The sequence below is a fragment of the Cupriavidus sp. 22TCCZM04-2 genome, from assembly GCF_057798895.1.
In genome coordinates this window covers 113,791-170,910 of sequence record NZ_JBYOJS010000006.1, presented here as the reverse complement: position 1 = coordinate 170,910, position 57,120 = coordinate 113,791, and the positions used below count along the sequence as shown (strand labels likewise).

The window sequence follows — 57,120 nt, the reverse complement described above, 5'->3', positions numbered from 1 at the left end:
GGGTGACGAAGGCAAAGGAAAAATCGTCGATTGGCTTACCGACCATGCAAAGGGCGTGGTGCGGTTCCAGGGCGGCCACAACGCTGGCCACACCCTGATCATCGGCGGCAAGAAGACCATCCTGCGATTGATCCCGTCGGGGATCATGCGCGAAGGCACGGTCTGCTACATCGGCAACGGTGTGGTGCTGTCGCCCGAAGCCCTGTTCCACGAAATCGAAGAACTCGAATCCGCTGGCCTGGAAGTGCAGAAGCGTCTGCGCATCTCGGAAGCGGCGACGCTGATCCTGCCGTACCACGTGGCCATCGACAAGGCGCGCGAAGCACGCCGCGGCGCCGCCAAGATCGGCACGACTGGCCGTGGCATCGGTCCCGCCTATGAAGACAAGGTGGCTCGCCGCGCGCTGCGCGTGCAGGACCTGTTCGATCCGAAGCAATTCGCCGAGCGCCTGCGCGAAAACCTGGACTTCCACAACTTCATGCTGACGCAGTACCTCGGTGCGGAAGCCGTGGACTACCAGCAGACGCTCGACGCCGCGCTAGCCTTCGCGCCGCGCCTGGCGCCGATGGTCGCGGACGTGTCGGCCGAGCTCTACGCGGTCAATGCCGCCGGTGGCAACCTGATGTTCGAGGGCGCGCAAGGCACGCTGCTCGACGTGGACCACGGCACGTACCCGTACGTCACCTCCAGCAACTGCGTGGCTGGTGCGGCTGCCGCAGGGGCCGGCGTGGGACCGGGTCGCCTGAACTACATCCTGGGCATCACCAAGGCATACTGCACGCGCGTTGGTGCGGGTCCGTTCCCGAGCGAGCTGTACGACAACGACAATCCCGCTCGCCAGGATCCCGTCGGCGTGCGGCTTGCCAACGTCGGCAAGGAATTCGGCTCGGTGACTGGCCGTCCGCGCCGCACCGGCTGGCTGGATGCCGCCGCGCTCAAGCGCTCGGTGCAGATCAACGGTGTCTCGGGCCTGTGCCTGACCAAGCTCGACGTGCTCGATGGCCTGGAAAGCATCGGCCTGTGCGTGGGCTACAAGCTCGATGGCAAGACCGTGGACATCCTGCCGCGCGGTTCGGATGCCGTGGCGCGCTGCGAACCGGTCTACGAAGAGTTCCCTGGCTGGAACGAGTCGACCTTCGGCGTGAAGTCGTGGGACGCGCTGCCGGAAGCCGCACGCAACTACCTGAAGCGCGTGGAGGAAGTGGTCGGCATTCCGATCGACATGATTTCGACCGGCCCGGATCGCGACGAGACGATCCTGCTGCGTCATCCGTACCTGGCCTGACCCGGCGTACACAGGTTGCCAAGGCCGCGCGCCACAAGCGCAGCGGCTCAGCAATAACAAATCGGCCCGCGCAAGCGGGCCGAGCCATATCGGTCAACCGACCAGAAGAACAAGCGAGTCAATCATGAATCAGCCAACAAACGACGATGAGAACCTGTGGGTATCCTGGGATGAATACCATCGCCTGATCGCACGTCTGTCGCTGAACGTGCACGAGTCGGGCTGGAAGTTCGACAAGATCCTGTGCCTGGCGCGCGGTGGCCTGCGCGTGGGCGACCAGATGTCGCGCATCTTCGATGTGCCGCTGGCCATCCTGGCAACCAGCAGCTACCGCGAGGCCGCGGGCACCCTGCAAGGCGATCTCGATATCGCGCAGTACATCACCATGACGCGCGGCGAGCTCGCCGGCAAGATCCTGCTGGTGGACGATCTGGTCGATTCAGGGGTGACTCTGGAGCGCGTGGGGCGGCATCTGAAAGAGCGCTATCCCGCCGTGACGGAAGTCCGTTCCGCGGTGCTCTGGTACAAGGACTGCTCCAAGGTCAAGCCTGACTACCACGTGACCTTCCTGCCGTCGAACCCCTGGATTCACCAGCCGTTCGAGGAATACGACACGCTGCGCCCGCATAACCTTGCAGCCTGGCTCAAGCGCGGCAAGCGCGCGCCGGAAGACGGCACGCAAGGCTGACGCCGTCGTGAAACAGGCGGCCCCGCCCAAGGGCCGCTCCGATCAGACTTCAGTAGCCGACCGTGAAACGCTGGCGCGGATGCGCTGGCTTCTCGATCTCGTCGAGCATGGCGATCGCGTAGTCTTCCATCGTGATCCAGCTCTTGCCGGCAGCATCCGCCAGCAACGCATCCTGGCCCACACGGTATTTGCCGGTGCGCTCGCCCGGCTCGAACAAGGCCGACGGCGACAGGAAGGTCCAGTCAAGATCCGATTTTCCGCGCAAGGCATCGAGGAAGTCGCGGCCTGCCTGCGCCTCGCCTTTGTATGCCGCCGGGAATCCCGGTGTATCCACGAGTTGCGTGCCAGGCGCGACGAACAGGCTGCCGGCGCCGCCAACCACGAGCAGGCGCGAGACGCCCGCTGCCTTGACGGGGCCGATGACCTGCGGTGCCTTCAGTTGCTCGAACCGTGCTGTGCTGATGGCCACATCGTGGCCAGCCAGGGCGGCCGCCAAAGCGTGGCTGTCCGTTGCGTCGACATCGCGTGTGATCAGGCCTTTGCGAACAGGCAAGTGGCTGGCCGTGCGGGCCAGGGCGGTGACGCGGTGGCCACGGCGCAGGGCTTCGTCGATCAGGCGGGTTCCCACGCGGCCGGTGGCGCCGATGATGGCAATGTTCATGTTTGCTCCTTCTTTGTCAGGGTAAGGGTCGGTCAGGTAAATGCCGCGTCGTGCGTGGCGGCTCCGATATGAAACTGATGTGGTTACACATCAGGGCAAAAAAATCAGCGCTTGCGGCGCCGGGCGGCATGCTCGACATCGGCGAGCATGCCGGCAATGGTGATCTCCGCCAAGGCATTGTCCATGGCGGACTGGGCCCGGTCCGCGACCAGTCGAAGGGCGCCGGTGATCTCCCTGCCTACCATGCATGCCGGATTCGGGGCGCTCTGGTGCAGGGCGATCAGTGCAGTGGTTTCGACTGCCCGGAACACGTCCAGCAAGGTAATGCGTTCAGCCGGGCGCGCCAGCGCCGAGCCACCGGTGCTGCCCATGGTGCTGGTGACAAGTCCGGCTTCGGCCAGTTGTCCGATCAGCCGCCGGATCAGCGCCGGATTGGTTCCGACGCTGCCGGCGATCAGCGATGACGGCAGCGGCTCGCTGGCGCTTGCTAGCAAGGTAAGGATATGGACGGCGACGGCGAACCGGCTGCTTGTGCTCATGGTCGGAATGGTAATGTAAAACCATGATAGTTACAGATTCGGTGGTCTGTCAATCCGTCGGGGCGTGTCGCATGTGTTAGTGTGCGGCGACATGACGGACGTTGCGATTTGTGTCGGAAGGGTGGCAGGAGAATGCCGGAATCGCCACTGAAACTGATACACTCGCCTGCAGTGCAGTCATTTGGCTGCCACAGATCAACAAAGGGCATGCGGTCTGACCAGACTGCGAATCGAGGAGTGCAAGTTGCCGGATCAGATGTGCGAGGCGAGAGCGGAAAACAAAAAACCCGCAGGCTTTAAAAGCGCTGCGGGTTTCTCGCTGATCTGGTGCCCAGGAGAGGACTCGAACCTCCACAGTGTTGCCACCGCTAGGACCTGAACCTAGTGCGTCTACCAATTCCGCCACCTGGGCAGGTGTCGAAACAACCGAAGCGCTCATTATAGAGAGTGCGGAAATTTTGTCAAATAGTTTTCACAAAAAATTGAATCAAAACAACTATCCGATCCCTAGCCGGGAAGAAATCCTTGGCGTACTGAGAACATCGGGGTCGCCCCAGTCGGCCGGCGATATTGCCAAGGCTCTGTCCGTCACGCGCAAGGAGCATGACGGATTCCAGAAACGCCTGGCCGCGATGGAACGCGACGGGCAGATCGAGCTGAATCGCAAGGGCCGCTATGAACTGGCCCATCAACCGAACTTCGTCACCGGCCGCGTGCAGGGGCACCGAGACGGTTTTGGCTTCCTGATTCGCGACGACGGCGAAGACGACATCTTCCTGCCGGAACGCGAGTTGCAGAAGGCCATGCACAACGACCGCGCGCAGGTGCGCGTGGTTGGCTACGACCGCCGCGGCCGCCCGGAAGGGCAGATCGTGGAGATCATCGAGCGCGCCAACCGCTACGTGATCGGTCGCCTGCTCAGCGAGGGCGGCGTGCTGGTGGTGGCGCCCGAGGACAAGCGCATCAGCCAGGACATCCTGATTCCGCCGAAGGCGCAGGGCAAGGCGCGCGTGGGGCAGGTGGTCAGTGTCGAGCTGATCGAATATCCGGATCGCTATGTGCAGCCGGTCGGCCGCGTGGTGGAAGTGCTGGGCGAAATCGATGATCCCGGCATGGAGATCGAGATCGCGGTGCGCAAGTACGGTGTGCCGCATGCGTTCTCGGATGCGGCGGCCAAGGAAGCCTCGGCGCTGCCCGACGAGGTGCGGCAAGCCGACCTCGATCACCGCATCGACCTGCGCGACGTGGCGCTCGTCACGATCGATGGCGAAGATGCGCGCGACTTTGACGATGCCGTTTACTGCGAGCCGGTGAAGATCGGCCGCACCAAGGGCTGGCGCCTGATCGTCGCCATTGCCGACGTATCGCACTACGTGCGGCCCGGTACGCCACTGGATGCCGATGCGCTCGACCGCGCCACCTCGGTGTATTTCCCACGCCGGGTGATCCCGATGCTGCCGGAGAAGCTGTCCAACGGCCTGTGCTCGCTCAACCCGCAGGTCGACCGCCTGTGCATGGTGTGCGATGCGGTGATTACCGCCAAGGGGGAACTGAAGGGCTATCAGTTCTATCCTGCCGTGATGCATTCGAAGGCACGGCTGACCTACAACGAGGTCTGGTCGATCCTGTCGAACACCAAGGGCCCGGAGGCGCACAAGCGCGCCGACCTCGTGCCTTACCTGCAGAACCTGTACGAGTTGTTCCAGGTCCTGCTCAAGGCGCGGCGTGCGCGCGGCGCGATCGATTTCGATACCACCGAGACGTATATCGTCTGCAACGCGCAGGGCAAGATCGAACAGATCCTGCCGCGCACGCGCAACGACGCGCACCGGCTGATCGAGGAGTGCATGCTGACGGCCAACGTCTGCGCGGCCGATTTCCTCGAGCGCTTCAAGCACCCGGCGCTGTATCGGATCCACGCGGGCCCGAGCGAGGAAAAGCTGAAGAACCTGCGCGAGTTCCTGAGAACCTCCGGCCTGTCGCTCGGTGGCGGCGACAAGCCGCAGGCGTCCGATTACGCCGAGGTGATGGACAAGATCAAGTCGCGGCCCGACGCGCCGATGCTGCAGACCATGCTGCTGCGCTCGATGCAGCAGGCGGTCTACAGCCCGGACAATATCGGCCACTTCGGCCTGGCCTACGAGGCCTACGCGCACTTCACCAGCCCGATCCGCCGCTATCCCGACCTGCTGGTGCACCGTGCCATCAAGGCGATCCTGGCCCACACCAAGTACCAGCCGGCTTTCGCGCACGGCACCGAGTTCAATACCGCGGTGTCGCCCAAGGCACGGCGCCTGCAGGCCAAGGACGCCGAGCAGAAGGCAGAGCTGACCGCGGCGCGTGCGCGGCGCAATGAAGCCATCTGGGACGAACTCGGGTTGCATTGCTCGGCCAACGAGCGCCGCGCCGACGAGGCGTCGCGCGATGTCGAAGCCTGGCTCAAGTGCTACTTCATGCGCGACAAGCTGGGCAGCGACTTTGCCGGCACCGTCAGCGCCGTGACGTCGTTCGGCATCTTCGTGCAGCTCGACGAGCTGTACGTGGAGGGCCTGGTGCACGTCACCGAACTCGGCAGCGACTACTTCCAGTACGACGAAGCGCGCAACGAACTGCGTGGCGAGCGTACCGGCATCCGTTATCGCCTGACCGACCGCGTGCGCGTGCAGGTGTCGCGCGTGGACCTGGATGCGCGCAAGATCGACTTCCGCCTGGTGCAGGAGCCGTCGGCCAAGACCCTGCGCGCTCGCGCCGGCGTGTCCGAGCCGCCGCGCGTGCCGGCCGCGCATGCGGTGCCGGCACGCAAGAAGGGGCGGCAACTGGCGGCCCTGCTGGGCGGGACTTCCAAGCCGGAGGAGTCGTTCGACGAGACGCTCGATCGCGTGATCGAAGAGCAGCCGGTGTTCGAGGCGGTGATCACGCCGCTGCCGCCGCACGTCAAGACCGGCGGCAAGCCGGCCAAGCGTGCCGCCAAGCCCAAGCCGGGCCATCTGGAGAAGCCGCGCAAGCCGGGTTCGAAGACGCACGCCGCAAAGGCCGCGGGCAAGACTTCGCGCCCGCCTCGCAAGCGTTGATCGGGGCTGTCCGGGGCGCGCGGTAATAGCATTCCCGGACAGCGCGCAGCAAGCGTGCTGGCGAGCCGGGCAGGGCGAGTACAATCGCGCCATGGCTAAACAAAAACTTCTGATCGGCTTTCACGCCGTGACCGCGCGCTTGCGCCAGGACGCCAAGGGCGTTACCGATGTCTATGTCGAGGCATCGCGCCGCGACCGCCGCATGCAGGACTTCATCCGCCTGGCCGAAGGCCTGGGCGTTCGTCTGCACCCCGTCGATGCCGAGCGCCTGCGCGGCATGGCCGGCACCGATCGTCACCAGGGCGTGGTGGCGCGCGCCGAAGACGTGTCGCTGGCACTGAATCTCGACGAACTGCTGGATGGCATTGAAGGCACCCCGCTGCTGCTGGTGCTCGATGGCGTGACCGATCCTCATAACCTCGGCGCTTGCCTGCGCGTGGCGGACGGCGCCGGTGCGCACGCCGTGATCGCGCCCAAGGACCGCAGCGTCGGGCTGAACACCACGGTGGCGAAGGTGGCCAGCGGTGCGGCCGAGACCGTGCCCTATATCACCGTGACCAATCTGGCCCGCACGCTGCGCGAACTGCAGGAACGCGGCATCTGGGTGGTCGGCACGGCCGACGGCACCGACAAGACGCTTTACGACGTGGACCTGAAGGGGCCAATGGCCATCGTCATGGGTGCCGAAGGCGAGGGCATGCGCCGCCTCACGCGCGAGACCTGCGACGAGCTGGTCGGCATTCCGATGCTTGGCGGCGTCGAAAGCCTCAATGTGTCGGTGGCCAGCGGGGTCTGCCTGTACGAGGCCGTGCGCCAGCGGCGCCTGAAGTAAGTGTCTTCAAAACCTACGCGCCGCGATAACGCGGCGCGTGCCAGGCTGGCAGGTGGCGTCGATTCTGACGCCCGCCACTATTCTGCAAACAGGTCCGGTCCAAACACCTCGTAGTGGATACGCGTCTCCCGGACCCCCAGATCCTTCAGTGGCGCGCAGCGCTGACCGCATGACCTTTGATCCTCTGATCCCCACCTCGTCTCCATGGCCCGGCCTGGAAGAAGCTCGGGACCTGATCGCCCAGGCGCGCAGCGTGTTCGTGCTGACCGGTGCGGGCATTTCCGCCGAATCGGGCGTGCCGACATTTCGCGATGCGCTGACTGGGCTTTGGGCCCGCTTCGATCCGGAAGAACTGGCAAGCGAGGAAGCCTACCGCCGCCAGCCCGCGCTTGTGTGGGAGTGGTACCAGCACCGGCGCGAACTGGTCGCGGCCGCCCGTCCGAATCCGGCGCACTATGCGCTGGCTGCGCTGGCCGCACAGAAGCCGGTGACGCTGGTGACGCAGAATGTCGACGGCCTGCACCAGCGCGCAGGCAGCGAGCATGTGATCGAGTTGCACGGCAACCTGTTCGCCAACCAATGGCTGAACGGATGCGGACGCTGTGACGAGGCCACCGCCATTCCCGGCGACCCGCCACGCTGCAGCCTGTGCGGCGCGCTGATGCGGCCCGGTGTGGTGTGGTTCGGCGAGGACTTGCCGCGCGTGGCGCGCTTCCGCGCCGAGCATGCTGCCGAGACTGCCGACCTGTGCCTGGTGGTGGGGACGTCGGGGCTGGTGTATCCGGCGGCCGGGTTGCCCGGCCTGGCCAAAGATCACGGCGCGCGGGTCGTCGTGGTGAATCCGCAGCCGTCGGTGCTGGACCAGACCGCCGACGTCGTGCTGCCAGCGGCGGCAGGGGCATGCCTGCCGCTGCTCTGGCCGCCATCCGGCCCCGAGGCGGAGCCGGATTAAGCGACGGGCTTCAGGCTTTTAGCCAGCGATTTCCGCGACCAGCTTTTCCAGCTTGATCGCGTCCGCCGCAAACTGGCGGATGCCTTCGGCGAGCTTCTCGGTGGCCATGGCATCTTCATTCAGCTGCCAACGGAACGCGGGCTCGTCCGCCGGAATGCGCGCAACGTTGCCGGCCTGCGCCAGGTCGACCGACAGCTTGCGTTCCACAGTGCCTTCGGTACTGGCTAATTGCTCGAGCAGATCGGGACTGATGGTGAGCAGGTCGCTGCCGGCCAGGGCCAGGATCTGCGCGGGGCTGCGGAAGCTCGCGCCCATCACTTCGGTCGAGTAACCGAACTTCTTGTAGTAGTCGTAGATCTGGCGCACCGAGCGCACGCCTGGATCGTTGTCGCCGGCATTGGCGGCAGCGTCCCACTGATCGCCTGCTTGCTTCTTGTACCAGTCGAGAATCCGGCCCACAAACGGCGAGATCAGCTGTGCGCCGGCCTCGGCGCAGGCGACGGCCTGCACCAGCGAGAACAGCAGCGTCATGTTGCAGCGGATGCCTTCGCGCTGCAGGATCTCCGCCGCGCGGATGCCTTCCCAGGTCGATGCAATCTTGATCAGCACGCGCTCTCGGGCCACGCCGCGCTGCTCGTACAGGCGGATCAGGTGCCGGGCTTTCTCGACCGTTGCACCGGTGTCGAACGACAAGCGGGCATCGACTTCGGTCGACACGCGCCCCGGCACGATGGCGAGGATCTCGCAGCCAAAAGCAATCAGCACGCCATCCATCACGGCATCGACGCCGCCTTCGTCGTGGTAATCGCGTACGGCCTGTTCGAGCAGCCCGCGGTACTCGGGCTTCTGCACGGCCTTGAGGATCAGCGACGGATTGGTGGTGGCGTCCTGGGGGGTGTACTGCTTCATCAACTGGAAGTCGCCGGTATCGGCCACGACCGTGGTGAACTGCTTGAGTTGTTCGAGCTGGTTCATGATCGGTATGTCGTTGCAGTCGTCATGTTGAGGCGGAGAGGGCGGCGGTCCGTCAGGGCCGTGCGTGCCTTCCGGGCCATTGTACCGTCGCGCGCAAGCCGGGCCGCCGCAATCCGCTACACTACGCGTTTTCTTCCCCAAGCCATCTGGCTGTTGTCATGACTCAGGATGAACTCAAGGCGCTGGTGGCGCAAGCCGCGGCCGACTACGTGAAGCAGGAAGTCCCGGCGGGCGCGGTGCTCGGCGTCGGTACCGGTTCCACTGCCAATCTTTTCATTGACGCCGTGGCGGCGTTCAAGGAACGCTTCGCGGGTGCGGTATCCAGCTCGGAGGCATCCACGCGCCGGCTGCAGCAGCATGGTTTCAAGGTGCTGGACCTGAACGAAGTCGACGATATCCCGGTTTATGTCGACGGCGCTGACGAAGTCGACGCCAGCGGCGCGATGATCAAGGGCGGCGGCGGCGCGCTGACGCGCGAGAAGATCGTGGCCTCGGTCGCGGGCCGTTTCGTGTGCATCGCGGATGGCAGCAAGCTGGTGCAGACCATGGGCGCGTTCCCGCTGCCCGTCGAAGTGATTCCGATGGCACGTGCTGCCGTGGCACGCCAGCTGGCCGCGCTCGGTGGCCAGCCGCGCTTGCGCATGAACAAGGACGGCGGAATCTACAAGACCGACAACGGCAATGTGATTCTGGACGTGGCCGGGCTGAAAATTACGGATCCGCGCGGGCTGGAGCAGTCCGTCAACCAGATCCCGGGCGTGGTGACGGTCGGCCTGTTCGCGCTGCGTGGCGCGAACGTGCTGCTGCTGGGCACGGGGGACGGCGTCCAGCGCACCGACTTCTGATCCAACGGCGCTGACGCGCCGATGGCAAAAAGGGGTGCCGCCGGCACCCCTTTTTCATTTGGCTGGTCCGGATACTCAGGCCGACGGCGGCACGTAGCCCTGAGCCTGGTCCGCGCCTTCGCCGAAGAAGTACTTCTCGGTCTGCTTGAGCAGGTACTGGCGCGCACGGGCGTCAGCCATGTTCAGGCGGTTCTCGTTGATGAGCATGGTCTGGTGCTTGAGCCAGCCGGCCCAGGCTTCCTTCGAGACGCTTTGCCAGATCTTCTTGCCGAGTTCGCCGGGCAGCGGCGGGAGATCGAGCCCTTCGGCTTCCTTGTTCAGCTTGATGCAGTGGACCATGCGGGCCATGGGAACTCCTTCTTGTAGGTTGGCGTGAGCGGGGCGGCACGGCGGGTTCATGCCAGGTGCCGCGCGCTCGCGATTCTGTATTTCAGTCGACGACCGGTGCGCTATTGTAGCCAAGCAAGGCAGAGGCACCGCCGCCTGGCGGCATTGCCCCTACGGTTCTACAGTTTTTTCATGAGCACCATCGACTTGCGCTGCCAGTTGTAGAGCTTGCGCTTGTCTTCCGGCAGGTCATCCACCGTGGCGTGGACGAAGCCGCGCTTGAGGAACCAGTGTTCGGTCCGCGTGGTGAGCACGAACAGGCGCTCCAGCCCGAGCGAGCGAGCGCGCCGTTCGATGCGCTTGAGCAGGCGTTCGCCATCGCCAGTGCCTTGTGCTTCGGACGACACCGTCAGGCAGGCCATCTCGCCCATGTTCTCGCGCGGGTAGTCGTACAGCGCGGCGCAACCGAACAGCACGCCGTCGTGCTCGATCACCGAGAAGTTGGCGATGTCGCGCTCGATCAGGTGCCGGCCGCGCGGGACCAGCGTGCCGTCCTGCTCGAGCGGAGCGATCAGCTGCAGGATGCCGCCGACATCGTCCAGCGTGGCTTCACGCAGGCTTTCCAGGTCCGTGTCGGAGATCATGGTGCCGACGCCATCGTGCAGGAACAGCTCCAGCAGCACCGAGCCGTCCAGCGAATAGGGGATCAGGTGCGCGCGGGGCACGCCGCCCTTGAGCGCCTTGACCAGGTGCTCCAGGTAGAAGCCGACGTCGGGCGTCAGGTGGTTGTTCTGCAGGCGCTCAACGGCGGTGCGCAGCGACATTTCCTTCATCAGCTTGCCGACCGGATCGAGCACGCCCGGCACTTCGGTGATGAAGATAAGCTTGTCGGCCTTCAGCGTGGTGGCCGTGGCGCTGGCCACGTCTTCCATGGACAGGTTGAAGGCCTGCCCCGTGGGCGAGAAACCCAGCGGCGAGAACAGCACGATCTTGCCATGCGACAGCGACATGCGCACCGATTCGCCATCGATCTTGCGCACCAGGCCGGTGTGCTGGTAGTCCACGCCGTTGACGATGCCCACCGGCCGGGCCGTGACGAAGTTGCCCGAGATCACCGACAGCTGGGCGCCCGCCATCGGCGTGTTGGGCAGCCCCTGGCTGAAGGCGGCCTCGATATCCAGGCGCAGTTCACCGGAGGCCTCCTTGGCGCATTCGAGCGCGGCGTTGTCGGTGATGCGCACGCCATCGGCAAACTGGGACTCGACATGGCGCAGCGCCAGCTGTTCTTCCACCTGCGGGCGCGAGCCATGCACCAGCACGATCTGCATGCCCATGGCATGCAGCAGTGCCACGTCGTTGACCAGTGCGTTGAGTACGCCGGCCTTGACCAGTTCGCCGTCGAAGGCGATCACGAAGGTCTTGCCGCGGAACGCGTGAATGTAGGGCGCGACGGTACGCAGCCAGTCGACGAACTGCTGGTGGTCGGGCGCGCCGCGCTCGCCGACTTCAGTCTGGGGCGCACCCGTGGCGGGCTGCGATTCGGTGGCAGGCTGGGGCTCGGCCGGCTCGGAAGGAGCCGGTGCCTGCGGTGGCGTGTCGGTTCTGGCGTTCATGCCGCGGATTATAATCCCGGCCAATGTCAGAACAACGTCCCGCCAAGCCTTCTTCGCCACGCCAGCCAGCCGCCGGCGCACGGCCCGCCCCCCGACACGACGGCCGCGCCGAGCAGCGCCCGCCATCCCGCCCCGGACCTCGGCCCGAACGCGCGCCCGAACGCGCGCCCGGCGGGGAGGCGCAGTCCGGGCGCCGGCGCGCGCCACGCCCGCCGCGACAGGCCAATCCGCTGCCGCCGATCACGTTTCCCGAAGCGCTGCCAGTCTCGGCCCGCCGCGACGAGATCGCGGCCGCGCTGCAGGCCAACCAGGTCGTCATCGTGTCCGGCGAGACCGGTTCGGGCAAAACCACGCAGCTGCCCAAGATCTGCCTGTCGATCGGGCGCGGCCCCGGGCGCGAAGGCGGCGGCCTGATCGGCCACACCCAGCCGCGACGCATTGCCGCTACGTCGACCGCCAAGCGCATCGCGCAGGAACTCGGCTCGCCGGTGGGCGAGCACGTGGGCTACCAGGTGCGCTTCAATGACGCGCTGTCGGCGGGCGCCTCGGTCAAGCTGATGACCGATGGCATCCTGCTGGCCGAAACGCAGAATGATCCGCTGCTGCGCGCGTACGACACCATCATCATCGACGAGGCGCACGAACGCAGCCTGAACATCGACTTCCTGATCGGCTATCTGAGGCAGATCCTGCCCAAGCGGCCCGATCTCAAGGTGATCATCACGTCGGCGACGATCGATGCGCAGCGCTTTGCCGCCCATTTCTCGGTGGATGGCAAGCCGGCTCCAGTCATCGAGGTCAGCGGGCGGCTGTATCCGGTGGAGATCCGCTACCGGCCGATCCGGCAGGATGCGCCCGCAGACAGCCCGCCAAAGAGCGCCCAGGCCCGCGAGCGTGACCTGTACGACGGCATCGTCGATGCCGTGGACGAGCTATCGCGCCTGGGCCCCGGCGACGTGCTGGTGTTCCTGCCGGGCGAACGCGAGATCCGCGAGGCCGCCGAGGCGCTGCGCAAGCATCATCCGCCGCACACGGAAATCCTGCCGCTGTTCGCGCGCCTGTCGGTGCAGGAGCAGGAGCGCGTGTTCAAGCCGTCCAATGCACGCCGCATCGTGCTGGCAACTAACGTCGCCGAGACCTCGCTGACGGTGCCGGGCATCCGCTACGTGGTCGATACGGGGCTCGCTCGCGTCAAGCGCTATTCCTACCGCAACAAGGTTGAACAGCTGCAGATCGAGTCGATTTCGCAGGCGGCTGCCAACCAGCGCGCCGGCCGCTGCGGACGCGTGGCCGATGGGGTTTGTATCCGGCTCTATGAGGAATCGGATTTCGTCGGCCGCGTGCGCTTTACGGATCCGGAGATCCTGCGTTCCTCGCTGGCCGCGGTGATCCTGCGCATGAAGGCGCTGCGGCTGACGGATATCGAAGCGTTCCCGTTCATCGAGCCGCCGCTGGGCCGGGCCGTCGCCGACGGCTACCAGCTGCTGCAGGAACTTGGCGCGGTGGACGACGCCAACCAGCTCACGGGCACCGGCCGCCAGCTCGCCAAATTACCGCTGGACCCGCGCGTGGCGCGCATGATCCTGGCCGCGCGCGAGCAGCATTGCCTGCGCGAGGTGCTGGTCATTGCCAGCGCGCTGTCGGTGCAGGATCCGCGCGAGCGTCCGCAGGAAGCGCAGGAGGCGGCCGACCAGGCGCATCGAAAGTTCATGGACGAGAAGTCCGAGTTCCTGGGCTGGGTCAAGCTCTGGAAATGGTTCGAAGAGGCCATTGCGCACAAGAAATCCAACCGGCAACTGCAGGACCTCTGTCGCGCGAGCTTCCTGTCCCATGTGCGGCTGCGCGAGTGGCGCGACGTACATTCGCAGTTGCTGACCACGGTAACGGAGCAGGGCTGGCGCCTGAACGACAGCGAACCGACTTTCGAGCAACTGCACAAGGCCTTGCTGACCGGCCTCCTGGGCAACATCGGCTGCCGCATCGAGGACAGCGACGGCAAGGGTCGCGAATACCTTGGCGCGCGCGGCATCAAGTTCCACTTGTGGCCGGGCTCGCTGATTGCGCGCAAGGTGGGCCGCTGGGTCATGGCGTCCGAACTGGTCGAGACCAGCCGACTGTTTGCGCGCACGCTCGCGCGCATCGAGCCGGAGTGGCTGGAACAGGTCGGGCGCCATTTGCTCAAGGTGAGCTGGAGCGACCCGCACTGGGAAAAGAAGGCCGGGCAGGTGCTGGCACTGGAACGCGCCACGCTGTACGGGCTGGTGGTGTACCAGCACCGCCGGGTCCACTACGGCCCGATGAACCCGACCGAAGCGCGCGAGATATTTATCCGCCGCGCTCTGGTCGAGGGCGAGTTCGACACGCGCCTGCCGTTCTATGCGCACAACCAGCGGCTCGTGCGCGAGATCGAGAACCTCGAGCACAAGTCGCGCCGCCAGGACGTACTGGTCGACGATGAGCTGATCTACGCGTTCTACGATCGCGCGATTCCGGCCGATATCTGCCAGCAGACTACGTTCGAGCAGTGGTACCAGGCCGAAAGCGCCAGGGACCGCAAGCTGCTCTACCTCAACCGCGATGAGCTGATGCGGCACGAGGCGGCCGGCATCACCACGGACCTGTTCCCCAAGACCCTGTCGGTGGCTGGTGTCGACATGGGCCTGACTTACCATTTCGAACCCGGCAGCCACCGCGACGGCGTCACGCTGGCCGTGCCGCTCTACGCGCTCAACCAGGTGCGCCCGGAGCGGGCGGAGTGGCTGGTGCCGGGCATGATCAAGGAAAAGGTCCACCTGCTGCTCAAGTCGCTGCCGCAGAAGCTGCGCCGCCACTGCGTGCCGCTGCCGGACTACGCCGCCAGTTTCGTGGCGCGGCGCCCGTTCGGCGAAGGCGAGCTGGTCGATGTCCTGATAGCTGACATTCGCGAGCAGACCGGCACGATGGTGAAACGTGCCGATTTCAAGCCGGAAACGCTGTCCGCGCACCACTTCATGAATTTCAAGGTGGTCGACGAACACGGCCGCCAGCTCGACATGGGGCGCAACCTGGCGCAGTTGCGCGCGGAATTGGGCGGCCAGGCGCAGCAGTCGTTCCAGAACATTGCCGCGCGCGACGTGCCGGCCGCCGAGGCCGGCCAGTACGAAGGTTTGACGTCCTGGTCGTTCGGCGAGCTGCCCGACCTGCTGGAAATCCGCAAGGGCAACCAGACGCTGTTTGGCTACCCGGCACTGGTCGACAGGGGCACGCATTGCGACGTGGAAGTTTTCGATGATCCGCAGGAAGCCGAGCGCATCCACCATGCGGGACTGCGCCGGCTGTTCGCGCTGCAGTTGCGCGAGCCGGTCAAGTTCATCGAGAAGAACATCCCCGGCATGCAGCAGATGGCCATGCAGTACATGACGCTGGGCACGCAGGAGATGCTGCGCGACCAGATCGTGTTGCTGGCGCTGGAACGCGCCTGCCTGCAGGCGCCGCTGCCGCGCAACGACGCCGAGTTCAGCGCCCGCAAGGACGAGGGGCGGGCCAGGCTGTCGCTCCTGGCGCAGGAGATCGCGCGGCTGGCCGGCACCATCCTGGCCGAATACGCGGGGCTGCCGCGCAAGTTGCTGCAGGCGAAGCCTTTCGGTACGGCCTATACCGATATGGAGGGCCAACTCGGCCGTCTGGTGGGCAAGCAATTCCTGATCGAAACGCCGTACACGCAGCTCGTGCATTTCCCGCGCTACCTGAAGGGCATCGCCATGCGCGTGGACAAGCTCAAGGGCGACCCGGCGCGCGACACGCAGCGCATGCAGGAGATGATGCCGTTGCTGCAGCAGTGGCAGCGCGCCGAGAAGCAACAGCGGTCGCAAGGCAAGGGTGCCGCGGATGCCAGGCTGGATGAGTTCCGGTGGATGCTGGAAGAACTGCGCATTGCACTGTTTGCCCAGGAACTGCGTACGCCGGTCCCGATGTCCGTCAAGCGCTTGCAGAAGGTCTGGGAGGCTATGCAGCGATAAGCTGCGTGGCCTTGCCGGGCGAATTGGCACGAAGGGCGTAGAGATATGTAACCAATTGTGAAAGTCTTGTCCGTGGTCAGTTCGCCGGTCATCTGGGCGCCCCTGCGAAACGTTAGAATGTGCGATTCCGCCCTTGGATTGACTGGACTTATGCTCGTGTTGCGTCGTGTTGTTGCTGGTGTGTTGACGGTCGGCTCCCTGGCCCTGGGGCTGATGGCTTCGCCGGCTTCGGCGGAAGTCGTGGTGGTGCTCAATTCAGGTGATGCAACCGTCACGCTGATCGACAAGGACACGCAGAAGGTGCTTGAAACCTTCCCGGTCGGCAAGGAGCCTCATCACCTGATCGCCACCCCGGATGAAAAGTCCCTGATCGTGGCGAATGCCGTGGGCAATGATTTGGTCTTCCTGGATCCGGTCACCGGCAAGGTTCAGCAGCGGGTGCCCGGCATCGACGATCCCTACCAGATCGGTTTTTCGCCGGACCAGAAGTGGTTCATCACCACGGGAAACCGGCTCGACCGCGTCGATCTCTACCGCTGGGACGGCAAGGCGCTGAAGATGGCCAAGCAGTTCCCGCTGGCCAAGACGCCGAGCCATATCGCCTACACCGCCGACAGCCGTATTGCATTCATTACGCTGCAGGACTCGAACGAGGTCGTCGCCATCGACCTGGCCACGCAGAACGTGATGTGGCGCATGGACGCCGGCTCGGCGCCGGCGGGTATCTGGGTCACGCCTGACCAGCGCTACCTGCTGGTCGGCATGACGGGCGCGGATTATGTGGCCGTGATCGACTGGCGCACCCGTACCATCGTGAAGCAGATCCAGACCGGCAAGGGCGCGCACAACTTCCGTGCGGTGGGCGACAAGCGCCACCTGTTCCTGAGCAACCGCGTGACCGGGAGCATCAGCATCATCGATCAGCAGACCCTGACCAAGGTGGGCGACATTACCGGCCTGCCGCCCGGTCCGGACGACATGGAACTGACTGCCGACGGCAAGACGCTGTGGGTGACGTTCCGCTGGGCACGCGCGGTGGGCCTGATCGACGTGGCGAATCGCAAGCTGGTCAAGACCATTCGCGTGGGACGTTCTCCCCACGGGATCTATTTCCGCACCCGGGCGCCGCTCTACTGAAGCCGACAGGGCAGGGGAAGCAACATGCGCAAATCCGTCGCGCCTCGCTTGAAAACGCTGCTGGTTGCCCTGGCGACTACAGTCGCGCCGGTGACGGGACTGCAGGCGGCTGATGCGGCGGCGCCGGCCGCAAAAGCCTGCCCGGCGGGAACGCTGTATCTCACGTTCGACACGGGCAGCATGAGCCAGGCCCAGCTGATCGCCGATACGCTGCGCCGCCACCATATCAAGGCCACGTTCTTCCTGGCCAACGAGCCGACCATCAACAAGGACAGCTCGCTCGAGCCCGGTTGGGCACCCTACTGGAAATCACTCGCCGCAGACGGCCATGCCTTCGGCACGCATACCTACGACCACGTCTACCTGCGCAGCGTGCGTGACGGCAAGGTGATCATGCGTCCGCAGTTCGGGGCGCAGGCCGGCAAGGATGTGAGCATGGACGCCGATGGTTTTTGCCGCGAGCTGCAACGCAGCGCGCAGGCGCTGCGTGGCATGACCGGCGTCGACCTGGTGCCGCTGTGGCGCGCGCCGGGCGGCCGCACCGCGCCGCAAACGCTGCAGTGGGCGGAGCAGTGCGGCTTCCGGCATGTAGGCTGGGCGCCGGCCGGGTTCCTGGGCGACGAGCTGTCATCGGAGCGCTACCCGAACCAGGCGCTGCTGGCACGCGCGCTGCGCGACCTGCGCGATGGCGACATCGCCATGGCACACCTCGGCATCTGGTCGCGCAAGGATCCGTGGGCCCCGGGCGTGCTCGAGCCGCTGATTTCCGGCCTGGAGCGCAAGGGCTTCTGCTTTGCCACGCTGCGCGAGCATCCCGCTTACCGGGACTGGATCGCCGCGGCCGGGCAACGCAAGGAGGGCAAGCGCTGATGCTGGACACGCTCAATGGCTGGATTGCCCAACTGGAAGGCTCGCTGTTCCAGGACGTGGTCCTGCCGGTGGTCTACAACCTGGGCTTCGGCGGCTATGCGGAGGATGCATTCACCGGCACCGAGTGGCTGCTGGTAGGCCTGGTGCAGATTGCCGTGATGGTGCTGATCCTGGGGCCGCTGGAAAAGCTGCGTCCGGTCGAGGCCGTGACCGACCGTGCCGGCATTCGCACGGATATCGTCTATACGCTGATCCATCGGCTGGGACTGTTCCGGCTGGCGATGTTCTTCATGCTGGCGCCGCTGTCCGATCTGCTGGAAGGACACCTGCGGCTCGTCGGCTGGCAACGCCTGAACGTGGAGGACTTGTGGCCGGGCGTGACGTCGATCCCGCTGGTCAGCTTCTTCGCCTACCTGTTGTTGTTCGACCTGCTCGACTACTGGTACCACCGCCTGTCGCACACCTACCGCTGGTGGTGGAGCCTGCACGCGGTGCACCACAGCCAGCGCCAGATGACGCTGTGGAGCGACAATCGCAATCACCTGCTCGACGACATGCTGCGCGACCTGGTGTTCGCCGTGGTTGCCATCGCCGTAGGGGTGGAGCCGTCGCAGTACGTGTTGCTGGTAGCGCTGTCACAGCTACTGCAAAGCCTGCAGCACGCCAACCTGCGGCTGCATTTCGGCGCGATCGGCGAGCGCCTGCTGATCTCGCCGCGATTCCACCGCACGCACCACGCCGTGGGAATCGGGCATGAGGCGGCCGGCGTGCCGGCACGCCTCGGTGGCTGCAACTATGGCGTGATCTTCCCGTGGTGGGACATGCTGTTCTGCACGGCGGTCTTCACGCCGGCCTATCATCCGACCGGCATCCGCGACCAGATGCCGCCGCCGACAGGCAAGGGCCGAGACTATGGCGCCGGGCTGCTGGCCCAGCAGTGGTACGGCATCAAGCGTCTGCTGCGCCTCGGCTGAACCGACACGCCGCGTTCCGGGCGGCGTATGCTAGTGTCTCGGTGCGCGTGCATTTTCCGGCGCATTGCACTGTTCCATTCCGACATCCCGCATGAACGACATTTTTCGCTCGTTTGGCCGAGCGCTCGTGAGCCAGTTGCATCCGCGCATGCTGATGCTGACGGTCCTGCCCTTCGTCCTTGCCACGGCCCTCTGGGGCGGCCTGTTCTGGTGGGGCTGGGATCCGATCATGGGCGCGACGCGTTCTTTCCTGGAAGCTTCGGTCCTGACCAGCTGGATCTACAGTGCGCTGGACTGGTTCGGCCTGCAGTCGATGCGAGCCGTGGTCGCGCCGCTATTCGTGGCCGCGCTGGCAGTGCCGCTGGTCATTGCCTCGATGCTGCTGTTCATCAGCCTGTTTTCGGTGCCTGCAGTCGTGCGCCATCTGGAGCGCAGTTATCCGGACCTGGCCAAGGAGCGCGGTGGCAGCATCTTGGGCAGCGTGTTGCAGTCGCTGGGCAGCACGGTGGTGTTCCTGGTGTTGGTGCTGGTGACATTGCCGCTGTGGCTGTTGCCGTTGTTCTTTGCGCTGATCCCGCCCGTGCTGTGGGGTTGGCTGACCTACCGCGTGATGACTTACGACGCGCTGGCTGACCACGCGTCCGCCGAGGAGCGCAAGACCCTGATGCGGCGCCATCGTGTCCCGCTGCTGACGATGGGTGTCGTGGTGGGACTGCTCGGTTCGGCGCCGACGCTGCTGTGGGTGTCATCGGCCGCGGTCATTTTCCTGTTTCCATTTGTGCTGGCGGGCATGCTGTGGCTGTATGTGCTTATCTTCATTTTTTCGGCACTGTGGTTCGGCCACTTCTGCCTGCGCGCGCTGGCGCAACTGCGTGCCGAGCGCGGCGCGGCCGCGCCGCCATCGGCGTCGGCTGGCGACGTGATTGATCTGGCGCCGTCGGACGTGCGCCGCATTGAACATTCCTGAAGCGGGGGCATCATGGGTTTCGGCCTGATCGTCATTGGCGACGAAATACTTTCCGGGCGGCGCGAGGACAAGCACCTGCGCCGCGCCATCGAGCTGCTGGGCGCGCGTGGGCTGAAGCTGGACTGGGCGCAGTATGTCGGCGACGACCGCGACAGCATCACGGCAACGCTGCGCCGCACGCTCGCGGGGCCGGACATCGTGTTCTGCACGGGCGGCATCGGCGCGACCCCGGACGACCATACGCGCCAGTGCGTGGCCGCCGCGCTCGGCGTGCCGCTACAGCTGCATCCCGAGGCGCGCGAGCTGATCGCGCTGCGGATTGCGGAAACCGCGCAAGGGGATCCGGTCAAGGGCGACCTCAACCTGCCCGAAAACCAGCATCGCTTCAAGATGGGCGAGTTTCCGCAAGGCGCGCGCATCATCCCGAACAGCTACAACCGGATTCCCGGGTTCTCGGTGGCTGACCATCATTTCATGCCTGGTTTTCCGGTCATGGCGTGGCCGATGATGGAATGGGTGTTGGATCACGGCTATGCCCACCTGTTCAACCAGGCCGGTCAGCAGGAGCGGGCGTTCTACGTGTTCGAGGCGCCCGAGTCGACGTTGACACCGCTGATGGAGCGGGTCGAGGCTGCTTTCCCCGGCATTCGGGTGTTCAGCCTGCCATCCGTGGGAGACGCCCAGCGCGGCGACCAACTGGCGCGGCGCCATATCGACCTGGGCGTGAAGGGATCTGCGGAGCAGGTCGGCCCGGCGTATGCGATGCTGCTCGAAGGCGTGCGAGGCATGGGCTTTGAAACGGTAGAGCAGACGGTGGCGGACGCTGGCAACTGAAGCCGATCGAGAAAAACGAAACAGGGGCCGGTCAGCCCCTGTTTCGTTTTGCGTGTCGCCGTGTCAGGCGCCGTGCCAGGGAAGGCCGCGCACACACCAGCCCTCCACGGTCTTGCGGTGGTGGTTGTCGTCGCGGTTCCCTTCGAAGCCTTCCAGCACGTCCATGGCGAACCGATAGCCGGCTTCGGTGGCCACGCGGGCGGCGTGCTTGGAGCGCGCAGCGCTGCGGCACAGGAACAGCACCGGTGCATCGGCCGGCACGCGCGCCTTCAGTTCTTCGATGAAGCGCGAGTTCTGCGCGCCGCCCGGGTAGGACATCCATTCGACGTGGGCGAACTGGGCATCGGGCAGATCGACGCAGCCTACCCAGTCGAGCTCGGCCTGCGTGCGTACGTCCACCAGCACGGCCGACGGATCGCCCTGCAGCAGCGCGAAGGCTTCCACGGGCGACAGGGCGCCGAAATAGGGAAGCTGGTTCTGTTGCTGGCGCAGTTGCGCAGCCTTGAGGAGTTCGTCTCGCGTAGTCATCTGGGTGACAAGATTGATAGATGGAATGGCGGATGCCAGTCCGCTATTCTATAGCGCGCCCGCGATTCGCCGCCGCCCCGGAGTAATTTGGAAGATGGCGGTGCAGAGATAACCTGTTTGGTGCATAAGCACTAATAAGGTGCCAAAACTTGATGCGTGCACCGATATGGTGTTTTATGGATGCGGTGTCCATGAATCACCTTGTTGCGCTGACATCACGTGCGCATGGCGTCGTGCGCAACCGGCCGAGGGATGAACCCCGGTATGGTGCGCCGGCCGTGGGTGGACGGCTTTTTGGCAACTGCGGGATGGGAGAGGAAGTTTACTTGGCATGCTTTCTGCTAACATTCCTCGTCCCTTTTTAGGGCAAGGAATCGCGCGGGCGCAGTGGCTCGGAACCACAGCACTTCGCACCGGCGCGATGACCGGCCCACGAATGACTTTCTAGACTTCAGCCGAATTTCCAGGAGATTGGCATGGCCCAAAGCGTTGCAGATGTGATGAAGCTTGTGAAAGAAAACGACGTCAAGTTCGTCGATTTCCGCTTCACGGATACCAAAGGCAAGGAGCAACACGTTTCGGTTCCGACGTCGCACTTCGACGATGACAAGTTCGAAAGTGGCCACGCCTTCGACGGCTCGTCCATCGCTGGCTGGAAGGGTATCGAGGCTTCGGACATGCTGCTGATGCCGGATCCGAACACCGCCATCATCGACCCGTTCTACGAAGAGCCGACGCTGGTCCTGACCTGCGACGTGGTGGAACCGTCGGACGGCAAGGGCTACGACCGCGATCCGCGTTCGATCGCCAAGCGCGCGGAAGCCTACCTGAAGAGCACCGGCCTGGGCGACACCGCCTTCTTCGGTCCGGAACCCGAATTCTTCATCTTCGACGGCGTGACCTGGAACGTCGACATGCAAGGCTGCTTCGTGAAGGTGCATTCCGAAGAAGCCCCGTGGTCGTCGGGCAAGGAATTCGAGCACGGCAACTCGGGCCACCGTCCGGGCAAGAAGGGCGGCTACTTCCCGGTCGCCCCGATCGACACGTTCCAGGACATGCGTTCGGAAATGTGCCTGATCCTGGAATCGCTGGGCATCCCTGTTGAAGTCCACCACCACGAAGTGGCTGGCCAGGGCCAGAACGAAATCGGCACCCGCTTCAGCACGCTGGTGCAGCGCGCCGACTGGACCCAGCTGCAGAAGTACGTGATCCAGAACGTCGCCCACACCTACGGCAAGACCGCCACGTTTATGCCGAAGCCCATCGTTGGCGACAACGGCTCGGGCATGCACGTGCACCAGTCGATCTGGAAGGACGGCCAGAACCTGTTCGCGGGCAACGGCTACGCCGGCCTGTCGGAATTCGCCCTGTACTACATCGGCGGCATCATCAAGCACGCGCGGGCGCTGAACGCCATCACCAACCCGGGCACGAACTCGTACAAGCGCCTGGTGCCGGGCTTCGAAGCCCCGGTGAAGCTGGCCTACTCGGCCCGCAACCGTTCGGCCTCGATCCGTATTCCTTACGTCGCCAACCCGAAGGGCCGCCGTATCGAAACCCGCTTCCCGGATCCGCTGATGAACCCGTACCTGGGCTTCTCGGCGCTGATGATGGCTGGCCTGGACGGCGTGATGAACAAGATCCACCCGGGCGAAGCTGCCGACAAGAACCTGTACGACCTGCCGCCGGAAGAAGATGCAAAGATCCCGACCGTCTGCAACAGCCTTGACCAGGCGCTGGAATACCTCGACAACGACCGTGAGTTCCTGACCCGCGGCGGCGTGTTCTCCAACTCCATGCTCGACGCCTACATCGAGCTGAAGATGGAAGAAGTCACCCGCTTCCGCATGACCACTCACCCGGTCGAGTTCGAAATGTATTACTCGCTGTAAGCGAGTTGTTGCCCGGCAATGACGACAGGTTGTGGTCGGGCAACAGTTGCACCAGCAAGGGGCGGCTCAGGCTGTCCCTTTTTCTTTTGATGGCTAGAATGGGGCTTTCCGTTCCACCCTACCGCTGATGTTCATGAACGCGTTCCCGCCCACGGCCACACCGGCCAAGCCGTTGCACCAGACTCGTGTGCGACTCCCCATGCTGGTGTCTGCCGCATTGCTGGTGGCGTCCGCGTGGAGTCAGGTTGCCCTGGCGCAGTCCTCTGACGTCTATGTTTGCGTCGGACCCAATGGGGTGCCGGAGTATCGCAACGGCAGCGCGGGTAAGGGGTGCAAGCGGCTGAACCTGCCCGATGTGGTCACCGTCCCGGGAGGACGTACGGCCGGCGCGGCAAAGGCCGCGTCGACGTCAGGCGGAGCAGGCGGCGGGACGGCGGCCACGAGCGGTTTTCCGCGCGTGGACAGCGCCACGCAGAGAAGCCGCGACAGCGAGCGGCGCACCGTGCTGGAGCAGGAGCTGCAGGCCGAGGACGCCAAGCTGGCGGCGCTGCGCGCCGAATACAACAACGGCCAGCCGGAGCGGCAGGGCAATGAACGGAATTATCAGAAGTATCTCGATCGGACGGCAGGTCTGCGCGATGACATCGGCCGCAGCGAGGCCAACGCGGCGTCGCTGCGCCGTGAACTCTCCAACCTGAAGGACTAGTCTTATGCGTCGCCTGATTCGCAGTGTGCCGCGCAAGGGCGGCGGCGCTGACGGCGGCCGCGGCGACACGGCTGGTCTGGCTTCACCGGTCGCGGGCCAGTGTGGCGGTCAGGTGTCGCCGCTGCAGGCGGGCCTCGATGTCGTGGCCAATCCCGTCCTGCTGGTCAGGCAGCCGGGTCTGCGCGTAGCCTATGCGAATCCGGCGGCCGAATCGACCTTCGCGGTATCGCGCAAGGCCATGCTGGAACTGTCCCTGCCGGACCTGTTCGGACCGTCTGAAGAGCTGCAGGGCATGATCGATACGGTGATCACGCGACAGTTCGACGTACGCCGGCAGGACCTGGTGTTGCGCCCGCCCTTGCAGGAGCCGATCCACGCGCATGTGGTGATCGGCGCGCTGGAAGCCTTCGGCGATACCGTGCTGGTCGAAGTCCTGCTTAATGAGCAGAAAGTCCGCAGCGACCGCGAGGAGCGTATCCTCGACCTGACTTCCGCCAATAAAGAACTCATCCGCAATCTGGCGCACGAGATCAAGAATCCGCTGGGCGGCATCCGCGGCGCGGCGCAATTGCTGGAATTCGAACTACCAGAGCGCTCGCTGCGCGAGTACACGCAGGTCATCATCAAGGAATCGGACCGCTTGCAGACGCTGGTGGACCGGCTGCTGGAGCCGCACCGCCACCCACATATCGTGTCGAGCCTGAATATCCACGAGGTGCTGGAGCGCGTGCGCTCGGTCGTGCTGGCCGAGTTTCCCAATGGCCTGGACATCGTGCGCGACTACGATGCGAGCCTGCCGGAGTTGCACGGCGATATGGAGCAGCTGATCCAGGCCGTGCTGAACATCGTCCATAACGCCGCGCAGGCGCTGGCCGAACGCATCGCGCGCGGCGATGCGCAGATCGTCTTGCGCACCCGGGTCGCGCGCCAGGTCACGATCGCCAAGCGTCTTTTCAAGCTGGCATTGGACTTGCATGTGATCGACAACGGCCCGGGAATTCCCGATGACATCCGCGAACGCATCTTCTATCCGCTGGTTTCGGGCAGGGATGGCGGCAGCGGTCTCGGTCTCACACTCGCTCAAACCTTCGTGCAGCAGCACGAGGGCTTGATCGAATGCGAGAGCAGGCCGGGCTGTACCGACTTCCGCATCCTGCTGCCGCTGCACTAGCTGTCCCGCCGGCATCCGCGATCGAACGTTGCACTGTCGCCAGGCGGGCATGCGGAAGACCAAATGACACCGAGCAGACAAGCGACGCACATGAAGCCGATCTGGATAGTCGACGACGACCAATCAATCCGCTGGGTACTTGAAAAGGCCCTGGCCCGTGAAAGCCTGCTCTCCCGCAGCTTTACCAATGTCCGCGACGTGCTAGCGGCATTGGAAGACGATGTTCCGCAAGTCCTGATATCGGATATCCGCATGCCCGGAGGATCGGGCCTGGACTTGCTGCAGACCATCAAGGCCAAGCACCCAGGCCTGCCCGTCATCATCATGACGGCCTATTCGGACCTCGACAGCGCTGTGGCGGCGTTCCAGGGCGGGGCCTTCGAATACCTGGCCAAGCCATTCGATGTCGACAAGGCGGTCGAACTAATCCGCCGCGCGCTGGAGGAAAGCCTGCGCGAGGCCGAGATGGACGACCGGCTCGTCGATGCGCCTGAAATCCTCGGCCAGGCGCCCGCCATGCAGGATGTCTTCCGCGCCATCGGCAGGTTGTCGCAGTCGAACGTGACCGTGATGATCACTGGCGAATCAGGCACCGGCAAGGAGCTGGTCGCGCGCGCGCTGCACAAGCACAGCCCGCGCGCCAACGGCCCGTTCATCGCCCTGAATACGGCCGCCATTCCGAAGGACCTGCTTGAATCGGAGCTGTTCGGGCACGAACGCGGTGCGTTCACGGGCGCGCAAACCATGCGCCGCGGGCGTTTCGAGCAAGCCGAGGGCGGCACGCTGTTCCTCGATGAAATCGGCGACATGCCGTTCGACCTGCAGACCCGGTTGCTGCGCGTGCTGTCCGACGGCAATTTCTATCGTGTTGGCGGCCACAATCCGCTGCGCGCCAATGTCCGGGTCATTGCAGCCACGCACCAGAACCTGGAGGTGCGCGTCAAGGAAGGCCTGTTCCGGGAGGACTTGTTCCATCGCCTGAACGTGATCCGGTTGCGGCTGCCTCCGCTGCGCGAGCGGCCGGAAGACATCACGCTGCTGGCCCGGCATTTCCTGCAGAAGAGCGCGAAGGAGCTGGGCGTGGAGCCCAAGCGCATGTCCGACGAGGCGCTGACCTATGTCAGCACCTTGCCGTTCCCGGGCAATGTGCGGCAGCTAGAAAACCTCTGCAACTGGCTGACCGTGATGGCGCCGGCCCAGACCATCGAGGTCAAGGACCTGCCGCGCGAAATGATCGGGACGGGCAGTGTCGTAGGCGTGCCGGCGGTGCATCGAGCCGTCGAGCCGCGCTTGCCTTCAACGGAGTCCGCTGGCGGCCACGACCTGTCTGACTATGGCGGCCTGGCCATGCCGGTTGCCGAGTCGGACACCATGACGGCGGTGCGACCCGTCACCGCATCGGCAGCTTCCGCGTTGGCATCGTCGACGGGCGGATGGGAAGGGTTGCTCGCCGGCGAGGCACGCGCGATGCTCGAATCCGGGTTGCCCGAAGTGATGGATGTGCTGACGCGGCGCTTTGAAAAGGCCGTCCTGGAGGCGGCGCTGGGCGTCACGCGCGGCCGCCGCGTGGAAGCCGCCACGCGCCTGGGCATTGGGCGCAATACCATTACGCGCAAGCTGCAGGAGCTGGGATTCGACTAGGCCGAAAAAGGCGCCCATTGATGTGTAAAAAGGCCGGGTTTTTTGTCCCGGCCTTTTTCATTGCCCGCTGCGCGCCGCTAGCAGCTGTCCTGCCATTTCAGCAAATCCTTCGCCGCCGCTGGCCTCGGTCACATAGGCGGGCGGGACCGGCAGTTGCGGCAGGATTTCGCGCACATTGGCCACCCCGACCGACAGCGGGAAATGCCGGAACATGCTGGCATCGTTGGCGGAGTCGCCAATGAACAGCCATTCGTCGCGTTGCGCATCGAGGTCATCGCCCAGGAGCTCGGCCACGCACAGCCGGCTCATGCTGAGCTTGTCATGCTGGCCGAACCAGCCGTTGACGTGAATGGAGCTGACGGTGGCGGTCATGCCGGCGTCCTGCATGAGCCGGACGATCCGGGTCACGGCATCTTCCGGCAGTGGCGCGACGTCTTCCGCATGGTCGATGGCGAGGTCGGCCGCATGCCAGGCCTGGTCTGAAGCGAGCGCGCTGCCGGGCACCTCGCGCCGGATGCGTTCGCCCAGTGCATGGATACGCTCAAGGTTGCGTGCCCGGGTCGGGGCATCATCGAGAAAGCGGGTCAGCAGCCGGCCATTGCGCAGATGGGAATAGAACGCGCCGTTCTCGCCGATGATGGCATTCACGGGCCAGAGCCGGACCAGGATCTCGGCCCATGCGATGCAGCGCCCGGTGACAGGAATGACATGCAGGCCGGACTGGCTCAATTGTTCAAGGGCCTGGGCCGCTCGCGCCGGCAGCCTGCCGCCGGTAGTCAGGGTGCCGTCGATATCCGTCAGGATGCCGCGCACGCGGCGCAGGGCGGAGGCGGGGAGATTTCGCAGGGGATGCATGGGTCGGCATTTTACTGCCGTCCGTCGCGAGCTTGCGGCATTGCACTGCAGCATGTCGCCTACTGGTGGTTTTGCTGAATTGCCCCGCGGGGTGCGACAGGCGTAACATGCCGCTGTCACAAAAAGCACATAAATTCGCTTGATTGACGATCACGATGCAGCGAAGACCCTGACCAGGAGAGACTGACCCATGTCCTTTTCCCGTAGTGTGCTGAAGATCGCCGTGCTGGCCGCCCTGACCGGGGCAGGCAGTGCCCAGGCAGCGGTCGAAATCCAGTGGTGGCATTCGATGGAAGGCGCCTTGAACGACAAGGTGAATGCCATAGCCAACCAGTTCAATGCCAGCCAGTCCGACTACAAGATCGTGCCGGTCTACAAGGGCCAGTATGACGAGTCGCTGGCGGCCGGTATCGCGGCGTTCCGTTCAGGCAACGCGCCCGCTATCCTGCAGGTCTTCGAAGTGGGCACGGCGACCATGATGAACGCCAAGGGCGCCATCAAGCCGGTGGCCACGGTCATGAAGGAAGCCGGCGAGAAATTCGACCCCAAGGCGTACATTCCCGCTGTCGCTGGCTATTACACGTCGAACAAGGGCGAGATGATGTCGTTCCCGTTCAACAGTTCGACCACGATCATGTACTACAACAAGGACGCCTTCAAGAAGGCCGGCCTTGACCCCAACAAGCCACCCGCGACGTGGCAGGAGGTGGCGACCGACTCGGCCAAGCTGAAGGCTGCCGGTGTTTCATGCGGCTATACCACTGACTGGCAGTCGTGGGTGCAACTGGAGAGTTTCTCAGCCTGGCACAACGTACTCTTCGCCACCGAAAACAATGGCTTCGGCGGCCCAGGTGCGCGCCTCGTGTTCAACTCGCCATTGCATGTGAAGCATATCGCCAATCTGCTCGACATGGCGCAGAAGGGCTACTTTGTCTATGGCGGCCGCAAGGACGAGCCGAAGGCCAAGTTCATTGCCGGGCAATGCGCGATGCTGACGGGTTCGTCGGCGGCGCTGGCCAATATTCGCAAGAACGCCAAGTTCGACTTCACGGCCGCGCCGTTGCCGTACGAGCAGGGCGTGCCGGGCGCGCCGCAGAACACGATCATCGGCGGTGCCTCGCTGTGGGTGATGGGCGGCCGCAAGCCCGAGGAATACAAGGGCGTGGCCAAGTTCTTCTCGTACCTGTCGCGCCCGGATGTCCAGGCCGACTGGCACCAGTCGACGGGCTACCTGCCGGTGACGGTGGCCGCCTATGAACTGACCAAGAAGTCCGGCTACTACGACAAGAACCCCGGTGCGGACGTGGCGGTCAAGCAGATGATCGTCAAGACTACCGACAAGTCGCGCGGTATCCGCCTGGGCAACTTTCCGCAGATCCGCAGCGTGATCGACGAAGAGCTCGAGGCTGTCTGGTCGGGCAAGAAGCAACCCAAGGAGGCGCTTGATGCCGCCGTGGCGCGCGGCAACGAACTGCTGGAGCGTTTCCAGAAGACGGTGCGCGAGTAAGCGTCGCGAGTTCGTGTAGCGGGGCAAGGCGAAGGCAGCCGCAACGGCGGCGCCCGGCCCTTGCCCGTTGTCCATGCGAGGCGGCGCCGTAACCGCCGCGGCACGAGATGCTTTATGGAAAAACGCGTTGTCTTCCGTTCATCCTGGCTGCCTTATCTGCTGGTGTTGCCGCAGATGGCGGTCACGCTGATTTTTTTCTTCCTGCCTGCCGGACAAGCGCTGTACCAGTCTGTGTTCCAGCAGGACGCCTTTGGCATCGAATTGCAGTACGTCGGGCTGGACAATTTCCGGACACTGCTGAATGACGGCGAATACCTGCACTCATTGCAAGTCACCGCGGTGTTCGCGGTGGGTGTGACGCTGCTGGGTTTGTCCGTCTCGCTGCTGCTGGCTTACTTTGCCGACCGCGTCGTGCGCGGCGCGACGGGGTACAAGACGCTCCTGATCTGGCCCTATGCCGTGGCGCCCGCCGTGGCGGGCGTGCTGTGGATGTTCCTCTTCAATCCTACGCTGGGCGTCGTTTCCTACGCGCTGCATGCGGCCGGCGTGGACTGGAATTTCCTGCTCAACGCCAACCAGGCCATGCTGCTGGTCGTCATCGTCGCCGCGTGGAAGCAGATCAGCTACAACTTCCTGTTCTTCCTCGCTGGCTTGCAGAGCATTCCGAAATCGCTGATCGAGGCGGCGGCGATCGATGGCGCCGGACCGTGGCGGCGCTTCTGGTCGATCGTATTTCCGCTGTTGTCGCCGACCACTTTCTTCCTGATGGTGGTCAATGTGGTCTACGCCTTTTTCGACACCTTTGCGATCATCGATGCCGTGACGCATGGGGGGCCGGTCAATGCCACCAATACGCTGGTGTACAAGGTCTATCACGACGGCTTCCGCGGACTCGATATCGGCGGCTCGGCGGCGCAGTCAGTCGTGCTGATGGGGATCGTGATCGCGTTGACGGTCGTGCAGTTCCAGTACGTGGAACGCAAGGTGCAATACTAAAAGGCGGACTGCAAGATGGTGGAACGACGACCTTTGCTCGATGTACTTTCGCATTTGATGCTGCTGCTTGGCGTGGGCATCGTGGCGTTTCCGGTCTATGTGACCTTTGTTGCCTCGACGCTGACCGCGGACCAGGTCTTGCAGGCGCCCATGACGTTGGTGCCCGGCAGCCACTTGCTGGAAAACTACAGGACGGTCCTAGTGGATGGCGTCGGCAATGCCGCATCGCCCGTCTCCACCATGATGAAGAACAGCCTCATCATGGCGCTGGGCATCGCGCTGGGGAAAATCGCGATCTCGATCATTTCCGCGTTTGCCATCGTCTATTTCCGCTTCCCGCTGCGCAAGACGTTCTTCTGGCTGATCTTCATCACGCTGATGCTGCCGGTGGAGGTCCGCATCCTGCCCACCTACAAGGTGGTGTCGGACCTCGGCATGCTGGACAGTTACTTCGGCCTGACGATTCCCATCATCGCCTCTGCCACGGCCACGTTCCTGTTCCGGCAGTTCTTCCTGACCATTCCCGATGAGCTGGCCGAAGCCGCGCGCATCGACGGGGCGGGGCCGTTGCGCTTCTTCTGGGACGTGGTGCTGCCGCTGTCGCGCACCAGCATCGCGGCGCTTTTTGTGATCCAGTTCATCTATGGCTGGAACCAGTACCTGTGGCCACTGCTGATCACCACGCAGAAGTCGATGACGCCGGTGGTCGTGGGCGTGACGCAGATGATCTCGCGCTCCGGCGATGCCGCGACGGACTGGAACCTGGTGATGGCGACAGTGATGCTGGCCATGATCCCGCCGGCCGTGGTGGTGGTGCTGATGCAGAAGTGGTTCGTCAAGGGACTGGTCGAAACCGAGAAGTAAGCGTGACCGGGGCGCGTGACCGGGTCACGCAGGCTGCACAGGAATATAACAATGGCAAAACTGTCGCTTCGCAATGTTCAGAAGACCTATGCCGGCAATGTCAGGGTCGTGCACGGTATCGACATGGAGATCGCCGATGGCGAGTTCATCGTCATCGTAGGGCCGTCCGGTTGTGGCAAGTCGACGCTGCTGCGCATGGTGGCGGGGCTGGAGACCATAACCGGCGGCGACGTCCATATTGGCGACAGGATCGTCAACCAGCTGGAGCCGGCGGAGCGGGATATCGCCATGGTGTTCCAGAACTACGCGCTGTACCCGCATATGACCGTGTACGACAACATGGCATACGGGCTGAAGATACGCGGCATGGCGAAGGCCGAGATCGAGCAGCGCGTCAGGCACGCGGCGGGTATCCTGGAGCTGGCGCCGCTGCTGGAGCGCAGGCCCCGGCAGTTGTCCGGCGGACAGCGTCAGCGCGTGGCGATGGGGCGTGCCATCGTGCGCGAGCCGTCGGTGTTCCTGTTCGACGAGCCGTTGTCGAACCTCGATGCCAAGCTGCGCGTGCAGATGCGGCTGGAGCTCAAGGAGTTGCATCGGCGCCTGGGAACCACCAGCCTGTACGTGACGCATGACCAGGTCGAGGCCATGACGCTGGCGGACCGCATGATGGTGCTCAATGGCGGGCGGGTGGAGCAGATCGGCACGCCGCTGGAGGTCTATGCCCGCCCGGCGAGTACGTTCGTCGCTGGCTTCATCGGTTCGCCGCCGATGAATCTCGTCCCCGTCGCGCGCAACGGCGACGCGGGCGGGGCGCAGATGCGGGTCGTCGGCAAGGAGGGGAATGCCAACGGCGCAACGCTGGGCCACCTGCCCATGGGGTTGCATCTGCCCGCGGAGGCGCTGCTGGGCCTGCGGCCCGAACATATCGAGCCCTGCGCCGCGCATGAGGCGATTGCCGAGGTGGATGTGCGCGTGGTCGAGGCGCTGGGCGCCGACTCCTTTGCTTATGGATCGCTGGGTGGTCAGCCCATCGTCGTGCGGCTGGACAGCCATGCGCGGGTGCAAGCGGGAGACAGGCTGCCGGTCACATCATCGGCCGATCACCTGCATTTTTTTGACGCCCAGTCGGGCAAGCGCATCGAGGCCTGAGCATGGGCACAAGCAATTCTCCGGTCGTCACGGCGGCCAACTGGCCATACCCGCGCTACATCGCTCATCGTGGCGCCGGCAAGCTGGCGCCGGAAAACACGCTCGCGGCATTTCGCCTCGGGGCGTCGCTCGGCTACCGCATGTTCGAGTTCGACGTGAAGCTCAGTGCGGACGGCAAGCCGATCCTGATGCACGACGCGACGCTGGACCGGACGACTTCCGGTTCGGGCCGCGTCGATGGGCTGACCCTGGGCGAGCTGGCGCAGCTCGACGCCGGTGCCTGGCACAGCCCGGCCTATGCTGGCGAGCCGGTTGCGACTCTGGCTGCCGTAGCCTGTTATACGCAAGCCAACGGGCTGCACAGCAATATCGAGATCAAGCCGGTGCCGGGGCGCGAAGCGCAGACCGGCGCTGCGGTGGCGCTGGATGCCCAGGGTTTGTGGCGCGACGCCGCGGTGCCGCCGCTGCTGTCGTCATTCTCGGAAGAGGCCCTGTCTGCGGCGCGCCAGGCCGTTCCAGAGCTGCCGCGTGCGCTGTTGGTTGACACCTTGCCCCGTGACTGGCTTGAGCGTGCCAGGGCCCTCGGTTGCGTGGCGCTGGACGCCAATCACAAGGTGCTGGACGCGCAGCTTATCGCCGCGGCGCACGCCGCAGGATTGAAAGTCCTGAGCTTTACGGTCAATGATCCCGAACGGGCCAGGGAACTGCTCGCCCGGGGGCTGGACGGGCTGATCACGGATGCGGTCGATGTCATCGCGCCGGCCTGATCATTATTGCGAAAGCGTTGTTTCCAAACCGAATTGATGCGTTACGCAGTTCCGCATCGCGAAAAGTCCACATTGCGCATAAGCAAACGTGCTATTCTTACCGCCGTGAAGACTTAGGTCCTTCCCCGCACAACTTGCCCTTTCGGGCCTTGTGACGGCACTTTCACTTCGGCGCCCTTGTGGTGCCGTTTGTCCAAGGGCCGTCCGTTGGGCTCCCAAGAGTTGTTTGCAATCCGCTAACCGGTCAAGCCGTGTCGCGGAAGGTTGAATAACCCGCTGAACTCCGGCATTCCCGGAGAAAAGTGAGCGTCCCATGATGCAGCAGTATCAGAGCAATTCGTATCTCTTCGGCGGCAACGCCCCGTACGTTGAAGAGCTGTACGAAGCCTACCTCCAGAACCCGACTTCGGTTCCCGACAACTGGCGCGCGTATTTCGACGCGATGCAGAACGTCCCCGCCGTCGACGGTTCCAATTCGCGTGACGTCCCGCACGCTCCCATCGTCGCCTCGTTCGCCGAGCGCGCCAAAGCCGGCCCCATCAAGACCATCGTTGCCTCGGCCGATTCCGACATGGGCCGCAAGCGCGTCGCTGCCACCCAGCTGATCGCCGCTTACCGCAACATTGGTACGCACTGGGCCGACCTGGACCCGCTCAAGCGCCAGGAGCGTCCGCCCCTGCCCGATCTGGACCCGGCTTTCTACGGTTTCTCCGAAGCTGATCTCGACATCGTCTTCAATGCCAGCAACACGTACTTTGGCAAGGAGTCGATGAGCCTGCGCGAGTTGCTCAACAACCTGCGCGAAACGTACTGCGGCACCATCGGCGCCGAATTCATGTATGTGAGCGACCAGGCGCAAAAGCGCTGGTGGCAGGAGCGCCTGGAATCCACGCGTTCTAAGCCGGTCTTCACGCTGGAAAAGAAGAAGCACATCCTGGACCGCCTGACGGCGGCCGAAGGCCTGGAGCGCTTCCTCCACACCAAGTACGTCGGCCAGAAGCGCTTCTCGCTGGAAGGCGGCGAAAGCTTCATCGCCGCGATGGACGAGCTGATCCAGGAAGCGGGCAGCAAGGGCGTGCAGGAAATCGTGATCGGCATGGCCCACCGCGGCCGCCTGAACGTGCTGGTCAATACGCTGGGCAAGATGCCGGCCGACCTGTTCGCCGAGTTCGAGGGCAAGCACGTCGATGACCTGCCGGCCGGTGACGTCAAGTACCACAAGGGCTTCTCGAGCGATGTCTCGACCCAGGGTGGCCCGGTTCACCTGTCGCTGGCTTTCAACCCGTCGCACCTGGAAATCGTCAACCCGGTGGTCGAAGGCTCGGCCAAGGCCCGCCAGGAGCGCCGCGGCGAAGTCGGCCACAAGGAAGTGCTGCCGGTGCAGGTGCACGGCGACGCGGCCTTCGCTGGCCAGGGCGTGGTCATGGAAACGCTGAACCTCGCGCAGACCCGCGGCTATGGCACGGGCGGCTCGATGCACATCGTCATCAACAACCAGATCGGCTTCACCACCTCCGATCCGCGCGATGCCCGTTCGACGCTGTACTGCACGGACGTGGTCAAGATGATCGAGGCCCCGGTGCTGCACGTGAACGGCGACGATCCCGAAGCCGTCGTGTACGCCATGCAGCTGGCCGTGGACTTCCGCATGGAGTTCAACAAGGATGTCGTGGTCGACATCATCTGCTTCCGCAAGCTGGGTCACAACGAGCAGGACACCCCGGCCGTCACGCAGCCGCTGATGTACAAGAAAATCAGCCAGCATCCGGGCACGCGCAAGCTGTACGCGGACAAGCTGGTCGCCCAGGGCCTGGTGCCGGCCGACTTCGGCGACGAAAAGGTCAAGGAATACCGCGCTGCAATGGACGCCGGCAAGCACACTGCCGACCCCGTCCTGTCGAACTTCAAGAACAAGTTCGCCGTGGACTGGATGCCGTTCCTGAACCGCAAGTGGACCGATGCTGCCGACACCGCCGTGCCGGTGACCGAGCTCAAGCGCCTGGCCGAACGCATCACCACCACGCCTGACACGCTGAAGCTGCACCCGCTGGTGGAGAAGGTCGTCAAGGACCGCGCCAACATGGGCCGCGGCGACCAGCCGCTGGACTGGGGCATGGGTGAACACCTGGCCTTCGCTTCGCTGGTGTCGTCGGGCTACCCGGTGCGCATCACCGGCCAGGATGCAGGCCGTGGCACCTTCACCCACCGTCACGCCGTACTGCACGACCAGGCCCGCGAACGCTGGGATGCCGGCTCGTATGTGCCGCTGCAGAACGTGTCGGAAAACCAGGCACCGTTCACGGTAATCGACTCGGTGCTGTCGGAAGAAGCCGTGCTCGGCTTCGAATACGGCTACTCGGCCGCCGAGCCGAACGCGATGGTGATCTGGGAAGCCCAGTTCGGCGACTTCGTCAACGGTGCCCAGGTGGTGATCGACCAGTTCATCTCGTCGGGCGAAGTGAAGTGGGGCCGTGCCTCGGGCCTGACGCTGATGCTGCCGCACGGCTACGAAGGCCAGGGTCCGGAACACAGCTCGGCCCGTATCGAGCGTTTCCTGCAGCTTTGCGCGGACCACAACATGCAGGTCTGCCAGCCGACCACGCCGGCACAGATCTTCCACCTGCTGCGCCGCCAGATGATCCGCCTGTTCCGCAAGCCGCTGGTGATCATGACGCCGAAGTCGCTGCTGCGTAACAAGGAAGCCGTCTCGCCGCTGTCCGACCTGGCCAAGGGCCACTTCGAAACGGTCATCCCCGACCACGAAGAGCTGAACGCCAGCAAGGTCAAGCGCGTGATCATGTGCTCGGGCAAGGTCTACTACGACCTGGTCAACTCGCGCAAGGAGCGCGAGGCGAACGACGCAGCGATCATCCGCCTGGAGCAGCTGTATCCGTTCCCGCACAAGGCGCTTGCCGCAGAGCTCAAGAAGTACCCGAACGCCACCGAAATCGTGTGGTGCCAGGACGAGCCGCAGAACCAGGGTGCCTGGTTCTTCGTGCAGCACTACATCATGGAAAACATGACGGAAGGCCAGAAGCTCGGTTATGCCGGTCGTCCCGCTTCGGCTTCGCCGGCAGTGGGCTACTACGCAAAGCACAACGAGCAACAGAAGGCGCTGCTGGATGCAGCGTTCGCCAAGCTCAAGGGCTTTGTCCTGACCAAGTAATTGTGGCAGCACGGCGGCGCTCGCAGATGACCGCCGTGTTCTTTTCTGCCTGAAGAACAAAACGCATACACGAGGAATTCACAACCATGGCTATCGTTGACGTCAAGGTTCCGCAACTGTCCGAATCGGTCGCCGAAGCGACCATGCTGAACTGGAAGAAGAAGCCCGGCGAAGCTGTCGCCCAGGACGAAATCCTGATCGAGATCGAGACCGACAAGGTCGTGCTCGAAGTGCCGGCCCCGTCCGCCGGCGTGCTGTCGCAGATCATCAAGAACGACGGCGACACCGTCGTGGCCGATGAGCTCATCGCCCAGATCGACACCGAAGCCACCGCTGGCGCCGCTGCCCCAGCAGCGGCCGCCCCGGCACCGGCCGCTGCTGCACCGGCGCCCGCCGCCGCAGCGCCCGCCGCCGGCGCAGTTGCCATGCCTTCGGCGGCCAAGCTGATGGCCGAAGCCGGCCTGTCAGCTGGCCAGGTTGCCGGCACCGGCAAGGATGGCCGCATCACCAAGGGCGACGTGCTCGGCGCCTCGGCGGCCCCGGCTCCCGCCGCCAAGGCTGCTCCGGCTCCCGCCGCTGCCAAGCCGGCGCTGCAGCAAGTCGCCGCCAACCTGGATCTCGCCGCGCTGAGCGACCGTCCGGAAGAGCGCGTGCCGATGAGCCGCCTGCGCGCCCGTATCGCCGAGCGCCTGGTGCAGTCGCAATCGACCAACGCCATCCTCACCACCTTCAATGAAGTGAACATGAAGCCGGTGATGGATCTGCGCAACAAGTACAAGGACCGCTTCGAGAAGGAACACGGCGTGAAGCTCGGCTTCATGTCGTTCTTCGTGAAGGCCGCTGTCCACGCGCTGAAGAAGTACCCGGTCATCAACGCTTCGGTGGACGGCAACGACATCGTCTATCACGGCTACTTCGACATCGGTATCGCCGTGGGTTCGCCGCGTGGCCTGGTGGTACCGATCCTGCGCAATGCCGACCAGATGAGCCTGGCCGACATCGAGAAGAAGATTGCCGAGTACGGTGCCAAGGCCCGCGACGGCAAGCTGTCGCTGGAAGAGCTGACCGGCGGTACGTTCTCGATCTCGAACGGCGGCACCTTCGGTTCGATGCTGTCGACCCCGATCATCAACCCGCCGCAATCGGCCATCCTGGGCGTTCACGCCACCAAGGATCGCGCCGTGGTGGAAGATGGCCAGATCGTCATCCGTCCGATGAACTACCTGGCCATGTCGTATGACCACCGCATCATCGACGGCCGCGAAGCCGTTCTTGGCCTGGTGGCGATGAAGGAAGCGCTGGAAGATCCGGCCCGCCTGCTGCTGGACCTGTAAGAACCGGTCCCCCCGCGCATGGCCACCCTGGCCGCGCGGGGCGCGTTCCCAGTGTTGACGGTGCGCCGGCGCGAGCTGCCGGCGTCCAGAAAGGAATCTCCATGAGCAAACAATTCGACGTGCTGGTGATCGGCGCGGGCCCCGGCGGCTATATCGCCGCCATCCGCGCAGGCCAGCTTGGCCTGAACGTGGCCTGCTGCGAAGGCAACGCCTACGACGATCCCAAGAACGAACCGCGCCTGGGCGGCACCTGCCTGAACGTGGGTTGCATTCCCTCGAAGGCGCTGCTGGCTTCCTCGGAAGAATTCGAGAACGTCCAGCACCACCTCGGCGACCACGGCATCACCGTGGGCGACGTCAAGGTTGACGTTGCCAAGATGCTCAAGCGCAAGGACGACATCGTCGGCAAGATGACCAAGGGCATCGAGTTCCTGTTCCGCAAGAACAAGGTCACGCTGCTCAAGGGCTACGGCAAGTTCGTCGGCAAGACGGCCGAGGGCTTCCAGGTCGAGATCGCAGGTGAAGTCGTGACCGCCAAGCAGGTCATCATCGCCACCGGTTCGAAGGCTCGCCACCTGCCGGGCATCGCGGTCGACAACGACCTGGTCAGCGATAACGAAGGCGCGCTCAAGTTCTCGTCCGTGCCCAAGAAGCTGGGCGTGATCGGCGCCGGCGTGATCGGCCTGGAGCTGGGCTCGGTGTGGCGCCGCCTCGGTGCCGACGTGACCGTGCTGGAAGCGCTGCCCGCATTCCTGGGTGCCGCCGACGAAGGCGTGGCCAAGGAAGCCCAGAAGCAGCTGACCAAGCAGGGCCTGAAGTTCAGCCTCGGCGTGAAGGTGGACGAAGTGACGACCGGCAAGGCCGGCGTGACGGTCAAGTACACCGACAAGGACGGCGCTGCCCAGACCCTGGAAGTGGACCGCCTGATCGTGTCGGTCGGCCGCGTGCCGAACACCGACAACCTGGGCCTGGAGGCTATCGGCCTGGCTGCAGACCAGCGCGGCTTCATCGAGGTGGACGAGCACTGCGCCACCAAGGTGCCGGGCCTGTGGGCGATTGGTGACGTGGTGCGTGGCCCGATGCTCGCGCACAAGGCCGAGGACGAAGGCGTGGCCGTGGCCGAGCGCATCGCCGGCCAGAAGCCGCATATCGACTACAACTGCATTCCGTGGGTGATCTACACCTTCCCGGAAATCGCATGGGTCGGCAAGACCGAGGCCCAGCTCAAGGCCGAAGGCCGCGAGTTCAAGGCTGGCCAGTTCCCGTTCATGGCCAACGGCCGTGCGCTGGGCATGGGTCATCCGGAAGGCTTCGTCAAGATGCTGGCCGACGCCAAGACCGACGAGATCCTTGGCGTGCACATCGTTGCCGCCAACGCATCGGACCTGATCGCCGAAGCTGTGGTGGCGATGGAGTTCAAGGCCGCGAGTGAAGATATCGGCCGCGTCTGCCATCCGCACCCGTCGATGTCGGAAGTCATGCGCGAAGCTGCGCTGGCCGTCGACAAGCGTCAGCTCAATATGTAAGGCATCTGTCCGCATTTGCCTGAGCACCGGCGCGCCGCAACAGCGGCGCGCCGTTTTCACTTGCAAACCATGCCGGATCGAAACGACTCCGGGCATGGCCGGGGAAGGTGCGGCCGCACTTTCCGCGCGCAGTCCAGAACGAAACAGCCAGCATGAACGTCAGCGAGTATTACGAGAAGGAACTGAAGCAGCGCGGCTACCATTCCGACGAAGCGCAACTGCGCGCCGTGGCTCGCCTGCAGCAATGCTACGACGAGTGGGTGGCCTACAAGAGCCGCCGCAGCAATGCCATCCGCAAGCTGCTGGTGCACCCGGAAGTGCCCAAGGGCGTGTACATGTGGGGCGGGGTGGGGCGCGGGAAGTCCTTCCTGATGGACAGCTTCTATACGTGCGTCCCGGTGGTGCGCAAGACGCGCCTGCACTTCCACGAGTTCATGCGCGAAGTTCACCGCCAGCTGGAAGAGCTGCGCGGACGCCCCGATCCACTGGACGAACTGGCCAAGCGGATTGCCCGGCGCTACCGCCTGATCTGCTTCGATGAATTCCACGTCAATGACGTCGCCGATGCCATGATGCTGCACCGGTTGCTGCAACAGCTGTTCGAGAACGGCGTGCAGTTCGTCATGACTTCCAACTACCGGCCCGACCTGCTTTACCCGGACGGGTTGCACCGTGACCGTGTGCTGCCGGCCATCGCGTTGCTCCAGCAGAAGTTGGACGTGCTCAACGTCGATGCCGGGATCGACTATCGCAAGCGCGCGCTGGAGCAGGTGGAGGCGTATCACACGCCGCTCGATGCCAGGGCCAATTCGGCGCTCCGCGACGCCTTTACCGCCATCGCCGGCGTAGCGGACGAGTCGCCGCTCCTGCATATCGAGCATCGCGAATTGCGCGCCCTGCGCAAGGCCAATGGCGTGGTCTGGTTCGACTTTGCCACGTTGTGCGGCGGCCCGCGCTCGCAGAATGACTACCTGGAACTGGCCTCGCAGTTCCATACGGTCATTTTGTCCGATGTTCCGCGCATGACGCCGAGGATGTCGTCGGAAGCTCGCCGCTTCACATGGCTGATCGATGTGTTCTACGACCACAAGGTCAAGCTCCTGATGTCGGCCGAAGTCCCGGCGGATGAACTCTACGTCGAGGGCCAGATGGCGAATGAATTCCATCGCACGGTGTCGCGCATCATCGAGATGCAGTCCCGGGAGTACCTGGAAGCCGAGCGCAGGACCGCAGACACCTCGCTTACCTGAGCGCTGCGTTCCGGCTTTGGGAAACAAGACCGGCCGCTATTGACATATATCAAGGCCGATTTGGAGATCGGCATATACCCTCCAACGGGTAAAAAAAGATCTCCATGTCCGCCCCCAACGCCAGTCTCCTTGCCGACGCCCCGACGTCCGCTTTCCCGCCAGTTCCTGCCGGTCGCTCCGCGCCCGTGACGGCGCAGCATGCCGCCCAGCCGGCATGCTTTCATTGTGGCCAGATCGTGCCCGGTGGCCGGGAACTGTCCGAGGAGCTGGACGGCCAGCGACGCGTCTTTTGCTGCGGCGGTTGCCAGACGCTGGCACGCACGTTGCACTCGGCAGGCTTTGCGCACCTCTACGGAGACGAGGCGCGTTTTGCCAGGCCGATCGATGACGCCGCAAGGCGGGAATCTGAGCCGGTATGGGCGGCCTACGATACCCCTGAGTTGCGCAGCCAGTTCGTCCGTCCGCTTGACGGCGGTCGCGCCGAGATCACGCTGGCGCCCGAGAACATCCGCTGTGCGGCGTGTGCGTGGCTGATCGAGCAGCACCTGGGGCGCCTGCCGGGCGTGGAATCCACGATCGCCAATGTGGCGACGCGCCGCCTGGTGGTGCGCTGGCGCGAGGCCGACCAGACAGTTTCCGGCCTGCTCGCCGCGCTGGCCGATATTGGTTACGTTGCGTGGCCGTTTGAAGTCTCCCGCAGCGACCAGGCCGACCGCCGTGCCCGCCGCAGCCTGCTGATGCGCATGGCCGTGGCCATGCTTGGCATGATGCAGGTGATGATGTACGCGTGGCCCATCTATACCCACGAGGCCACCATCGATCCCGGCCAGCTGCAGTTGATGCGCTGGGCCAGCCTGGCCCTCACGCTGCCGGTCGTTTTCTATTCCGCTTCGCCGATTTTTTCCGGTGCCTGGCGCAGCCTGCGCCATTGGCACATGGGCATGGATGTGCCGGTGGCGCTTGGCGTTTCGGCAGGGTTTGTTGCCAGCACGGTAGCGACCGTCCGCGGAGTCGGGGAGGTCTACTTCGATTCGGTGACGATGTTCGTCGCCTTCCTGCTGGCTGCCCGCTATCTCGAATTGCGTGTGCGGCAGGCTTCGCGCAGCGGTGCGGAGATGCTGGCGCGGCAGTTGCCGGCTACATGTGAACGGCTTGGCGCAGGCGATCTGGTCGCGGAGCGCATACCGGTGGCGCGCCTGCGGCAGGGCGACCGTATCCGTGTCAGGGCCGGCGAAATCATTCCGGCGGACGGCACCATCGTCGCGGGCGCCAGTGAACTTGACGAATCGATGCTGACCGGCGAAAGCCGCCCGGTGCACCGCACCGTGGGCGAGGTAGCGCTGGCCGGCTGCTACAACACCGCCAGCCCGCTCGAGATCGCCGTGGACCGCGTTGGCGCGGGCACGCGCCTGGCTGAAATCGTCGCCGTGCTGGACCGTGCACTGGCGGAAAAGCCGCGGTTGGCGGCGCTTGCCGACCGAGTTGCCGGATGGTTCGTGGCCACGCTGCTGGCGCTGGCGGCGTTGACCGGGACGGTGTGGGCACTCTGGATCGATCCTTCCCGGGCCTTGCTGGTCACGGTTGCAGTGCTTGTTGTCAGCTGCCCGTGTGCGCTTTCCCTTGCGACCCCGGCGGCGCTGGCCGCCGCGGGCGCGGCGCTGTCGCGGCGCGGCTTGCTGTTGACCCGTTCGCATGCACTGGAGACGCTGGCGCGCGTGACAGACGTCGTGCTGGACAAAACGGGCACACTGACCGAAGGCTGTTTTGTCCTGACGGGACAGCAGACGCTCGGCGCCATGCCAGCCGCCCAATGTCTTGCACTGGCAGCGGTGCTGGAAGCGGGTAGCGAGCATCCGATCGGCAGGGCGCTGGTCGGCGCGGCCAGTAGGGCGGATATCGGTGGAGACAGCCCGTCAGTTACCGCCGTGCTAAATGTGCCGGGGCAGGGCGTGCAGGCCGACATTGACGGCAAGCGATTCCGGCTGGGCCGCGTCAACTTTGTCGCCGAAATCGCCAAGTCATGCGCCACGGCATCGGTACCGGACGCGGACCGCGCTCGAATTCCCGGCGCCACGCAAGTTTGGCTGGGCGCCGAAGACGGCATGCTGGCTTTATTCGAGCTGTCCGACCAGGCCCGTGAATCGACGCCGGAACTGCTTGAAGCGCTGCGCCGACAGGGTGCGCGCTGCCACCTGGTCAGCGGCGACAGCATCGAAACCGTGCAGTGGTGGGCGTCGCACTTCGGCATGGAGCGAGCCCGCGGCGCCGTATCCCCCGAAGGCAAGCGTGAATATGTCGCACGGCTCCAGCGTGAAGGGGCCGTGGTGCTGGCCGTCGGGGATGGCATCAATGACGCGCCGGTGCTGGCGCAGGCGCAGGTATCCGTTGCCATCGGCAGCGGCGCCCCGCTTGCGCAGGCGGGGGCCGACGCTGTGCTGACGCACGGAAACGTCGCGGAAATCGCTCGGGCGATCGCGCTGGCGCGGCAGACGCGCCGCGTAGTGCGGCAGAACCTTGGCTGGGCCTTCTTCTACAACGTGGTGGCCATCCCGCTGGCGGCGACGGGTTTTGTCACGGCATGGATGGCCGGCATCGGCATGTCGGTGTCCTCGCTGCTCGTGGTGGCGAACGCCTGGCGCCTGCTGCGTGCGGGCAGAAACGGAGTCTAGGAATGGAAACGCTGTACCTGCTGGTGCCCATGAGCCTGGTTCTTGTCATTGTCATCGCTGGTGCGCTCTGGTGGGCCCTGCATGCCGGCCAGTACGACGATCTCGACCGGCCCGGGGAGGCCATTTTGCTGGACAACGACAAGCCCTGAAGGGTGCCGTCGACTTGCAGTGCGGAGATAGGTTCATGGGCTCCCTGTGCAACTTGATAAAGATCAACGCGGTAAGAGCGCTCGTTCCATAAAGTCACAACGTCAATCGGTTTATCTTTCTAATGTGGGGGTCTGAATGGATGTCTCAGCCGCGTCTTCACGCGTCGACACCTTCAATTACGGCGTCGTAAGGCAGTTCGCTGTCATGACGGTAGTCTGGGGGATCGTCGGCATGGCCGTCGGCGTGCTGCTCGCAGCACAGCTGATCTGGCCGGATCTCAACTTCAACACGCCATGGCTGTCGTTCGGCCGACTGAGACCGCTGCATACCAATGCGGTGATCTTCGCTTTCGGCGGCAGCGCGCTGTTTGCGACTTCGTACTACGTCGTGCAGCGTACCTGCCAGGCGCGCCTGTTCTGCGGTCCGCTTGCTGCCTTTACGTTCTGGGGCTGGCAACTCGTGATCGTTGCGGCGGCTATCACGCTGCCGCTGGGTATCACCAGCTCGAAGGAATACGCCGAACTGGAATGGCCGATCGACTTGCTGATCACGGCCGTCTGGGTGGCCTACGCCGTGGTCTTTTTCGGCACCATCGTCAAGCGCAAGACCCGGCATATCTACGTTGCCAACTGGTTCTTCGGCGCGTACATCCTGACGATCGCCATCCTGCACATCGTCAACAACATTGAAATGCCGGTGTCGATGTGGAAGTCCTATTCCGCCTATGCCGGCGTGCAGGACGCCATGATCCAGTGGTGGTATGGCCATAACGCCGTAGGCTTTTTCCTGACCACCAGCTTCCTGGGCATGATGTACTACTTCATCCCGAAGCAGGCGGAACGGCCAATCTATTCGTATCGCCTGTCGATCGTCCACTTCTGGGCGCTGAACTTCACGTACATGTGGGCCGGCCCCCACCACTTGCAGTACACCGCGCTGCCTGACTGGGCACAGTCGCTGGGCATGGTGTTCTCGCTGATTCTGCTGGCACCGTCCTGGGGCGGCATGATCAACGGCATCATGACGCTGTCGGGCGCCTGGCACAAGCTGCGCACCGACCCGATCCTGAAGTTCCTGGTAGTGGCGCTGTCGTTCTATGGCATGGCCACGTTCGAAGGCTCGATGATGTCGATCAAGACCGTCAACGCGCTTTCGCACTACACGGACTGGACGATTGGCCACGTGCATTCGGGCGCGCTGGGCTGGGTGGCGATGATTTCCATCGGCTCGCTTTATTACCTCATTCCTCGCCTGTTCGGCGAGAAGCAGATGTACAGCGTTCGTCTGATCGAGTGGCACTTCTGGATCGCCACCATCGGCGTGGTGCTCTATATCGCCTCGATGTGGATTGCCGGTGTGATGGAAGGTCTGATGTGGCGCGCCACGCAGCCCGACGGCACGCTGACCTACGCGTTCGTTGAAGCGGTCAAGGCCAAGTACCCGTTCTACCTGATCCGTCTGCTGGGCGGCATCTGCTTCCTGTCCGGCATGCTGCTGATGGCCTATAACGTCGCGAAAACCATCATCGGCAAGCGTGCGGTGGATGCGCCGATCCCGGCCAGCATTCCTGCCTCTGCCCACTGATCCATCAGGATAGAAACGATGTCCGAAAAACAAAGCTTCTTTTCCCACGAAACGCTGGAGAAGAACATCGGCTGGCTGATCATCTGCACGATCCTGGTGGTCAGCATTGCCGGCCTGGTGCAGATCGTGCCGCTGTTCTTCCAGCATTCCACCACCAAGCCCGATGTCGGGATCAAGCCGTATTCGCCGCTTCGGCTGATGGGCCGTGATATCTACATCCGCGAAGGCTGTGTCGGCTGCCATTCGCAGCAGGTCCGTACGCTGCAGGCCGAGACCGAGCGCTATGGCCATTTCTCGACGGCGGGTGAATCGGTCTACGACCATCCGTTCCTGTGGGGCTCCAAGCGCACCGGGCCCGACCTCGCGCGCGTCGGTGGCCGCTACTCCGATGACTGGCAACGCATTCACCTGCGCAATCCGCGCGATGTCGTGCCGGAATCGGTGATGCCGTCCTATCCGTGGCTCGAGAAGGCTCAACTGCCGACCGATGATATCCAGGCCCGCATGCGCGCACTGGTGCGACTGGGCGTGCCGTACACCGAGGCGGAAATCGCCAAGGCCCCTGAAGAGCTCAAGAACAAGAGCGAAGAGGATGCGCTGGTCGCCTACCTGCAAGGATTGGGCACCAACCGTCGCAATGTGCGCGTGGACGCAGCCGCAGCCGCAGCCGCGCCCGCGAAGGAGTAAGTCATGGCGATGCTGACCGCTTTTGCCACGATCGTGTCGATGGTCGTATTCCTGGGAATTTGCTGGTGGGCCTGGTCGAATGGCCGGCAAGCCGCCAACCAGGAGTCCGCCATGCTGCCGTTCGCACTGCCTGACGAGACCCACACAACATCGAGCCGGAATACCTAGTCATGAGCGATTTCTTTTCCGATTTCTGGAGCTACTACATCGCTGCCATCGCGCTCGTCGGCATCGTCTGGTGCGTGTGGCTGCTTTTTTCTCAACGCAAGGTCACAAAGGTTGCCAACGCCGGTGATGACACCGGCCATGTCTGGGACGGCGATCTGCGCGAGCTGAACAACCCGTTGCCACGCTGGTGGATGTGGATGTTCCTGCTGGCCTGCATCTTCGGCCTGGTCTACCTGGTCCTCTATCCTGGACTCGGCTCGTATGCGGGCGTGCTGAAGACTTCGACGCAAGGCGAACTGGCCGCGCATCAGCAGGCACAGGAGAAGTTGCAGCACGATGTCTACGCCAAGTACCTGAATATGGACGTCAAGCAGGTGGCGGCAGACCCGCAGGCCCGCGAGATTGGCCAGCGCCTGTTCCTGAACTACTGCGCGCAATGCCATGGCTCGGACGCACGCGGCAGCCGCGGCTTTCCGAACCTGACGGACCACGACTGGCTCTATGGCGGTGAACCCGAGACGATCCAGCAGACCATCACGAAGGGCCGCAATGGCGTGATGCCGTCGTTTGCCTCGACCATCGACGGCAAGCTCGCAGCGGATGTGGCGCAGTATGTGCGATCGCTGTCGGGCCTGTCGTTCGACCCGATCCGGGCATCGCGCGGCGAGAGCACGTTCAAGTCCACCTGTGCTGCGTGCCATGGTGCGACCGGCAAGGGCAATCAGGCACTCGGCGCGCCCAACCTGTCCGATAACGTGTGGCTGTATGGCAGTTCGGAAGGCAGTATTGTCGAGGCCATCCTGAAGGGTCACAACAACCACATGCCCGCGCACGAAGAGATCCTGACTCCCGAGCGTATCCGCATGCTGACGGCCTATGTCTGGGGGCTTTCCAATACCGGAGGCTCAGGGCAATGATCACCGACTCAGGCACGGGGTGCGCCATGGCGTCTGAAGGAGCGCGCGCATGAACGCCCCCGGGACAGAACCTCTGGCCCGCACGGCCGGCCCGCAAGGGCCGGCGTCGTCGCCTGTCGAAACCTCCGACGAAACGCTCTACGAGGTTCGACGCAAGATCTACCCGCGCTCGGTGACGGGCGCGTTCTCCAACTGGCGGGTCTGGATGGTACTCCTGACCCAGCTCATCTACTACGGCACGCCCTGGCTGCAATGGAATGGCAGACAGGCCGTGCTGTTCGACCTTGGCGCCCGCAAGTTCTATATCTTCGGACTGGTGCTTTGGCCGCAGGATGTCATCTATCTTGCCGTCCTGCTGGTGATCTCCGCGCTGGCGCTGTTCCTGTTCACGGCCATTGCGGGGCGGCTCTTCTGTGGCTACGCGTGTCCACAGACGGTCTACACCGAAATATTCATGTGGATCGAACGGCATGTCGAAGGTGACCGCTTCGCGCGGATCCGTCTGGACGGCGATCCGTGGAGTTTGCGCAAATTTCGCCTGAAGGCGACCAAGCACTCGCTGTGGCTACTGGTCGCGCTATGGACGGGCTTCACGTTCATTGGCTACTTCGCGCCGATACGCGAGCTTGGCGGTCAGGTCCTGAGCTTCTCGCTGGGGCCGTGGCAGGCGTTCTGGATGCTCTTTTACGCCTTCGCGACATGGGGCAATGCGGGCTTCATGCGCGAGCAGGTGTGCAAGTATATGTGCCCGTATGCGCGATTCCAGAGCGTGATGGTTGACCGCGACACCTACGTGGTCACCTACGACGTCGGGCGCGGCGAGCCGCGCGGGAGCCGGTCGCGCAAGGTGGATCATCATCAGGCAGGGCTTGGCGACTGCGTCAACTGCAGCATTTGCGTGCAGGTGTGTCCGACAGGCATTGATATCCGTGACGGGCTGCAGTACGAGTGCATTGGCTGCGGCGCCTGCATCGATGCCTGCAATCAGGTCATGGACAAGATGGACTACCCGCGTGGGCTGATCCGGTACACGTCCGAGAACGCCATGCGCAAGGCGCTGTCAGCCGCGGTGGCGCGCAAGCGGCTCGTGCGGCCGCGGACCATCATCTACTCGGTCATCTGGCTGGTGATGGTAGCGGGTTTCGTGGTGTCGCTAGCGCTGCGCACGCCGTTGAAGGTCGACATCATCCGCGATCGCGGGGCGTTGGGGCGTGAGGTGGATGGACGCTGGATTGAGAACGTCTATCGACTGCAACTGATCAACACCACCGAGGCACCCATGCGCATCAGCGTGCAGGCCGAAAGCGACGATCTGAAGAACCTGACGGTCGAGTACGATCCCGACGCGAAGGCCCTGGCGCCGACGTCGAACAAGCTGGTGCCGATCCGGATTCGCGTGCCGATCGACGATGCCGCGCAGGGTACGCACAAGATCAGCGTGACGGTGACAAGCGAAGGTTCGGGGCAAGGTAGTGCGCAAATCAGGCAATCTACCAGTTTCATCGTGCCGCGCAATTTGTGATGCTAAGGGCGGTGCAGCGCATCGGCGCTGCGCCGTACCAACCGCGAGCGCCTCGGTGAGGCGCCGACGAAGGGGGCAAGACGATGCAAGAAAGCAATCCGTGGTGGAAGGAGCCGTGGCCGTGGCTTCTGATGAGCGGCCCGTTGCTGGCCATAGTGGCTTGCGGCGTAACCATCTGGCTGGCTTCTACCCATCCTGACCGGCCGGTAGTCGAAGGTGTGTCCCGGCACGGCCTGGTCGTCGAGAAAGCAGAAGGGGTCCCGGGCAGTGCCAAGGCACCGCAAGCGAGGCGGCCATGAGGCTGCGCTGGCTGATGTGGGTACTGTGGCCGGCGTTCCTGATGGCCGGGGTGGCCACGGCAACCGTGTTTTCGGTGGTGGATCCCGGAGATCTGAATTTCTTCGGCCACCCGATCGAGGCCTCGCGCGAGGCCATTTATACGATCGGGTTCTTGCTGGCCTGGGTATTCTGCGCGTTGTCCAGCGGATTGACGCTCTATACCATGCCGACGAAGCTCAGCGAAACGGACGAGCTGGAGTGATTGGGCTGAAGCGGACCGTCTTGCCAGGCAAGGCGGTCAGACGGCCTCAGCAGGAGCGGCTGTAGACTTGCTTGATGCCTTCCATGTCGACGAGCTTGACGTGGCGTTGACGGATCTGGATCAGGCCCGCCTCGGCGAATCGTGAGAACAGGCGGCTGACCGTTTCGAGCTTCAATCCGAGATAGCTGCCGATTTCTTCCCGGCTCATGCGCATGACGAACTCGGTCGACGAATACCCGCGTGCGGACAGACGTTCTGACAGGTTGATCAGGAACGCGGCAAGTCGCTCTTCGGCACGCATGGACCCCAGCGTGACGAGCATGAGCTGATCATGCGATATTTCCTTCCCCATCAGTCGCAGGAACTGCTGCTGCAGCGATGGCAGATCCATGGACAGCGTCTGAAGATCGGCCATGCGTACGACGCATACTTCCGTGTCTTCAAGCGCGGTGGCATCCGAGGCGTGCTGCATTTCACCCAGGCCGTCGAGGCCGACCACTTCGCCAGGCAAATGGAAGCCGGTGATTTGCGAGCGGCCGTCTTCCGTGGTGACATGCGTCTTCAGGGTGCCGAAGCGAATGGCAAAAACCGCAGTCAGCGGATCGCCCATGCGGTACAGGGTTTCGCCCTTGTGGACACGGACGCGCTCTTGCACCAGGGTATCCATCTTTTGCAGATCCTGCTGGCTCATGCCCACCGGCAGGCACAGTTGCCCCATGCCGCAAGTGGAGCAACGGGGCGACATCTCGGTGACGGGGATGGATGTTAGCAATTGGAACCTGCAAGGAATGAGCGGCGAGGGCGCAATGCATGCATTTTAACGCGCGATGTGATGCGGTAGGGAGTTGCAATTGACTTTTGGTGTGCTTCTCAGTGTTTTCATGCTTGCCTTGCTGGGGGGCTTTCATTGCGCTGCCATGTGCGGTGGCGTTGCCCTCGCAGTCGAGCAGCGCGCCGTGGACGTGCCGATTGCCGTGGTGCGGCGCCCCCAAGACTGGCTCCTGGAGTTGCTGGTGATGCATGTGGGCAGGATTTCCACTTACATGCTGCTCGGTGCGATCCTTGGAGCGGTGGGGGCGACGGCCTGGCGCCAGGATTACCTGCCGGTTCAGCGCTGGCTATTTGGCGCCGGGAGCGCCTTGCTGCTGGTATCTGGCTGGCGCCTGCTACGCGGCGAAGCGTTTTCCATCGTGTGGCTGGAACGGTTCGGCGCGCGCGCGGGGACCGCCGTTGCCGGAAGCTTCGGCCGGCTTCGCCGCAAAACTCCGGCCACGGCGGCGAGAAGCGGTGGTCTGGTGCGCCGCTACGGCATGGGCTTGGCGTGGGGGCTCGTGCCCTGTGGCATGGTCTATGGTGCGCTTGCCCTCGCGTTACTGGCCGGTAATGCGCCCTCGGGTGCCCTGGTAATGGGCGCCTTCGGGCTTGGCACGCTACCGAATTTGCTGGCGCTATCCAGCTTTTCGGGGCTGCTGCGCGCTTGGGCTCGCCGCCGTTGGGTCAGGATGGGAGCTGGATTGGCGGTCATGGTCTTCGGCGGCCTGGGAATCGGTCGAGCGGTGTTATTGCCACATTCGCTGGCCGAGCATGGTTTTTGCCTGGTGTTTTGACGCCACCGTGAAGGCGCGGGAGTGCGCGGTGGTTGCAGGCGGATGCGGGAATGCCATACAATCGCCTGCATTGCGGTATCGCGCGGCGTGTTTCCGAGCGGCGCCTGGCAGCCCTTCCAAAAAAAGGGCGTCCGGAGTTTCGGACAAGCCGACATTTCGGCGCCGAACCCTTCCGCAGTCCATCCGGTTCATAATATCTGTTCAAAAGTCCGGCTGGCTCTGCGACCGTGGTGCGGTCATTGCTGGCCCTGATCCCGATATTCGTTTTTCTTGCGGCCCAGGCGGACGTTCGCCGGAAGCCATGTCCGCCCATGTGGGCGCGTGCAAGAGGTTCGTGCACTGGTACTTGCCGGTGACCGGGCAATCTCCTGCCGGAACACACCCGGCAAATCGAAGCAAAAGAAGGTGCACGGTCTCGAAGCGAAACGCTTTCGGGTTTGCTGCGCGATGAGATGGCGGTGGCAATCGCACCGTTAAATCCACAATGTCCAGGGCTCCGGATTCGTCCCTGAGCAGGTGCAAAGACAGGCTGCACACCCAACATGAATACCCAAGAGGCGAAGATCGTCCTCGAGACTGCGCTGATCTGTGCGCAGGAGCCCTTGCGCGTGAGCGACCTGCGCCGTCTGTTTGCAGACGATGTCGGCGCGGACACTGTTCGGGTCCTGCTTGATGAGTTGCGCCAGGACTGGCGCCAGCGCGGGGTCGAGTTGGTGGCACTGGCCAGCGGCTGGCGTTTCCAGAGCCGGCCTGAGATGCGGGAATACCTCGATCGCCTCAATCCCGAGAAGCCCCCCAAGTATTCGCGGGCCGTCATGGAAACGTTGGCGATCATTGCTTATCGTCAGCCGGTAACGCGTGGTGACATAGAGGAAATCCGTGGCGTGACGGTTAGCACGGAGGTGGTCAAGAAACTGGAAGACCGCAGCTGGATCGAGGTCATCGGCCACCGCGATGTACCGGGGCGACCGGCACTCTATGCGACCACCAAGGCATTCCTGGACGATCTGGGTTTGCGTACGCTGGACGAACTGCCTCCGCTCGAAGACGCCCAGGCGCAATCGCAGGCGGCGCTACTGGATCAGCAGGCGATCGATTTTGAAGAGATGGCAACGGCGCTGCCGGTGGCTGGCGACGAAGAGGCCTTCCCTGAGCCGGAGCCGGTTACGCCGGCCGGTGAGTCGTCCGATGCCGCCAAGCCGGCTGCTGGCGACGAACCTCCTGACGAGGCTGGGGCCGTCGCGCAGGCCAGCGCCGACGCCATGCAGGTGGCAGATCTCGCGTCGGCTGTGACCGAGGCAAATGGCTTCCATGCCGAAAGCGCGCCGGGCAACCAGGACGGCGGCAATTCATCCGGCGACGATACTGTGCCGCCGCACGCGAGCGAGCATGATGATGAGCGCGTGCCCAACTGAACAATATGCAACATCCGATAGTGAATACTTTGTCTGATTCCGTTGAACAAGACACCCGGTCAGCCGGGTCACCGGCTGCCGACGGCGCAGCAGAATCCGGGTCAGGCACCGATACGGCGCCGCGCCGGAAGGGGCTGAGACGCGGCTTGCGCAACCTGGTGGCTTCGCGCCGGCAGGGCGGGCAGGATCGAGACGGCAATCGCGCCGAAGGAGCCGAGTCTGGCGCCCAGGCTGATGCTGGCGAGAGCAGGCCTGCCGGCGAACCCGGCGGGCGTGCGGCCCCGCGTGGCCGCGGCAAGCGCAAGCCGATCAGGGCGGAAAATGCGCCGGCCCGGGAAGGCGGTCAAGCTGGGCAGGAGCGCGGCGACAAGGGCGAGCAGGCGGGCCGCAAGCGCAAGCCGCAGGGCCAGCGCACTGCCCGGGCCACGCCGGAAGGCGATGTCCAGTCGGCGGGTCGGCAGCAGGGCCCGCGCAAGGGTGGTCAGTCGCAACGGAAGGGGCCGGCCGGTCCCGAGAAGGCGGGCGCGAGCAGCGAAGACCTGTTCCGCTTTGTTATCTCGGATCAGTACGACCAGGAAGACACCGTCATCCCACGCACCAAGGCTAAGCCGGTGCGCGAACTGTCCGCGGACGACGATGCGCCTAAGCTGCACAAGGTCCTGGCTGAAGGCGGCCTGGGCTCGCGCCGCGAAATGGAGGAGCTGATCCTGCAGGGCCGCGTTTCCGTCAACGGATTGCCCGCGCATATCGGCCAGCGGATCCTGCCGGCCGATCAGGTCCGGGTGAACGGCAAGCTGATTCATCGCAAGATTTCTTCCAAGCCTCCGCGCGTGCTGCTGTACCACAAGCCGGCCGGCGAGATCGTGAGCCAGTCGGATCCCGAGGGCCGCCCGACCGTGTTCGACAGCCTGCCGCGCATGAAAACCGGCAAGTGGGTCGCGGTGGGCCGCCTGGATTTCAATACCGAAGGCCTGCTAATCTTTACGACGTCGGGCGACATTGCCAATCGCTTCATGCATCCCCGCTATGGCGTGGAGCGCGAGTACGCGGTGCGTACGCTGGGTGAGCTGGCGGAAGCAGATCGCCAGCGCCTGCTCCATGGCATCAAACTCGATGACGGCGAGGCCAATTTCCTGCGCATTGCGGATGGTGGTGGCGAGGGCGTGAACCAGTGGTATCACGTGGCGCTGACCGAGGGGCGTAACCGTGAAGTGCGCCGCATGTTTGAAGCGGTGGGCCTGACGGTGTCGCGCCTGATTCGCACGCGTTACGGGCAGTTCCTGCTTCCGCGCGGCCTGAAGCGCGGGCGTTGGCAAGAGCTGGAGGCGACGGAAGTCAGGACGATGATGGATGCCATCGGCCTGAAGGTGCCGGGCAGGGGTGAGCAGCAGGGTGGCAAGGGCATGACCAAGGTCGGTGGGCGCAAGCAGCGCACCGAGGCGGCAATTGCCGGCATGCCCATGCATACCGGTATGGACGGCCTGCCGCGGGTCGACAAGGGCGGTGCGGGCCGTGGCCAACCCGATCCTATGCGGACGTCGATGGGCTATATCAGCCATGGTCCCACCGTGCTGACGTCGCACGCCGCTAATCTGGGTGGCGGGCGCGGACAGGGTGGCGGACGCGCTGGCGGCGGGCGCGGCGGTGCGGGTGGCGCGGGCCTTGGTGGCCAGGGCCGGCCTCAGCGCCGCGGCGGCGATGTCAACGGCAATGTGATGCCGAAGGCTGCAAAGGGCGGCGGCAATCGCTCGGGCCGCGGCAAGGGCGGTGGCGCCGGCGGTGCTGGCGGCGGCAACCGGGGCGGTAACCGAGGTAACCGCTAAGCGGCAGCCCCGGCGGCCATTCACTGCCGGGGCCTGATCAGGCGCCGATACATGCCCTTTTGCCTTTTGGACATAATCTGCGTATAATTAAAGTCTATTCAAAAAGTCATCCTCCCAGAGGATGGGCGAATGATGGGCATTGTGCCCATTTTTTTTTGGTTCGCCCGTTTGACGCATGTGCGCCGGAGGCTGACTGGCAGGTGGCTTTGCCCATGTCGTCCCAGGCGGGGCAGGCAAGCCAGCCTGCCCTGGAAGTTGATGGCCATTACTTGGGAATACAGTGCATCTGGCAGATTTGATCGAAACCACCCTTAACGGCATGGGATACGAGCTGGTTGAGCTCGAACGTGCTCCGGCCGGACTGTTGCGTGTCTATATCGATCAGCCTGAAACCGGCATCGTCATCGAGGATTGCGAGAAGGTGAGCCGGCAGTTGACGCACGTGTTGACCGTCGAGAACGTCGATTACGAACGGCTTGAAGTCTCCTCGCCGGGGTTGGACCGGCCGCTGAAGAAACTGGCCGACTATGCCCGCTTCGCCGGGGCAGAAGCGCGCGTGACGCTACGCCTGCCTGTCAATGGGCAAAAGAACTTCACGGGCATTCTGCGCGAGCCGACGGGTGAGGCTGGCGCCGAGAAGGTTGGCCTGGAGTTCCAGGGCAAGGACGGTCCGGCGCTGCTGGAGTTCACGGTATCTGATGTCGATAAGGCGCGCCTGGTGCCGGTGATCGACTTCAAAGGAAATCAAAGAAAAGGGAACAAGCAATGAGCCGCGAAGTTCTGTTGCTCGTCGATGCGCTTGCGCGTGAAAAGAACGTCGACAAGGATGTGGTATTTGGCGCGCTGGAGGCTGCACTGGCCTCCGCGACCAAGAAGCGTTTCGAGGAAGACGTGGATATCCGTGTCGCGATCGACCGCGAATCGGGCGAGCATGAGACGTTCCGCCGCTGGCTTGTCGTCCCTGACGATCAGGGCCTGCAGGAGCCGGACAAGGAAATCCTGCTGTTCGAGGCACGCGACGACAACCCGAGCATCGAGCTGAACGACTATGTCGAGCAGCAGATAGAGTCCGTCGAATTCGGGCGTATCGGCGCCCAGGCCGCGAAGCAGGTGATCCTGCAGCGCATCCGCGACGCCGAGCGCGAGCAGATCCTGAACGACTACCTCGATCGCGGCGAGAAGATCATGACCGGTACGGTCAAGCGCGCCGACAAGAAGGGCCTGATCGTCGAATCCGGTCGCGTGGAAGCGCTGCTGGCACGCGACCAGATCATCCCCAAGGAAAATCTGCGCACCGGCGACCGTGTCCGTGCGTATATCCTGAACGTGGATCGCGCGGCCCGCGGCCCGCAGATCGAACTGTCGCGCACCGCGCCCGAGTTCCTGATCAAGCTCTTCGAGAACGAAGTGCCCGAGATGGAAGAAGGCCTGCTGGAGATCAAGGCGGCAGCCCGCGACCCGGGCGTGCGCGCCAAGATCGCCGTGGTGGCGCATGACAAGCGTATCGATCCGATCGGTACCTGCGTGGGTGTGCGTGGTACCCGCGTGACGGCCGTTCGCAACGAGATCGGCGGCGAAGCCGTGGACATCGTGCTGTGGTCGGAAGATCCGGCGCAGTTCGTGATCGGCGCGCTGGCGCCGGCGCAGGTGCAGTCGATCGTCGTGGATGAGGAAAAGCACAGCATGGATGTGGTCGTCGACGAGGAGAATCTCGCCGTGGCCATCGGTCGCAGCGGGCAGAACGTGCGCCTTGCGTCCGAACTGACCGGCTGGCAGATCAACATCATGACGCAGGAAGAGTCGGCGGCGAAGCAGGCCGAGGAAAGCGATGTCGTGCGCAAGTTGTTCATGGCCAAGCTGGACGTCGACGAAGAAGTGGCCGATATCCTGATCGACGAAGGATTCTCCACGCTGGAAGAAGTGGCCTACGTTCCCATCAGTGAAATGATGGAAATCGAGGCGTTTGATGAAGACACCGTCAACGAGCTGCGCAACCGCGCACGTGATGCGCTCCTGACGATGGAACTGGCCCGGGAAGAAAAGGTTGAAGAGGTGTCGCAAGACCTGCGCTCGCTCGACGGCCTCAACCCGGAACTGATCGGCAAACTGGCCGAAGGCGATATCCATACGCGTGACGACCTGGCAGAACTGGCCGTCGACGAACTGGTCGAGATGACAGGCGTCAGCGAGGAAGAAGCCAAGGCGCTGATCATGAAGGCACGGGAACATTGGTTCAACTGAGGGACACGTCCGGGCATGTGACAACATTACCGGACGCGCTTTCCACATACGATTTGTCCCGACGAAGAAACCAAGCATTGAAAGGGTTTGAATGGCAAGCACAACAGTTGCCCAACTGGCCGCAGAACTGAGTCGCAGCGCAGCTGCCCTGCTGGAACAATTGCAGGCGGCTGGGGTGGGCAAGGCGACGCCAGAAGATATCGTCACGGAATCGGATAAGACCAGCTTGCTGGACTATCTGAAGCGTTCGCACGGCCAGGCCGATGACAGCGCACGCAAGAAGATCACGCTGACCAAGCGTGAAACTTCCGAAATCCGTCAGGCCGACTCCACCGGCAAGACGCGCACCGTTCAGGTCGAGGTGCGCAAGAAGCGCGTGTTGATGAAGCGCGACGAAGCGACGTCCGACCATCACGCCGAGTCGGAGCCGCATACCGTGGACGCCGACGCCGCCGAACAGGCGCGCCGTGAAGAAGAGGAGCGCAACCAGGCGGAACTGCTGGCACGCCAGGAAGCCGAAGCGAAGGCGCGCCGCGAGGCCGCCGAGCGAGAGGAAGCCGAGCGCCGTGCGCAGCAGGAAGCCCTGGAAGCCGAACAGCAGCGCCAGAACGCTCTTCTCGCCAAGAAGGCCGAAGAGGAAGCTGCTGCCGCGCGTGCCGTGAACGAGGCCGCCGAAGAAGCTTCGCGCAAGAAGGCCGAGGACGAGCAGGCGCGCGTAGCCGCCGAGCGCGCGGTCGCGCAGAAGGCTGCCGACGATGCTAAGGCAGCCGCCGACAAGGCGCGTGTCGAGCAGCAGGACGCCGCACGCAAGCGCCGCGAGGCTGCCGAAGCCGAAGCCCGTGCCATCCAGCAGATGCTGAATGCGCCGGCACGCGTGCTCAAGGCACCGTCCGAGCGCAAGGCGGAAGAAAAGAAGGCCGAGCAGACCGGTACGCTGCACAAGCCGGTCAAGCCGGCCGGCGCCACGGCCGAGGCCAAGAAGGATGAGAAGAAGCCGGCCACCACTGCCGCACCCAGCACGACGGTCGACAAGAAGACCGGCAAGCCTGGTGCCCCGGGGTGGAAGGATGACGCCTCGCGCGGCAAGAAGGGCGGCCTGAAGACACGCGGCGATTCGTCGGGTGGCGTGGGCGGCTGGCGCGGTGGTCCGCGTGGCCGCGGTGGTCGTCACCAGCGTGACGACGACGGCCGCAGCAATTTCCAGGCGCCGACCGAACCCGTGGTGCGTGAAGTGCACGTGCCGGAAACCGTTTCGGTGGCGGATCTTGCACACAAGATGGCCGTGAAGGCATCCGAGGTCATCAAGCAGATGATGAAGCTCGGCCAGATGGTGACGATCAACCAGGTGCTGGACCAGGAAACCGCCATGATCGTGGTGGAAGAAATGGGCCACAAGGCGTTTGCCGCCAAGCTGGATGATCCGGAAGCGCTGCTGGTGGTGGACGGCGAAGAGCACACCGATGCCGAGCAGCTGCCGCGTCCGCCAGTGGTGACCGTCATGGGTCACGTCGACCACGGCAAGACCTCGCTGCTGGACTACATCCGCCGCACCAAGGTTGCAGCGGGCGAAGCCGGCGGGATTACGCAGCACATCGGTGCCTACCATGTGGAAACCGACCGCGGCGTGATTACGTTCCTGGACACCCCGGGTCACGAGGCCTTCACGGCCATGCGTGCCCGCGGTGCCAAGGCTACCGACATCGTGATCCTGGTGGTCGCGGCCGACGACGGCGTGATGCCGCAGACCAAGGAAGCCATTGCGCATGCCAAGGCTGCCGGGGTGCCGATCGTCGTGGCGATCAACAAGATGGACAAGCCGGATGCCAACCCCGACCGCGTCAAGCAGGAGCTGGTGGCCGAGCAGGTGTTGCCGGAA

Annotated in this window: 48 protein-coding genes and 1 tRNA gene (2 of these 49 cut by a window edge); 40 read left to right on the top strand and 9 right to left on the bottom strand. The window is 64.1% G+C overall.

Annotation, left to right across the window (positions count from 1 at the left end; all coding sequences use genetic code 11):
- Window positions 1-1,285, top strand: the 3' portion of a protein-coding gene (locus AC3FKG_RS12120) for an adenylosuccinate synthase (RefSeq protein WP_483708461.1). 56 nt of this gene lie to the left of the window's left edge; the window shows 1,285 of its 1,341 coding nt (coding positions 57-1,341); its start codon lies beyond the left edge, outside the window; its stop codon occupies window positions 1,283-1,285.
- Between the two features lie 124 nt (window positions 1,286-1,409).
- On the top strand, window positions 1,410-1,973 hold the full coding sequence (locus AC3FKG_RS12115; protein WP_483708460.1) for a phosphoribosyltransferase: 564 nt from the start codon (window positions 1,410-1,412) through the stop codon (window positions 1,971-1,973).
- Window positions 1,974-2,022: 49 nt separating this feature from the next.
- Here AC3FKG_RS12115 and AC3FKG_RS12110 read toward each other — a convergent pair whose 3' ends face one another.
- The 3 genes from AC3FKG_RS12110 to AC3FKG_RS12100 form a co-directional block, all read right to left on the bottom strand.
- A complete protein-coding gene (locus tag AC3FKG_RS12110; RefSeq protein WP_483708458.1) occupies window positions 2,023-2,634 on the bottom strand; it encodes an NAD(P)-dependent oxidoreductase in 612 nt (203 codons plus the stop codon).
- 104 nt (window positions 2,635-2,738) lie between these two features.
- On the bottom strand, window positions 2,739-3,173 hold the full coding sequence (locus AC3FKG_RS12105; protein WP_483708457.1) for an Rrf2 family transcriptional regulator: 435 nt from the start codon (window positions 3,171-3,173) through the stop codon (window positions 2,739-2,741).
- Window positions 3,174-3,498: 325 nt separating this feature from the next.
- A tRNA-Leu gene (locus AC3FKG_RS12100) sits at window positions 3,499-3,585 on the bottom strand.
- Between the two features lie 70 nt (window positions 3,586-3,655).
- Between AC3FKG_RS12100 and rnr the strand changes: the two genes are divergently transcribed.
- The 3 genes from rnr (at window position 3,656) to AC3FKG_RS12085 (ending at window position 8,028) form a co-directional block, all read left to right on the top strand.
- Window positions 3,656-6,244 (top strand): ribonuclease R, encoded by a 2,589-nt coding sequence (gene rnr / locus AC3FKG_RS12095; RefSeq protein ID WP_488743195.1) that lies wholly within the window; start codon window positions 3,656-3,658, stop codon window positions 6,242-6,244.
- Between the two features lie 91 nt (window positions 6,245-6,335).
- Window positions 6,336-7,076, top strand: a complete 741-nt coding sequence (gene rlmB / locus AC3FKG_RS12090) for a 23S rRNA (guanosine(2251)-2'-O)-methyltransferase RlmB (protein WP_483708454.1) — start codon at window positions 6,336-6,338, stop codon at window positions 7,074-7,076.
- Between the two features lie 169 nt (window positions 7,077-7,245).
- The gene (locus AC3FKG_RS12085; protein WP_488743194.1) at window positions 7,246-8,028 is read left to right on the top strand and encodes an SIR2 family NAD-dependent protein deacylase; all 783 of its coding nucleotides are present in this window, start codon (window positions 7,246-7,248) and stop codon (window positions 8,026-8,028) included.
- Window positions 8,029-8,046: 18 nt separating this feature from the next.
- Here the strand turns inward: AC3FKG_RS12085 and tal are convergent, their stop codons facing one another.
- Entirely contained in the window at window positions 8,047-9,003 is a 957-nt protein-coding gene (gene tal / locus AC3FKG_RS12080; RefSeq protein ID WP_483708450.1) for a transaldolase, read from the bottom strand.
- A 158-nt stretch (window positions 9,004-9,161) separates the two neighbouring features.
- On the opposite strand from tal, the gene rpiA reads away from it, so the two are divergent.
- On the top strand, window positions 9,162-9,848 hold the full coding sequence (gene rpiA, locus AC3FKG_RS12075) for a ribose-5-phosphate isomerase RpiA (protein ID WP_483708449.1): 687 nt from the start codon (window positions 9,162-9,164) through the stop codon (window positions 9,846-9,848).
- A 75-nt stretch (window positions 9,849-9,923) separates the two neighbouring features.
- Here the strand turns inward: rpiA and AC3FKG_RS12070 are convergent, their stop codons facing one another.
- Together AC3FKG_RS12070 and argA are read right to left on the bottom strand one after the other, a co-directional pair.
- Window positions 9,924-10,196, bottom strand: a complete 273-nt coding sequence (locus AC3FKG_RS12070; protein WP_483708448.1) for an oxidative damage protection protein — start codon at window positions 10,194-10,196, stop codon at window positions 9,924-9,926.
- A gap of 158 nt (window positions 10,197-10,354) precedes the next feature.
- On the bottom strand, window positions 10,355-11,788 hold the full coding sequence (gene argA / locus AC3FKG_RS12065) for an amino-acid N-acetyltransferase (protein WP_483708447.1): 1,434 nt from the start codon (window positions 11,786-11,788) through the stop codon (window positions 10,355-10,357).
- 23 nt (window positions 11,789-11,811) lie between these two features.
- Between argA and hrpA the strand changes: the two genes are divergently transcribed.
- The 6 genes from hrpA to AC3FKG_RS12035 all read left to right on the top strand — a co-directional run bounded on the left by hrpA (window position 11,812) and on the right by AC3FKG_RS12035 (window position 20,568).
- Complete coding sequence (gene hrpA, locus AC3FKG_RS12060; RefSeq protein WP_488743193.1) at window positions 11,812-15,786, top strand: ATP-dependent RNA helicase HrpA; 3,975 nt, start codon at window positions 11,812-11,814, stop codon at window positions 15,784-15,786.
- A gap of 150 nt (window positions 15,787-15,936) precedes the next feature.
- Window positions 15,937-16,923, top strand: coding sequence for a YVTN family beta-propeller repeat protein (locus tag AC3FKG_RS12055; RefSeq protein WP_483708444.1), 987 nt, complete (start codon window positions 15,937-15,939; stop codon window positions 16,921-16,923).
- 24 nt (window positions 16,924-16,947) lie between these two features.
- Window positions 16,948-17,793, top strand: a complete 846-nt coding sequence (locus AC3FKG_RS12050) for a polysaccharide deacetylase family protein (protein WP_483708443.1) — start codon at window positions 16,948-16,950, stop codon at window positions 17,791-17,793.
- A complete protein-coding gene (locus AC3FKG_RS12045) occupies window positions 17,793-18,767 on the top strand; it encodes a sterol desaturase family protein (protein WP_483708442.1) in 975 nt (324 codons plus the stop codon). Before AC3FKG_RS12050 ends, AC3FKG_RS12045 begins: the two co-directional genes overlap by 1 nt.
- A gap of 91 nt (window positions 18,768-18,858) precedes the next feature.
- Entirely contained in the window at window positions 18,859-19,734 is an 876-nt protein-coding gene (locus AC3FKG_RS12040) for an EI24 domain-containing protein (protein WP_483708441.1), read from the top strand.
- Window positions 19,735-19,746: 12 nt separating this feature from the next.
- The gene (locus tag AC3FKG_RS12035) at window positions 19,747-20,568 is read left to right on the top strand and encodes a competence/damage-inducible protein A (protein ID WP_483708440.1); all 822 of its coding nucleotides are present in this window, start codon (window positions 19,747-19,749) and stop codon (window positions 20,566-20,568) included.
- A 63-nt stretch (window positions 20,569-20,631) separates the two neighbouring features.
- Here the strand turns inward: AC3FKG_RS12035 and AC3FKG_RS12030 are convergent, their stop codons facing one another.
- The gene (locus AC3FKG_RS12030; protein WP_483708438.1) at window positions 20,632-21,096 is read right to left on the bottom strand and encodes a rhodanese-like domain-containing protein; all 465 of its coding nucleotides are present in this window, start codon (window positions 21,094-21,096) and stop codon (window positions 20,632-20,634) included.
- A gap of 476 nt (window positions 21,097-21,572) precedes the next feature.
- On the opposite strand from AC3FKG_RS12030, the gene AC3FKG_RS12025 reads away from it, so the two are divergent.
- The 4 genes from AC3FKG_RS12025 (at window position 21,573) to ntrC (ending at window position 26,506) form a co-directional block, all read left to right on the top strand.
- Window positions 21,573-22,988, top strand: a complete 1,416-nt coding sequence (locus tag AC3FKG_RS12025; RefSeq protein WP_483708437.1) for a 3-hydroxylaminophenol mutase — start codon at window positions 21,573-21,575, stop codon at window positions 22,986-22,988.
- Between the two features lie 127 nt (window positions 22,989-23,115).
- The gene (locus tag AC3FKG_RS12020; protein ID WP_483708435.1) at window positions 23,116-23,694 is read left to right on the top strand and encodes a DUF4124 domain-containing protein; all 579 of its coding nucleotides are present in this window, start codon (window positions 23,116-23,118) and stop codon (window positions 23,692-23,694) included.
- A gap of 4 nt (window positions 23,695-23,698) precedes the next feature.
- On the top strand, window positions 23,699-24,865 hold the full coding sequence (glnL, locus tag AC3FKG_RS12015; protein ID WP_483708433.1) for a nitrogen regulation protein NR(II): 1,167 nt from the start codon (window positions 23,699-23,701) through the stop codon (window positions 24,863-24,865).
- 90 nt (window positions 24,866-24,955) lie between these two features.
- On the top strand, window positions 24,956-26,506 hold the full coding sequence (gene ntrC / locus AC3FKG_RS12010) for a nitrogen regulation protein NR(I) (RefSeq protein ID WP_483708432.1): 1,551 nt from the start codon (window positions 24,956-24,958) through the stop codon (window positions 26,504-26,506).
- A gap of 57 nt (window positions 26,507-26,563) precedes the next feature.
- On the opposite strand, the gene AC3FKG_RS12005 is transcribed toward ntrC, so the two are convergent.
- Entirely contained in the window at window positions 26,564-27,361 is a 798-nt protein-coding gene (locus AC3FKG_RS12005; protein WP_483708430.1) for an HAD-IIB family hydrolase, read from the bottom strand.
- Between the two features lie 190 nt (window positions 27,362-27,551).
- Here AC3FKG_RS12005 and ugpB point away from each other — a divergent pair, with 190 nt between their 5' ends.
- The 18 genes from ugpB to AC3FKG_RS11915 all read left to right on the top strand — a co-directional run bounded on the left by ugpB (window position 27,552) and on the right by AC3FKG_RS11915 (window position 48,158).
- The gene (gene ugpB, locus AC3FKG_RS12000; protein WP_483708429.1) at window positions 27,552-28,868 is read left to right on the top strand and encodes a sn-glycerol-3-phosphate ABC transporter substrate-binding protein UgpB; all 1,317 of its coding nucleotides are present in this window, start codon (window positions 27,552-27,554) and stop codon (window positions 28,866-28,868) included.
- 114 nt (window positions 28,869-28,982) lie between these two features.
- A complete protein-coding gene (gene ugpA, locus AC3FKG_RS11995) occupies window positions 28,983-29,864 on the top strand; it encodes a sn-glycerol-3-phosphate ABC transporter permease UgpA (protein WP_483708428.1) in 882 nt (293 codons plus the stop codon).
- Window positions 29,865-29,879: 15 nt separating this feature from the next.
- Complete coding sequence (gene ugpE, locus AC3FKG_RS11990; RefSeq protein ID WP_483708427.1) at window positions 29,880-30,728, top strand: sn-glycerol-3-phosphate ABC transporter permease UgpE; 849 nt, start codon at window positions 29,880-29,882, stop codon at window positions 30,726-30,728.
- 51 nt (window positions 30,729-30,779) lie between these two features.
- A complete protein-coding gene (locus tag AC3FKG_RS11985; protein WP_483708426.1) occupies window positions 30,780-31,877 on the top strand; it encodes a sn-glycerol-3-phosphate import ATP-binding protein UgpC in 1,098 nt (365 codons plus the stop codon).
- Between the two features lie 2 nt (window positions 31,878-31,879).
- Complete coding sequence (gene ugpQ, locus AC3FKG_RS11980) at window positions 31,880-32,644, top strand: glycerophosphodiester phosphodiesterase (RefSeq protein ID WP_488743192.1); 765 nt, start codon at window positions 31,880-31,882, stop codon at window positions 32,642-32,644.
- A 313-nt stretch (window positions 32,645-32,957) separates the two neighbouring features.
- Window positions 32,958-35,810, top strand: a complete 2,853-nt coding sequence (locus AC3FKG_RS11975) for a 2-oxoglutarate dehydrogenase E1 component (RefSeq protein WP_483708423.1) — start codon at window positions 32,958-32,960, stop codon at window positions 35,808-35,810.
- A gap of 86 nt (window positions 35,811-35,896) precedes the next feature.
- Window positions 35,897-37,144 carry a 2-oxoglutarate dehydrogenase complex dihydrolipoyllysine-residue succinyltransferase gene (gene odhB / locus AC3FKG_RS11970; protein WP_483708422.1) on the top strand — a complete coding sequence of 416 codons (1,248 nt, stop codon included), beginning with the start codon at window positions 35,897-35,899 and terminating at the stop codon, window positions 37,142-37,144.
- A gap of 101 nt (window positions 37,145-37,245) precedes the next feature.
- Complete coding sequence (gene lpdA, locus AC3FKG_RS11965) at window positions 37,246-38,670, top strand: dihydrolipoyl dehydrogenase (RefSeq protein WP_488743191.1); 1,425 nt, start codon at window positions 37,246-37,248, stop codon at window positions 38,668-38,670.
- Between the two features lie 152 nt (window positions 38,671-38,822).
- Window positions 38,823-39,920 carry a cell division protein ZapE gene (zapE, locus tag AC3FKG_RS11960; protein ID WP_483708419.1) on the top strand — a complete coding sequence of 366 codons (1,098 nt, stop codon included), beginning with the start codon at window positions 38,823-38,825 and terminating at the stop codon, window positions 39,918-39,920.
- 104 nt (window positions 39,921-40,024) lie between these two features.
- Complete coding sequence (locus AC3FKG_RS11955; RefSeq protein WP_488743190.1) at window positions 40,025-42,589, top strand: heavy metal translocating P-type ATPase; 2,565 nt, start codon at window positions 40,025-40,027, stop codon at window positions 42,587-42,589.
- 2 nt (window positions 42,590-42,591) lie between these two features.
- Window positions 42,592-42,738 carry a cbb3-type cytochrome oxidase assembly protein CcoS gene (gene ccoS / locus AC3FKG_RS11950; protein WP_483708417.1) on the top strand — a complete coding sequence of 49 codons (147 nt, stop codon included), beginning with the start codon at window positions 42,592-42,594 and terminating at the stop codon, window positions 42,736-42,738.
- 136 nt (window positions 42,739-42,874) lie between these two features.
- On the top strand, window positions 42,875-44,323 hold the full coding sequence (gene ccoN / locus AC3FKG_RS11945) for a cytochrome-c oxidase, cbb3-type subunit I (protein WP_483708416.1): 1,449 nt from the start codon (window positions 42,875-42,877) through the stop codon (window positions 44,321-44,323).
- Window positions 44,324-44,341: 18 nt separating this feature from the next.
- Window positions 44,342-45,010 (top strand): cytochrome-c oxidase, cbb3-type subunit II, encoded by a 669-nt coding sequence (gene ccoO / locus AC3FKG_RS11940; RefSeq protein ID WP_488743189.1) that lies wholly within the window; start codon window positions 44,342-44,344, stop codon window positions 45,008-45,010.
- Window positions 45,011-45,013: 3 nt separating this feature from the next.
- Window positions 45,014-45,178, top strand: coding sequence for a cbb3-type cytochrome oxidase subunit 3 (locus tag AC3FKG_RS11935; protein WP_483708413.1), 165 nt, complete (start codon window positions 45,014-45,016; stop codon window positions 45,176-45,178).
- A 2-nt stretch (window positions 45,179-45,180) separates the two neighbouring features.
- Complete coding sequence (ccoP, locus tag AC3FKG_RS11930) at window positions 45,181-46,095, top strand: cytochrome-c oxidase, cbb3-type subunit III (protein WP_483708412.1); 915 nt, start codon at window positions 45,181-45,183, stop codon at window positions 46,093-46,095.
- A gap of 49 nt (window positions 46,096-46,144) precedes the next feature.
- On the top strand, window positions 46,145-47,617 hold the full coding sequence (gene ccoG, locus AC3FKG_RS11925; protein WP_488743188.1) for a cytochrome c oxidase accessory protein CcoG: 1,473 nt from the start codon (window positions 46,145-46,147) through the stop codon (window positions 47,615-47,617).
- Between the two features lie 83 nt (window positions 47,618-47,700).
- Window positions 47,701-47,916 (top strand): FixH family protein, encoded by a 216-nt coding sequence (locus AC3FKG_RS11920; RefSeq protein WP_483708410.1) that lies wholly within the window; start codon window positions 47,701-47,703, stop codon window positions 47,914-47,916.
- Window positions 47,913-48,158, top strand: a complete 246-nt coding sequence (locus AC3FKG_RS11915) for a hypothetical protein (protein ID WP_483708409.1) — start codon at window positions 47,913-47,915, stop codon at window positions 48,156-48,158. The genes AC3FKG_RS11920 and AC3FKG_RS11915 overlap by 4 nt, the downstream gene beginning before the upstream one ends.
- 46 nt (window positions 48,159-48,204) lie before the next feature.
- On the opposite strand, the gene fnr is transcribed toward AC3FKG_RS11915, so the two are convergent.
- A complete protein-coding gene (fnr, locus tag AC3FKG_RS11910) occupies window positions 48,205-48,930 on the bottom strand; it encodes a fumarate/nitrate reduction transcriptional regulator Fnr (RefSeq protein WP_483708407.1) in 726 nt (241 codons plus the stop codon).
- Window positions 48,931-49,009: 79 nt separating this feature from the next.
- Here fnr and AC3FKG_RS11905 point away from each other — a divergent pair, with 79 nt between their 5' ends.
- The 6 genes from AC3FKG_RS11905 to infB form a co-directional block, all read left to right on the top strand.
- Window positions 49,010-49,765, top strand: a complete 756-nt coding sequence (locus AC3FKG_RS11905) for a sulfite exporter TauE/SafE family protein (protein WP_488743187.1) — start codon at window positions 49,010-49,012, stop codon at window positions 49,763-49,765.
- Window positions 49,766-50,307: 542 nt separating this feature from the next.
- Window positions 50,308-51,180 carry an SMC-Scp complex subunit ScpB gene (gene scpB, locus AC3FKG_RS11900; protein WP_488743186.1) on the top strand — a complete coding sequence of 291 codons (873 nt, stop codon included), beginning with the start codon at window positions 50,308-50,310 and terminating at the stop codon, window positions 51,178-51,180.
- Window positions 51,181-51,185: 5 nt separating this feature from the next.
- Window positions 51,186-53,003: a 23S rRNA pseudouridine(2605) synthase RluB gene (gene rluB, locus AC3FKG_RS11895; protein WP_483708404.1), complete on the top strand. Its 1,818-nt coding sequence runs from the start codon at window positions 51,186-51,188 to the stop codon at window positions 53,001-53,003.
- 280 nt (window positions 53,004-53,283) lie between these two features.
- On the top strand, window positions 53,284-53,772 hold the full coding sequence (gene rimP, locus AC3FKG_RS11890) for a ribosome maturation factor RimP (RefSeq protein ID WP_483708403.1): 489 nt from the start codon (window positions 53,284-53,286) through the stop codon (window positions 53,770-53,772).
- Window positions 53,769-55,244 carry a transcription termination factor NusA gene (gene nusA / locus AC3FKG_RS11885; RefSeq protein WP_483708402.1) on the top strand — a complete coding sequence of 492 codons (1,476 nt, stop codon included), beginning with the start codon at window positions 53,769-53,771 and terminating at the stop codon, window positions 55,242-55,244. Before rimP ends, nusA begins: the two co-directional genes overlap by 4 nt.
- A 91-nt stretch (window positions 55,245-55,335) precedes the next feature.
- Window positions 55,336-57,120: the 5' portion of a translation initiation factor IF-2 gene (gene infB, locus AC3FKG_RS11880; RefSeq protein ID WP_488743185.1), read on the top strand. The gene runs 1,104 nt beyond the window's last position; only the first 1,785 of its 2,889 coding nucleotides appear in the window; the start codon lies at window positions 55,336-55,338; its stop codon lies beyond the right edge, outside the window.

Excerpts from the sequence above, each read along its gene's own strand:
- AC3FKG_RS12115 (WP_483708460.1), top strand. The coding sequence starts at position 1,410 with ATGAATCAGCCAACAAACGACGATGAGAACCTGTGGGTATCCTGGGAT.
- AC3FKG_RS12110 (WP_483708458.1), bottom strand. The coding sequence starts at position 2,634 with ATGAACATTGCCATCATCGGCGCCACCGGCCGCGTGGGAACCCGCCTG.
- AC3FKG_RS12105 (WP_483708457.1), bottom strand. The coding sequence starts at position 3,173 with ATGAGCACAAGCAGCCGGTTCGCCGTCGCCGTCCATATCCTTACCTTG.
- rlmB (WP_483708454.1), top strand. The coding sequence starts at position 6,336 with ATGGCTAAACAAAAACTTCTGATCGGCTTTCACGCCGTGACCGCGCGC.
- AC3FKG_RS12085 (WP_488743194.1), top strand. The coding sequence starts at position 7,246 with ATGACCTTTGATCCTCTGATCCCCACCTCGTCTCCATGGCCCGGCCTG.
- tal (WP_483708450.1), bottom strand. The coding sequence starts at position 9,003 with ATGAACCAGCTCGAACAACTCAAGCAGTTCACCACGGTCGTGGCCGAT.
- rpiA (WP_483708449.1), top strand. The coding sequence starts at position 9,162 with ATGACTCAGGATGAACTCAAGGCGCTGGTGGCGCAAGCCGCGGCCGAC.
- AC3FKG_RS12070 (WP_483708448.1), bottom strand. The coding sequence starts at position 10,196 with ATGGCCCGCATGGTCCACTGCATCAAGCTGAACAAGGAAGCCGAAGGG.
- argA (WP_483708447.1), bottom strand. The coding sequence starts at position 11,788 with ATGAACGCCAGAACCGACACGCCACCGCAGGCACCGGCTCCTTCCGAG.
- hrpA (WP_488743193.1), top strand. The coding sequence starts at position 11,812 with ATGTCAGAACAACGTCCCGCCAAGCCTTCTTCGCCACGCCAGCCAGCC.
- AC3FKG_RS12055 (WP_483708444.1), top strand. The coding sequence starts at position 15,937 with ATGCTCGTGTTGCGTCGTGTTGTTGCTGGTGTGTTGACGGTCGGCTCC.
- AC3FKG_RS12050 (WP_483708443.1), top strand. The coding sequence starts at position 16,948 with ATGCGCAAATCCGTCGCGCCTCGCTTGAAAACGCTGCTGGTTGCCCTG.
- AC3FKG_RS12045 (WP_483708442.1), top strand. The coding sequence starts at position 17,793 with ATGCTGGACACGCTCAATGGCTGGATTGCCCAACTGGAAGGCTCGCTG.
- AC3FKG_RS12040 (WP_483708441.1), top strand. The coding sequence starts at position 18,859 with ATGAACGACATTTTTCGCTCGTTTGGCCGAGCGCTCGTGAGCCAGTTG.
- AC3FKG_RS12035 (WP_483708440.1), top strand. The coding sequence starts at position 19,747 with ATGGGTTTCGGCCTGATCGTCATTGGCGACGAAATACTTTCCGGGCGG.
- AC3FKG_RS12030 (WP_483708438.1), bottom strand. The coding sequence starts at position 21,096 with ATGACTACGCGAGACGAACTCCTCAAGGCTGCGCAACTGCGCCAGCAA.
- AC3FKG_RS12025 (WP_483708437.1), top strand. The coding sequence starts at position 21,573 with ATGGCCCAAAGCGTTGCAGATGTGATGAAGCTTGTGAAAGAAAACGAC.
- AC3FKG_RS12020 (WP_483708435.1), top strand. The coding sequence starts at position 23,116 with ATGTTCATGAACGCGTTCCCGCCCACGGCCACACCGGCCAAGCCGTTG.
- glnL (WP_483708433.1), top strand. The coding sequence starts at position 23,699 with ATGCGTCGCCTGATTCGCAGTGTGCCGCGCAAGGGCGGCGGCGCTGAC.
- ntrC (WP_483708432.1), top strand. The coding sequence starts at position 24,956 with ATGAAGCCGATCTGGATAGTCGACGACGACCAATCAATCCGCTGGGTA.
- AC3FKG_RS12005 (WP_483708430.1), bottom strand. The coding sequence starts at position 27,361 with ATGCATCCCCTGCGAAATCTCCCCGCCTCCGCCCTGCGCCGCGTGCGC.
- ugpB (WP_483708429.1), top strand. The coding sequence starts at position 27,552 with ATGTCCTTTTCCCGTAGTGTGCTGAAGATCGCCGTGCTGGCCGCCCTG.
- ugpA (WP_483708428.1), top strand. The coding sequence starts at position 28,983 with ATGGAAAAACGCGTTGTCTTCCGTTCATCCTGGCTGCCTTATCTGCTG.
- ugpE (WP_483708427.1), top strand. The coding sequence starts at position 29,880 with ATGGTGGAACGACGACCTTTGCTCGATGTACTTTCGCATTTGATGCTG.
- AC3FKG_RS11985 (WP_483708426.1), top strand. The coding sequence starts at position 30,780 with ATGGCAAAACTGTCGCTTCGCAATGTTCAGAAGACCTATGCCGGCAAT.
- ugpQ (WP_488743192.1), top strand. The coding sequence starts at position 31,880 with ATGGGCACAAGCAATTCTCCGGTCGTCACGGCGGCCAACTGGCCATAC.
- AC3FKG_RS11975 (WP_483708423.1), top strand. The coding sequence starts at position 32,958 with ATGATGCAGCAGTATCAGAGCAATTCGTATCTCTTCGGCGGCAACGCC.
- odhB (WP_483708422.1), top strand. The coding sequence starts at position 35,897 with ATGGCTATCGTTGACGTCAAGGTTCCGCAACTGTCCGAATCGGTCGCC.
- lpdA (WP_488743191.1), top strand. The coding sequence starts at position 37,246 with ATGAGCAAACAATTCGACGTGCTGGTGATCGGCGCGGGCCCCGGCGGC.
- zapE (WP_483708419.1), top strand. The coding sequence starts at position 38,823 with ATGAACGTCAGCGAGTATTACGAGAAGGAACTGAAGCAGCGCGGCTAC.
- AC3FKG_RS11955 (WP_488743190.1), top strand. The coding sequence starts at position 40,025 with ATGTCCGCCCCCAACGCCAGTCTCCTTGCCGACGCCCCGACGTCCGCT.
- ccoS (WP_483708417.1), top strand. The coding sequence starts at position 42,592 with ATGGAAACGCTGTACCTGCTGGTGCCCATGAGCCTGGTTCTTGTCATT.
- ccoN (WP_483708416.1), top strand. The coding sequence starts at position 42,875 with ATGGATGTCTCAGCCGCGTCTTCACGCGTCGACACCTTCAATTACGGC.
- ccoO (WP_488743189.1), top strand. The coding sequence starts at position 44,342 with ATGTCCGAAAAACAAAGCTTCTTTTCCCACGAAACGCTGGAGAAGAAC.
- AC3FKG_RS11935 (WP_483708413.1), top strand. The coding sequence starts at position 45,014 with ATGGCGATGCTGACCGCTTTTGCCACGATCGTGTCGATGGTCGTATTC.
- ccoP (WP_483708412.1), top strand. The coding sequence starts at position 45,181 with ATGAGCGATTTCTTTTCCGATTTCTGGAGCTACTACATCGCTGCCATC.
- ccoG (WP_488743188.1), top strand. The coding sequence starts at position 46,145 with ATGAACGCCCCCGGGACAGAACCTCTGGCCCGCACGGCCGGCCCGCAA.
- AC3FKG_RS11920 (WP_483708410.1), top strand. The coding sequence starts at position 47,701 with ATGCAAGAAAGCAATCCGTGGTGGAAGGAGCCGTGGCCGTGGCTTCTG.
- AC3FKG_RS11915 (WP_483708409.1), top strand. The coding sequence starts at position 47,913 with ATGAGGCTGCGCTGGCTGATGTGGGTACTGTGGCCGGCGTTCCTGATG.
- scpB (WP_488743186.1), top strand. The coding sequence starts at position 50,308 with ATGAATACCCAAGAGGCGAAGATCGTCCTCGAGACTGCGCTGATCTGT.
- rluB (WP_483708404.1), top strand. The coding sequence starts at position 51,186 with ATGCAACATCCGATAGTGAATACTTTGTCTGATTCCGTTGAACAAGAC.
- nusA (WP_483708402.1), top strand. The coding sequence starts at position 53,769 with ATGAGCCGCGAAGTTCTGTTGCTCGTCGATGCGCTTGCGCGTGAAAAG.